The organism is Oceanospirillum linum, from assembly GCF_001995095.2.
In the GTDB taxonomy this organism is placed as follows: Bacteria; Pseudomonadota; Gammaproteobacteria; order Pseudomonadales; family Halomonadaceae; genus Oceanospirillum; species Oceanospirillum linum.
The window spans coordinates 1,038,085-1,095,755 of the sequence record NZ_MTSD02000001.1; the positions used below are offsets into that span (position 1 = coordinate 1,038,085).

At 48.9% G+C, this 57,671-nt stretch carries 47 protein-coding genes (2 of these 47 only partly in view); 27 read left to right on the forward strand and 20 right to left on the reverse strand.

The genetic code is table 11. The features are described 5' to 3' along the window. The 3 genes from BTA35_RS04825 to BTA35_RS04835 form a co-directional block, all read right to left on the reverse strand. Nucleotides 1-174, reverse strand: partial view of an HvfC/BufC N-terminal domain-containing protein gene (locus BTA35_RS04825; protein ID WP_161489873.1) — the 5' end (the start) only. It extends 735 nt beyond the left edge of the window; 174 of the gene's 909 nt are visible here — the first part of the coding sequence; the start codon lies at nt 172-174; its stop codon lies off the left edge, out of view. After that, complete coding sequence (bufB, locus tag BTA35_RS04830; protein ID WP_077243255.1) at nt 161-1,069, reverse strand: MNIO family bufferin maturase; 909 nt, start codon at nt 1,067-1,069, stop codon at nt 161-163. The genes BTA35_RS04825 and bufB overlap by 14 nt, the downstream gene beginning before the upstream one ends. A gap of 123 nt (nt 1,070-1,192) precedes the next feature. Further along, nucleotides 1,193-1,447 (reverse strand): BufA1 family periplasmic bufferin-type metallophore, encoded by a 255-nt coding sequence (locus BTA35_RS04835; protein WP_077243256.1) that lies wholly within the window; start codon nt 1,445-1,447, stop codon nt 1,193-1,195. A gap of 450 nt (nt 1,448-1,897) precedes the next feature. Between BTA35_RS04835 and BTA35_RS04840 the strand changes: the two genes are divergently transcribed. Continuing rightward, entirely contained in the window at nt 1,898-3,844 is a 1,947-nt protein-coding gene (locus BTA35_RS04840) for a methyl-accepting chemotaxis protein (protein WP_160055069.1), read from the forward strand. Nucleotides 3,845-3,948: 104 nt separating this feature from the next. On the opposite strand, the gene BTA35_RS04845 is transcribed toward BTA35_RS04840, so the two are convergent. From BTA35_RS04845 to purL, 3 genes are all read right to left on the reverse strand, one after another. Next, the gene (locus BTA35_RS04845; RefSeq protein ID WP_077243258.1) at nt 3,949-4,764 is read right to left on the reverse strand and encodes a DUF3037 domain-containing protein; all 816 of its coding nucleotides are present in this window, start codon (nt 4,762-4,764) and stop codon (nt 3,949-3,951) included. Then, nucleotides 4,761-5,486 carry a HipA family kinase gene (locus BTA35_RS04850; protein WP_077243259.1) on the reverse strand — a complete coding sequence of 242 codons (726 nt, stop codon included), beginning with the start codon at nt 5,484-5,486 and terminating at the stop codon, nt 4,761-4,763. The genes BTA35_RS04845 and BTA35_RS04850 overlap by 4 nt, the downstream gene beginning before the upstream one ends. A gap of 104 nt (nt 5,487-5,590) precedes the next feature. Further along, entirely contained in the window at nt 5,591-9,496 is a 3,906-nt protein-coding gene (gene purL / locus BTA35_RS04855) for a phosphoribosylformylglycinamidine synthase (protein WP_077243260.1), read from the reverse strand. A 350-nt stretch (nt 9,497-9,846) separates the two neighbouring features. On the opposite strand from purL, the gene mltF reads away from it, so the two are divergent. The 5 genes from mltF to BTA35_RS04880 all read left to right on the forward strand — a co-directional run bounded on the left by mltF (nt 9,847) and on the right by BTA35_RS04880 (nt 14,754). Beyond that, complete coding sequence (mltF, locus tag BTA35_RS04860; RefSeq protein WP_139363616.1) at nt 9,847-11,259, forward strand: membrane-bound lytic murein transglycosylase MltF; 1,413 nt, start codon at nt 9,847-9,849, stop codon at nt 11,257-11,259. A gap of 135 nt (nt 11,260-11,394) precedes the next feature. Further along, nucleotides 11,395-11,991, forward strand: a complete 597-nt coding sequence (locus BTA35_RS04865) for an MbnP family copper-binding protein (protein WP_161489874.1) — start codon at nt 11,395-11,397, stop codon at nt 11,989-11,991. Nucleotides 11,992-11,994: 3 nt separating this feature from the next. Continuing rightward, nucleotides 11,995-12,276, forward strand: a complete 282-nt coding sequence (locus BTA35_RS04870) for an MbnP family protein (protein WP_077243263.1) — start codon at nt 11,995-11,997, stop codon at nt 12,274-12,276. Continuing rightward, nucleotides 12,276-13,538, forward strand: coding sequence for a methanobactin export MATE transporter MbnM (locus BTA35_RS04875; RefSeq protein ID WP_238377485.1), 1,263 nt, complete (start codon nt 12,276-12,278; stop codon nt 13,536-13,538). The genes BTA35_RS04870 and BTA35_RS04875 overlap by 1 nt, the downstream gene beginning before the upstream one ends. Then, nucleotides 13,519-14,754, forward strand: coding sequence for a porin family protein (locus tag BTA35_RS04880; RefSeq protein WP_139363617.1), 1,236 nt, complete (start codon nt 13,519-13,521; stop codon nt 14,752-14,754). The genes BTA35_RS04875 and BTA35_RS04880 overlap by 20 nt, the downstream gene beginning before the upstream one ends. Before the next feature lie 33 nt (nt 14,755-14,787). On the opposite strand, the gene tadA is transcribed toward BTA35_RS04880, so the two are convergent. After that, nucleotides 14,788-15,249 (reverse strand): tRNA adenosine(34) deaminase TadA, encoded by a 462-nt coding sequence (gene tadA / locus BTA35_RS04885; protein WP_238377486.1) that lies wholly within the window; start codon nt 15,247-15,249, stop codon nt 14,788-14,790. Between the two features lie 181 nt (nt 15,250-15,430). Here tadA and BTA35_RS04890 point away from each other — a divergent pair, with 181 nt between their 5' ends. The 6 genes from BTA35_RS04890 to BTA35_RS04915 all read left to right on the forward strand — a co-directional run bounded on the left by BTA35_RS04890 (nt 15,431) and on the right by BTA35_RS04915 (nt 23,681). Further along, nucleotides 15,431-16,255 (forward strand): substrate-binding periplasmic protein, encoded by an 825-nt coding sequence (locus tag BTA35_RS04890; RefSeq protein ID WP_077243265.1) that lies wholly within the window; start codon nt 15,431-15,433, stop codon nt 16,253-16,255. Nucleotides 16,256-16,448: 193 nt separating this feature from the next. After that, a complete protein-coding gene (doeB2, locus tag BTA35_RS04895; protein WP_238377487.1) occupies nt 16,449-17,669 on the forward strand; it encodes a N(2)-acetyl-L-2,4-diaminobutanoate deacetylase DoeB2 in 1,221 nt (406 codons plus the stop codon). A 296-nt stretch (nt 17,670-17,965) separates the two neighbouring features. Then, nucleotides 17,966-19,219, forward strand: coding sequence for an aspartate aminotransferase family protein (locus tag BTA35_RS04900; RefSeq protein ID WP_077243392.1), 1,254 nt, complete (start codon nt 17,966-17,968; stop codon nt 19,217-19,219). Beyond that, the gene (doeA, locus tag BTA35_RS04905) at nt 19,216-20,538 is read left to right on the forward strand and encodes an ectoine hydrolase (protein ID WP_077243267.1); all 1,323 of its coding nucleotides are present in this window, start codon (nt 19,216-19,218) and stop codon (nt 20,536-20,538) included. Before BTA35_RS04900 ends, doeA begins: the two co-directional genes overlap by 4 nt. A 38-nt stretch (nt 20,539-20,576) precedes the next feature. Next, nucleotides 20,577-21,947 carry an NAD-dependent succinate-semialdehyde dehydrogenase gene (locus tag BTA35_RS04910; protein WP_077243268.1) on the forward strand — a complete coding sequence of 457 codons (1,371 nt, stop codon included), beginning with the start codon at nt 20,577-20,579 and terminating at the stop codon, nt 21,945-21,947. A 315-nt stretch (nt 21,948-22,262) separates the two neighbouring features. After that, nucleotides 22,263-23,681, forward strand: a complete 1,419-nt coding sequence (locus BTA35_RS04915; RefSeq protein ID WP_077243269.1) for a DEAD/DEAH box helicase — start codon at nt 22,263-22,265, stop codon at nt 23,679-23,681. A gap of 198 nt (nt 23,682-23,879) precedes the next feature. Here BTA35_RS04915 and BTA35_RS04920 read toward each other — a convergent pair whose 3' ends face one another. The 6 genes from BTA35_RS04920 to BTA35_RS04945 all read right to left on the reverse strand — a co-directional run bounded on the left by BTA35_RS04920 (nt 23,880) and on the right by BTA35_RS04945 (nt 29,064). Further along, nucleotides 23,880-24,428: a YtfJ family protein gene (locus BTA35_RS04920; RefSeq protein WP_202931166.1), complete on the reverse strand. Its 549-nt coding sequence runs from the start codon at nt 24,426-24,428 to the stop codon at nt 23,880-23,882. Nucleotides 24,429-24,814: 386 nt separating this feature from the next. Then, nucleotides 24,815-25,024: a cold-shock protein gene (locus BTA35_RS04925; RefSeq protein WP_028304561.1), complete on the reverse strand. Its 210-nt coding sequence runs from the start codon at nt 25,022-25,024 to the stop codon at nt 24,815-24,817. Between the two features lie 289 nt (nt 25,025-25,313). After that, a complete protein-coding gene (locus BTA35_RS04930) occupies nt 25,314-25,523 on the reverse strand; it encodes a cold-shock protein (protein ID WP_028304561.1) in 210 nt (69 codons plus the stop codon). Between the two features lie 386 nt (nt 25,524-25,909). Then, entirely contained in the window at nt 25,910-27,307 is a 1,398-nt protein-coding gene (locus BTA35_RS04935; RefSeq protein ID WP_077243270.1) for a TRAP transporter large permease, read from the reverse strand. After that, nucleotides 27,304-27,945, reverse strand: a complete 642-nt coding sequence (locus BTA35_RS04940; protein WP_077243271.1) for a TRAP transporter small permease — start codon at nt 27,943-27,945, stop codon at nt 27,304-27,306. Before BTA35_RS04940 ends, BTA35_RS04935 begins: the two co-directional genes overlap by 4 nt. Nucleotides 27,946-28,203: 258 nt before the next feature. Beyond that, entirely contained in the window at nt 28,204-29,064 is an 861-nt protein-coding gene (locus BTA35_RS04945; protein WP_238377488.1) for a TRAP transporter substrate-binding protein, read from the reverse strand. Between the two features lie 764 nt (nt 29,065-29,828). Here BTA35_RS04945 and yrfG point away from each other — a divergent pair. The 6 genes from yrfG (at nt 29,829) to gshA (ending at nt 38,729) form a co-directional block, all read left to right on the forward strand. After that, nucleotides 29,829-30,506, forward strand: coding sequence for a GMP/IMP nucleotidase (gene yrfG / locus BTA35_RS04950; RefSeq protein ID WP_077243272.1), 678 nt, complete (start codon nt 29,829-29,831; stop codon nt 30,504-30,506). Between the two features lie 67 nt (nt 30,507-30,573). Then, nucleotides 30,574-30,975: a ribosome-associated heat shock protein Hsp15 gene (gene hslR / locus BTA35_RS04955; protein ID WP_077243273.1), complete on the forward strand. Its 402-nt coding sequence runs from the start codon at nt 30,574-30,576 to the stop codon at nt 30,973-30,975. A 187-nt stretch (nt 30,976-31,162) separates the two neighbouring features. Further along, on the forward strand, nt 31,163-32,035 hold the full coding sequence (gene hslO, locus BTA35_RS04960) for an Hsp33 family molecular chaperone HslO (RefSeq protein WP_077243274.1): 873 nt from the start codon (nt 31,163-31,165) through the stop codon (nt 32,033-32,035). A gap of 662 nt (nt 32,036-32,697) precedes the next feature. Then, nucleotides 32,698-34,254: a phosphoenolpyruvate carboxykinase gene (locus BTA35_RS04965; RefSeq protein ID WP_077243275.1), complete on the forward strand. Its 1,557-nt coding sequence runs from the start codon at nt 32,698-32,700 to the stop codon at nt 34,252-34,254. 272 nt (nt 34,255-34,526) lie between these two features. Further along, a complete protein-coding gene (locus BTA35_RS04970; protein WP_077243276.1) occupies nt 34,527-36,887 on the forward strand; it encodes a Tex family protein in 2,361 nt (786 codons plus the stop codon). Nucleotides 36,888-37,139: 252 nt separating this feature from the next. Next, nucleotides 37,140-38,729: a glutamate--cysteine ligase gene (gshA, locus tag BTA35_RS04975; protein ID WP_077243277.1), complete on the forward strand. Its 1,590-nt coding sequence runs from the start codon at nt 37,140-37,142 to the stop codon at nt 38,727-38,729. Nucleotides 38,730-38,839: 110 nt separating this feature from the next. On the opposite strand, the gene BTA35_RS04980 is transcribed toward gshA, so the two are convergent. Then, nucleotides 38,840-39,253, reverse strand: a complete 414-nt coding sequence (locus BTA35_RS04980) for a flagellar basal body-associated FliL family protein (RefSeq protein ID WP_139363618.1) — start codon at nt 39,251-39,253, stop codon at nt 38,840-38,842. A 251-nt stretch (nt 39,254-39,504) separates the two neighbouring features. On the opposite strand from BTA35_RS04980, the gene BTA35_RS04985 reads away from it, so the two are divergent. From BTA35_RS04985 to BTA35_RS04995, 3 genes are all read left to right on the forward strand, one after another. Further along, a complete protein-coding gene (locus tag BTA35_RS04985) occupies nt 39,505-40,014 on the forward strand; it encodes a disulfide bond formation protein B (protein WP_077243279.1) in 510 nt (169 codons plus the stop codon). Between the two features lie 130 nt (nt 40,015-40,144). Beyond that, entirely contained in the window at nt 40,145-40,621 is a 477-nt protein-coding gene (locus tag BTA35_RS04990; RefSeq protein ID WP_077243280.1) for an Rsd/AlgQ family anti-sigma factor, read from the forward strand. Then, on the forward strand, nt 40,618-41,610 hold the full coding sequence (locus BTA35_RS04995) for a WD40 repeat domain-containing protein (protein ID WP_077243281.1): 993 nt from the start codon (nt 40,618-40,620) through the stop codon (nt 41,608-41,610). The genes BTA35_RS04990 and BTA35_RS04995 overlap by 4 nt, the downstream gene beginning before the upstream one ends. Before the next feature lie 86 nt (nt 41,611-41,696). On the opposite strand, the gene ftnA is transcribed toward BTA35_RS04995, so the two are convergent. Then, nucleotides 41,697-42,230, reverse strand: coding sequence for a non-heme ferritin (gene ftnA / locus BTA35_RS05000; protein WP_077243282.1), 534 nt, complete (start codon nt 42,228-42,230; stop codon nt 41,697-41,699). 455 nt (nt 42,231-42,685) lie between these two features. Next, nucleotides 42,686-43,813, reverse strand: a complete 1,128-nt coding sequence (locus BTA35_RS05005) for a GGDEF domain-containing protein (RefSeq protein ID WP_077243283.1) — start codon at nt 43,811-43,813, stop codon at nt 42,686-42,688. A 273-nt stretch (nt 43,814-44,086) separates the two neighbouring features. Here BTA35_RS05005 and BTA35_RS05010 point away from each other — a divergent pair, with 273 nt between their 5' ends. Further along, nucleotides 44,087-45,019: a LysR family transcriptional regulator gene (locus BTA35_RS05010; protein ID WP_077243284.1), complete on the forward strand. Its 933-nt coding sequence runs from the start codon at nt 44,087-44,089 to the stop codon at nt 45,017-45,019. Nucleotides 45,020-45,330: 311 nt separating this feature from the next. Here the strand turns inward: BTA35_RS05010 and BTA35_RS05020 are convergent, their stop codons facing one another. Together BTA35_RS05020 and BTA35_RS05025 are read right to left on the reverse strand one after the other, a co-directional pair. After that, complete coding sequence (locus tag BTA35_RS05020) at nt 45,331-46,962, reverse strand: HAMP domain-containing histidine kinase (protein WP_077243286.1); 1,632 nt, start codon at nt 46,960-46,962, stop codon at nt 45,331-45,333. A gap of 142 nt (nt 46,963-47,104) precedes the next feature. Next, nucleotides 47,105-47,824 (reverse strand): response regulator, encoded by a 720-nt coding sequence (locus BTA35_RS05025; protein WP_077243287.1) that lies wholly within the window; start codon nt 47,822-47,824, stop codon nt 47,105-47,107. A gap of 696 nt (nt 47,825-48,520) precedes the next feature. On the opposite strand from BTA35_RS05025, the gene BTA35_RS05030 reads away from it, so the two are divergent. After that, nucleotides 48,521-51,424, forward strand: coding sequence for a ribonucleoside-diphosphate reductase subunit alpha (locus BTA35_RS05030; protein ID WP_077243288.1), 2,904 nt, complete (start codon nt 48,521-48,523; stop codon nt 51,422-51,424). A 255-nt stretch (nt 51,425-51,679) separates the two neighbouring features. Continuing rightward, nucleotides 51,680-52,933 (forward strand): ribonucleotide-diphosphate reductase subunit beta, encoded by a 1,254-nt coding sequence (locus BTA35_RS05035; protein ID WP_077243289.1) that lies wholly within the window; start codon nt 51,680-51,682, stop codon nt 52,931-52,933. Between the two features lie 41 nt (nt 52,934-52,974). On the opposite strand, the gene BTA35_RS05040 is transcribed toward BTA35_RS05035, so the two are convergent. Further along, nucleotides 52,975-53,604: a nucleoside deaminase gene (locus tag BTA35_RS05040; protein WP_077243290.1), complete on the reverse strand. Its 630-nt coding sequence runs from the start codon at nt 53,602-53,604 to the stop codon at nt 52,975-52,977. A 348-nt stretch (nt 53,605-53,952) separates the two neighbouring features. Between BTA35_RS05040 and BTA35_RS05045 the strand changes: the two genes are divergently transcribed. From BTA35_RS05045 to BTA35_RS05055, 3 genes are all read left to right on the forward strand, one after another. Beyond that, nucleotides 53,953-55,575, forward strand: a complete 1,623-nt coding sequence (locus BTA35_RS05045) for a methyl-accepting chemotaxis protein (protein WP_077243291.1) — start codon at nt 53,953-53,955, stop codon at nt 55,573-55,575. A gap of 176 nt (nt 55,576-55,751) precedes the next feature. Continuing rightward, nucleotides 55,752-56,156: a hypothetical protein gene (locus tag BTA35_RS05050; RefSeq protein WP_077243292.1), complete on the forward strand. Its 405-nt coding sequence runs from the start codon at nt 55,752-55,754 to the stop codon at nt 56,154-56,156. A 113-nt stretch (nt 56,157-56,269) separates the two neighbouring features. After that, the gene (locus BTA35_RS05055) at nt 56,270-57,232 is read left to right on the forward strand and encodes a hypothetical protein (RefSeq protein ID WP_139363619.1); all 963 of its coding nucleotides are present in this window, start codon (nt 56,270-56,272) and stop codon (nt 57,230-57,232) included. Nucleotides 57,233-57,248: 16 nt separating this feature from the next. Here the strand turns inward: BTA35_RS05055 and BTA35_RS05060 are convergent, their stop codons facing one another. Then, nucleotides 57,249-57,671 carry the 3' end of a MalY/PatB family protein gene (locus tag BTA35_RS05060; protein ID WP_077243294.1) on the reverse strand. The gene runs 762 nt beyond the window's last position, so only the last 423 of its 1,185 coding nucleotides appear in the window; its start codon lies beyond the right edge, outside the window; the stop codon is at nt 57,249-57,251.

The following is a 57,671-nucleotide window of genomic DNA, read 5'->3' on the forward strand; positions in this document are numbered from 1 at the left end:
CAACAGTTGGTCAGCATCAAAATGCGTCTCCTGAATGTCTTGATAGAGTTTAGGGTGATCCACAGACGATGCAGGTGATATCAGTGCTTGAGCAAATTGCTGCTGTAAACGATAGAGTTCAGGGGCCATTACCAACTCAGAAGCTGGGTGGGTAGAAACATTAAGATCCCTCATGACTAACACCATATTCGTAGCCAGATTTGGATGCTAAAACCGAATCTGTACCAAGCTGCTGAACTCTCTCTGCTTTACCAATCTCATCCAACAACACTGACATTTCCGGTATATCGGTATCCCATTCCACCAAAGCCGGAGCCTGGCAGTCCAACTTATGCCTGATTTGTGCAAACAGCTGCCATACCTCATCACTGACACGACTCCCATGGGTATCAATCAGAATACGTCCCTGATCATATTCATTGACTGAAAAACCAGCCAGATGCAGTTCACCCACCGCATCAAGGTTAATATTGTTCAAATAATCATAACTGTCGAAGCCGTGGTTCACGGCGTTAACGTAGATATTATTCAGATCAAGAAGAAGGCCGCAGCCCGTTTGCTCAACAATCTGGTTTAAAAAATCCCATTCAGTAAAAACCGACACTTTAAAATTCAGATAGGCCGTAGGATTCTCAATCAGAATCTGACGCCCAAGAGCCTGTTGAGCCACGTCTACCTGTCGGCAAAATTGTTCAAGGCTCTCACGGGTATAAGGAATCGGCAGAAGGTCATTAAAATATCGGCCAGCTACGGCACTCCAGCTCAGATGCTCTGACAGCAATGCCGGTTGAAACTCATCCACTAAAGCCTTTAACGCTGAAAGGTGTTTAGGGGCTAAAGAGTCCCCTGAGCCAAGAGATAGCCCGACACCGTGGAAGCTTAATGGGTAATGTTGTGCGACCTGACGTAAAATATGGCGCTGAACACTCTGCTCATCCAGGTAGTTTTCACTATGAACTTCCAACCAGGAAACGCTCGGTAGTTCTGACAGCAGATCATTATAGTGCGGTGCCCGCAACCCCATGCCAATACTCGCCGTAGGCACAGAAAAGCCCTTCACAGTATCCATGGTGAGCACTCCGTTTTTTACAAAGAGAGGGAATATATTTCTGAGAAATGGAAACGCAATGCTCAGGAACCCGCTAATAATAGAGAGTTCCTGACTATAAGCTATAGCTTAAACGGGTAGCACTTACTTAGAGGTCAGACTGCCACCAGCAAGCTTAGAGCACATACCTTTAGGCACAGCGATAAAGGCATCGCCCTGGAAATCTGTTTTAGACGTACCGGCACAAGAACTGTTTTTCGTTGCACAGTCATTGTGACCCGCTTTTGCAACGCCATAACATTTCTCTTTACCTGCAGCCATAGCAGGTGTTGCTGTCACTGCACTCAGCGCAATAATACCGGACATTACAGAAGCCATTGCCAGTTTAGATTTAGTCATCGTTGTTACCTCGGGTTGTATACACTGAAAAATGTTTTATTAATCGTATTTTTATCTTGATTTTTTAAGTTCGTGTTAACGTACTCACTAACACTTACGCACCATCAGTTCAGGTGGATGCAAAAAATTTGCACAACATATTTCATCTGACCGAACAGAGCAGGATCAACTCATGGCCGATTCTTTCAGTATGGCCCATAATCAACAAAGGTAACGAACTTTTGGAAGAAAACACATTATTTAGATGCATACAGCATACTTGTGTGATTGACTGCATCTGTCAACGATGCGTTTACGTATACGACTGAATGAGCCACTTTGTAATAAATCTTTGCTCTCCCCTGCGGAGCAAGAGCAGAGGCCAGGTTCTGATCAGGATAAGTACCTTCAGATAATTCGCTATCACACTGCACCCACTGTGATCTTAATTTAATGCTTAAAGGATGCCCTATGTTCACTCAGCTTCGGTTAGCTCAGCAGCTTGCTATCGGTTTTGGCGTGCTGATTTTGTTCAGCGTCGTCTTAACCCTGTTTTCCTATAAGGGCCTGAGTGATAGCTCACGTGGGGTCCAGCAATATCGGGGGTTTGTAGCAGATACCAATATCGCAAGCCATCTGCAGAGCAGCATGTTAATGCAAGGTGCTGATGTACAAAGTTACCTGGTACATCAGGGACAAAGTACCCTGGAGCACTACCAAAAGCAGGAAAGAGAAGTTGCCGAGCTGATCCTGACGGCTAAATCTCAGTTTAAAGATCCTAAGAGACTCGCGCTAATTAAGGATACCGAAGCCCAAATCGAGCAATTCCAACAGGCTTTTGATCAGGTTAAAGTTCAGATTGGTCTTATTGATCGCATCACAGAGCAGCAGCTATACCCCGCGGGTTTTGAGATCCGTAAAACGATGACGACCTTGATTGAAAATGCTTACCTGAACGGTGTTGGTGATACTATCTTTTATGCTGCCAGCGTACAGGAACACCTGCTTCTCGGTCGCCTTTACGCCAACCGCTACCTGATCTCACGTAACAAAGAACATTACGACCGAGCGGTGAAAGAGCTTGATGACATCATGCCTAACACACTGCAGCTATTAAAAAATGCACTCGATGGAGAAGAAAGCGAGCTATTAGCTCATTTTGAGAAAAATCATCAGGCTTTCTTATCATCACTTGATGACGTTTATCGGTCAGCCAGCCAGGTGACTCAAATTACCCAGGAAACCATTATCCCGCTATCAGTAGACATCACAGTAAAAACCAACCAAATTAAGCAGGATATTTTAAAAGATCAAGAACAGGTCGGCCCAAAACTACAGCAGGATATTGAAAACCTGACAGACCTGATTCTGTTTGTCTCAGCAATTGTTGTGGTCGCAGGCATTGTATTTACAATCGTCATGTTGAGAGTGATCAAGCAGCCTATTGGCGGAGAACCAAGAGATATCGCGGCGATCACCCGTCAGATTGCCTCCGGCGACCTGAAGGTTAAGCATCAGGAAAACAGTACCGGCATTCTTCAGTCTGTTAGCCATATGGCAGAGCAGCTCAGAACCATCATTGCATCAATCACCCATACCGGTAGTCAGTTGCAGGATACAGCACAATCAGCATCTGCAGTTGCCCAACAAACACATGCCGTTGTTAATGAACAGCAAAGCCGTATTGAACAGATCGCAGCGGCCGCTACAGAAATGGCGGCCAGTATTCATGATGTCGTTAACCACTCAGAGTCTTCAGCTCAGGCCGCATCAACAGGTATGGACTATGCTGCCCAAGGTAAAGAAACGGTACAGAGAACCCTGGAAGCTATTAATGATCTTGCTGACAACGTTGAGAAATCTGTCGAAATCATACAGTCCCTTGAAGCCAGCAGTACTAATATTGGTTCCGTGACAGAGGTTATTCAGACAATCTCTGAGCAAACCAACCTACTGGCTTTGAATGCTGCAATCGAAGCAGCCAGAGCAGGGGAATCGGGTAGAGGATTTGCTGTTGTTGCCGATGAAGTCAGGAATCTGGCACAGCGGAGTCAGGACTCAGCCCAAACCATCCAGGATATGATTAACCAACTGCAGTCTGATATCAATCATGCCGTTGAGGCTATGCTCACCAGCCGCGATAAGGCGTTAAACACAGTAGAGCAGTCTGAGAAAACAGGAGCCGCCCTTGATACGATTGTTGAAAGCATCCGGCAAATCAATGAGATGAATACTCAGGTTGTGACTGCCGTTAGCCAACAGTCTTCTGTTGCAGAGGAGATCAGCCTCAATATTACAGCAGTTACTCAATTGTCCGATCAAACTGTTGAGGGAGCACTACAAACAGCTGACGCCAGCAGCGAACTCTCGAAGATATCTAAAGAACTGGCTAAAACAGTTGATCACTTCAAACTCTAAATGGACAGACGGGAATACATTGATCGCAGAACACCTGCGATCAATACCCAAAATGTAAAAAGGCAGCCGAAGCTGCCTTAATCAAGGTTTTTTAGATTAAAAACCTAATGTTTGCGAGCAAACTCAATTATAGAGTTCTCATCCTTGGCATTAACCGCCTGGACTCCTAGCATACTCAATTTGCCTTTAAACTTCTTAAGGTACTGTTCTAAGCCTTTATCATCCACAGACTCAAGGTCCAGCATAAACAGAAGATCTTCAGCACTCACATCGGCCTCAATAATATGCTCAACCTGACTGAGCCATAAATCAGCATGCTTTACAGCATTACCAATAGTACTTTGATCGAAAGCCAGTGGCTTGATCGCTCTTTTCTCAGAAATACCATCCGCACGTACAAACGGCAAAGTAATCTCCATTAAGTCAGTCTTTAAGGTTACTTTCTTGTAGACTCTATCCAAATTGATACGTTTGAGTGTCTGACGCAAACTCTTTTCAAGGTACTTTTCACGATAATCTCGCGTATTAAAGCTTCGGCCAATAAAATGATCGAAGAGCCGCTCAGTTTCTTGCGCAATATTCTCTGTCAAAAGAACGCGGGTATCTGAAAAAAGAACCACCCCTCCTTTTGGTCTACTTAATTCGGCAAAAATAGCTTTACCTAATTCAGAGTTATTTTTTTCAACGAGTTTTTTGGCTCGCTCAAACTCAGCTTCAAGAGTCTTGATGACGGTTTTATAAACCCTCTTATCCATATTATGGAAAAACTGTGTTACTCGACCAAAGCGGGATGGAGCCAACAGAAACTCCAATTGTGACTTAGCCGGGCAAAAAACCAAGACGCCAATGTTGGCAAACTCTTCTGTTTCAAGAAAAGGAGCAAAACGTACAATTTTGTATTGGCATGCAAATTTGTTCATGTGATTTCACCCCAGAATTCGTCCGTTTCTGCGAGGTCTAAAGTTTTCCTAATATGTTCAAGTGTAGTAGAGGCCAAATCAGATGATTCGAACCACTCCAATGGTATTAGTGACGCAATAGTATCTATTTCCTGTCTGAGTAAATCCATTTTACTCAGATAGTGAGCCTTACATGCTAAATCTATCGGATTCTTGGTTATAGCATGCCTAAAGACGTGGGACTCCATTTCTTCTATAGAGAAATCATCCGAAAAGGCTAAATTAAAATCAATCACCTGAAGCTGCTGTGACGTAGACTCAAGCAACAAATTAACATTCCCAGCAATTTCTCCAATATTTCTATCCGAGTTATTGATCCAATAATCAAAAACGAAAATATCTCTTTGCAACAACTCTGGAATCAGATTTAAGTCCGACAGTGTCAACGTTTCGCACGGTTGAACAGACCTAGAACCAAATAAATACTCAAACTCTAAGTCGCTTTGCCAAGCTGGATCCGTAATTTCTTTTAGCGCTGGATCCAGATATAAGATTTGGGGCTCAGGTGTTGGCAGTCCGAAAGATCTTGCCAATTTAGCGGAACACCACTCTGTTACAAGTCCTTTTGCAGTAGAGTTAGACCCCTTTGCAAAATAGTAGCTTCCATCCTCGGCAAGACAAAGAAAAGGCTCTAAAAATCCTTGTTCAAATGAGCATCGTCGAACTATTTCAACAATATGCATCCTGCGGTACTTCTCCTATCCCATTAGAAGACCTAAATTTAATCACTCGATGTTAAATCAAAAAGGCAGCCGAAGCTGCCTTTTTTGTGCCGAACAGTCAGGTATTAACCCACCCACACCCGTGCGTTGCGGAACATACGCATCCAGGCTCCGTCCTCACTCCAGTCATCCGGTGCCCAGGAGTTGGTTACCGTGCGGTAAACTCGCTCCGGGTGCGGCATCATGATGGTGACACGACCGTCGATAGAGGTCACACCGGTAACACCTGCCGGAGAACCGTTCGGGTTCGCCGGATAGGTTTCGGTCACCTTGCCATAGTTATCCACATAGCGTAGCGCCAGATTGCCACTTTCCAACAAGGCATCCAGGTGAGCTTCACTGGTGAACTCAGCGTGGCCTTCACCGTGAGCGACAGCAATTGGCATACGGGAACCCGCCATGCCCTGCAGGAAAACAGATGGACTATCCTGTACTTCAACCATACAAACACGGGCCTCAAACTGCTCCGACTGATTGCGCACAAAGTGCGGCCAGTGCTCAGCACCGGGAATCAGCTCGTGCAGGTTAGACAGCATCTGACAACCATTACACACGCCCAGCGCGAAGGTATCTTCACGGTGGAAGAAGTTCTTGAACTGCTCACGGGCGGTAGCGTTGAACAGAATGCTCTTCGCCCAACCTTCACCGGCACCCAGAACATCACCGTAGGAGAAGCCACCACAGGCGACTAACCCACGGAACTGATCCAGTGTCACACGGCCTTCCAGAATGTCGCTCATGTGTACATCAACAGCTGCGAAACCGGCCCGGTCGAAGGCCGCTGCCATTTCAATCTGACCGTTAACGCCCTGCTCACGCACGATAGCCACTTTCGGACGGTTGCCGGAAGCGATCAGAGGCGCTGCAACGTCTTCATTCACATCGTAAGTCAGTTCAGCATGCAGACCCGGATTGGTGGAATCCAGCAGGCCGTCGAACTCTTCCAGTGCGCAATCCGCGTTATCACGCAGCGCCTGAACGCGGTAACTGGTTTCGCTCCACTTACGCTGGTAGTTCACACGGGCATTTTCCAGGACCGCTTCACCGTCATAGGTGAAACGAACCCAGTCTTCATCGTTCAGCTCACCGATAACCGCTACGCAGTCACCAAGACCTGCCGCCTGGAACTGAGCCAGCACTTCTTCGGAATCATCACGCTTGATCTGAACCACAGCACCCAGTTCTTCGTTGAACAGTGCCGCTAGTACATCCTGGTCGTCATTACTATCAGAAATCAGATCCAGTTTGATGCTCAGGCCTGTGTGGCCAGCAAAGGACATCTCAGTCAGAGTTGTGAACAGGCCACCGTCAGAACGGTCATGGTAAGCCAGCAGCTTGCCATCCTGATTCAGCCCCTGAATCACAGCGAACATCGCTTTCAGGTCTTCTGCGTCATCCAGATCAGGGGCTTCGTTACCCACCTGATTGAAGACCTGTGCCAGCGCAGAACCACCCAGACGATTCTGACCACGACCCAGATCGATCAGCAGCAGATCGGTATCACCTTTGTCGGTACGCAGTTCAGGGGTCAGGGTCTTACGGGCATCACCCACAGGTGCAAAGCCGGTAATCACCAGAGACAGCGGAGATGTTACGGCTTTCTCTTCACCGTTATCGTCCCAAACGGTACGCATGGACATAGAGTCCTTACCTACTGGGATCGCGATATCCAGCTCAGGAGCCAGTTCCATACCCACCGCTTTTACGGTGTCGAACAGCGCCTGATTCTCGCCGTTGTGGCTGGCGGCAGACATCCAGTTAGCCGACAGCTTGATGTCGCCCATCTTGTTGATCTGAGCTGCAGCTAGGTTAGTAATGGTTTCACCTACAGCCATACGACCAGAAGCCGCAGGGTTGATCAGCGCCAGCGGAGTACGCTCACCCATCGCCATCGCTTCACCGGTGGTCGCATCCTGCGTTGTGGTGGTTACCGCAACATCAGCAACCGGCACCTGCCAGGGGCCTACCATCTGATCACGGGCAACCATACCGGTAATAGAGCGATCACCAATGGTGATCAGGAAGTTCTTACTGGCAACGGTTGGCAGCTGCAGAACCCGCTTAGCCGCTTCTTTCAGCTCAACGCCTTCAAGTTTCAGCTCAGGCAGCTCAGGATTAACGCGGTTAAATTCGCGGTGCATCTTAGGTGGCTTGCCAAACAGCACACTCATCGGCAGGTCAACCGGCTCATTGCTGAACACAGTATCCTGAACCGTAAGGTGCATCTCTTCAGTGGCTTCACCGACAACTGCGAATGGGCAGCGTTCACGGGCACAGATCGCCTCAAACGCTTCCAGATTCTCGGGGGAAACAGCCATCACATAGCGTTCCTGAGATTCGTTACACCAGATCTCCAGCGGGCTCATACCCGGCTCGTCGTTCAGTACTTTGCGCAGATCGAACTGACCACCACGCTCGCCATCTTTAACCAGCTCCGGCAGCGCATTAGATAAACCACCTGCGCCAACATCATGGATAAAGCTGATGGGGTTTCTATCGCCCAACTGCCAGCACTGACCGATCACTTCCTGGCAGCGACGCTCCATCTCTGGGTTTTCACGCTGTACAGAAGCAAAATCCAGATCTTCAGAGCTTGCACCTGTGGCCATAGAAGACGCCGCGCCACCGCCCAGACCGATCAACATAGCCGGGCCGCCCAGAACGATCAGCTTAGCACCGACAATAATGTCGCCTTTCTCAACATGATCCGCACGGATATTGCCCATACCGCCCGCCAGCATAATCGGTTTGTGGTAACCCCACATCTCTGTACCGTTTACACCAACAGCTTCCTGCTCAAAAGTACGGAAGTAACCATTCAGGTTTGGACGACCAAATTCATTGTTAAATGCCGCACCACCTAATGGGCCTTCGATCATGATATCCAGCGCAGAAACGATACGCGCAGGCTTACCATAATGACCTTCCCAGGGCTGATTGAATTCGGGGATGCTCAGGTTGGAAACCGTAAAGCCCGTCAAACCCGCTTTTGGCTTAGAGCCACGGCCTGTTGCACCTTCATCACGAATCTCACCACCGGAGCCGGTAGCAGCACCGGGGAAAGGTGCAATCGCAGTAGGGTGGTTGTGAGTTTCTACCTTCATCAACAGGTGAACCGGCTCTTTGTTTTTGCCGTATTCTTTCGTGTCAGGGTTCGGGAAAAAACGGTTCGCTTCATGGCCAACAATAACAGACGCATTGTCTTTATAAGCGGAGAGTACGCCTTCGGGACTTTGCTCAAAGGTATTCTTGATCATGCCGAACAGGGACTTCTCCTGTGCCTCACCATCAATAGTCCAATCCGCATTGAAGATTTTATGACGGCAGTGCTCAGAGTTAGCCTGAGCAAACATCATCAGTTCGATATCATTTGGATTGCGACCAAGATCGATGAAACTTTGTACCAAATAATCGATCTCATCATCCGCCAGAGCAAGACCCAGAGACTGATTAGCCTCTTCCAGAGCAGGACGGCCACGACCCAGAATATCCACAGAGGTCAGCGGACGGGGTTCTTCATGGCTGAATAAGCTTGTAGCCTGATCCAGATCGGTCAGCACCGCCTGAGTCATACGATCATGCAGCAGGTCTTTAACGGTCGCCAGGTCCGTTTCTGATAAGTTTTCTGCCTGGATATAGTAGGCAATACCACGTTCAATACGGCTGATCGATGCCAGACCGCAGTTATGGGCAATATCAGTCGCCTTGGAAGACCATGGCGAAATGGTTCCCGGACGGGGCACAACCAGAAACAGCGTGCCGGAAGGCTCCAGCTCTTCTGCTTGCGGGCCGTAACGCAGAATACGGTCAAGAACCGTTTGCTGCTCGGCAGTCAGATCTGCGGTCAGCTCTGCAAAATGCATGAACTCGGCGTGTACATTCAGAACTGCGGGTACTGACTCCTGAAGAGCAGACAGTAACTTGCGGGTTCGGAAGGCAGATAGGGCGGGCGCTCCACGCAATTTAAGCATGACGAAAAGAAGCCTCTTTAAAAAAATCGGAAACCGGAACTTGTTCTACTATTTAAACAGGCAACAAAAGATATAATTAAGCGGCACCGTTAAAAAAATAGCAGAAAGAATGAGGGTGCCAATAATACTGCAAACCCTGTGTTTAAAGCTAATCTGAAGATGACTTTCTTGGTATATCATTTAGCAGAGTGTCATTTTAAGCAAAAAAAATGCGACAATAGGCTTCTGTCTATTTTTCCAGTAGCGAAACAGCCCGTTATAGCAACGGTTATTGAGTTCGCTCTTTATTACAGCAACATCTGGTGAGCACTGTGTTTAAGCAGCCTTTTTTACAATTTACAAAGTTCACGATGGCCGCAGCAACGCTGCTGGCAGCCGTGTCTTTGTCTGGCTGTAACCAACCCACCGTCCTGGAAGAAGTTAAACAAAATGGCACGCTGAAAATCCTGACACGAAATACCCCAACAACTTACTATGAGGGTTCTGACGGCCCCACAGGTTTCGAGTATGAGCTGGCAAGCCTGTTTGCTGACCACCTCGGAGTAAAGCTCGAAATTGATAGCAACCACGACATTAAGGGTATTTATCAGTCCCTGGAAGAGGGTGACGCCCACTTGGCTGCCGCAGGGCTTGAGGTCAACCTGGATCGCATTGGTGACTTCTACTACAGCCAGGGTTACATGGATGTACAGCCCGTTGTCATCTACAACCGAAAACAGTCCAGACCCAAAACAGTAGAAGACCTTGTCGGAAAGCAAACAGCGGTCATCGCCGGCACTAATAATGCATTCCTGCTTCGGAATCTGCAGCAGAAACAGCCAAAGCTTAGCTGGAAAGAAACCAGCGACCTGGAAGCCACGGATCTTATCCGCATGGTACACGAGCAGGAACTGGACTTTGCAGTCATCAACTCGAACGAGCTGGGAATCAACAAGGCTTATTACTCCAGGGTGAAGGAAGCCTTTGTGCTTAATGAGACCCATAAGCTTGCCTGGGCCATGCCAAAGCGCAGAGATAATACCCTATACAATGCCGCACGGGATTTCTTCTCCCAAATAGAGAGTGACGGCACTCTCTCTCAAATTCGCGACCGCTATTATGGCCATAAAGAAGAGCTGAACTATGTTGGTGTCCAGCTGTTCCTGCGTCATATCAGAGGGCGCCTGCCCAAGTATGAGAAGCACTTCAAAAAAGCAGCTGAAAAGTACAATCTCGACTGGCGCTTGCTGGCAGCCACGGGCTACCAGGAATCCCATTGGCTCCCCCGTGCTAAGTCACCAACAGGTGTTCGGGGTCTGATGATGCTAACCCTGAATACCGCCAGCGATATGGGCGTCACAAACAGGCTGGATGCAAAACAGAGTATTTATGGCGGAGCCCGCTACCTTTCCAAGCTAATTCGTCGTATGCCGGAACAAATTCTGGAACCTGACCGCACCTGGATGGCGCTGGCATCTTACAATGTCGGTTACGATCACCTGGAAGATGCCCGGAAAATTACCGAACATATGAAAAAAGACCCGAACAAATGGATTGATGTAAGGGAGCATCTGCCACTTCTGCAAAAACGAAACTGGTATCGTTTTACCAAGCATGGCTTTGCCCGTGGTGAAGAGCCTGTTCATTACGTTCAGAACATCCGGCAGTACTATGACATTCTCACCTGGTACGACAGCCGTCTGCAGCAGGTGGCGCAAAACCAGGCCACAGAAGAAAGTGTACAGAAAGCCGTTAACTTCAGTATCGTACCTCCGGTACTCTAGCCTCAGTCAAACAGCACATCCTAATATCTGCGACACTTCGCCACTGAGACATAGTGCCGCGCGACACTATGTCAAATTCAGTCACATCAGTACCTTTATTATGATGGCCTCCCTTACATGGAGGAAAAGAGCATAATGAATAAACTGATGATATGCGGCACTCTGGCCAGCATCGCAACACTAACCGGTTGTTTAGGCAGCGATGATGATAATAATAGCAACGCAATACAAAGAGACGTTGTCATTCAATTTGCAGGGGAGGTCAACGGCCAACCTTTTAGTTGTGCAGATACTTATGCAGGGCTGGGAACCAGCAACGCTTCAGCCGTATTGACTGACTTTCGCCTTTACTTAAACAGTGTCAATTTAATTGATGCTGAAGGTAACAGGCACCCTGTCGCATTAAAGAATGATGGTGCATGGCAAACTGACGAAGTTGCCTTATTAGACTTTGAAACCGGAGACGGCAGCTGTACATCAGGCACGCAAGCAACCAATATGGTCGTTAGCGGTACGGTTGACGAAGGTAACTATACCGGTCTTGAGTTCAACGTAGGTGTTCCGGGACAAACCAATCATCAGGACTCAACAGCCGCCCCTTCTCCACTCAATATTTCAGGCATGTTCTGGCGCTGGCAGAGTGGCTATAAACATGCCCGTATGGATCTTAAGCTTGATACGCCATACAACTACACTGACAGCTCCGGCGCAGCAAAAACAGGCACATCCTGATTCATGCACCTGGGCAGTACCGATTGCTCCGGTGACCCAACATTGGGTGAAACGGTTACCTGTGCCAACCCCAACCGCCCGACAATCACTTTAAATGACTTCGATATTGAAGCTCACAAAGTGATCGTTGATTATGGCAAGTTGGTTGCGACAACAAATCTGTCTACTCCGACCCCAGGCCCATTTGGCTGTATGTCCGGTGCCACCGATGCCGACTGTGTAGAAGTCTTTAAAAACCTGGGCCTTACAGGTGATCAAACTCTATTTGGTAAAGGGTCTCTTTAATGAGAGCGGCACTATCTTCTGCCTTCAACGCCAAGATGGCTGCCCTGAACGCAAAGCTGGCCATTCCAGCTTTGCGTCCAAAAACCATCAAAAAAGGCTGGTTAACTCCCCTCCTGTTTTCACTCGCAGCATTAACGGGTTGCGGAGATTCGGACTGGCAGCACGAGGAGTTTTCTACAGGCAACAGCGCATTCGACTTCCGAATCCCAACGAATACTCCAGCACCTTTTGTGCCTGAAGATAATCCAATGACTCCCGAAAAAGTAGAGCTGGGGCGTCATCTGTTTTTTGATACCCGCTTGTCCGGCAATCAGACCCAATCCTGTGGCAGCTGTCATTTACAGGAACTCGGCTTTGCTGACGGCATCGCATTACCTACAGGGTCTACCGGAGAACGGCTTGATCGTAACTCTCAGGGGTTACTCAATGTTGCCTATAACTCCACTTTTACCTGGGGTAATCACTCGCTAACCAGCCTAGCTGACCAACACTCTGTACCTCTATTTGCAGAGTTTCCTGTTGAACTGGGTGTTAACGACAGCAATAAAGAAGAGATACTGCTGCGTCTGTCTCAAGATACAACCTACCAACAACTCTTTGCCGCAGCCTATCCCGATAGCAATCCAGAAAACGGCTCAGATATTAATTTCCAACAAATCAGCCAATCCCTCGCGTCTTTTATTCGCTCAATGGTCTCCTTCAACACACCCTATGACCGCTACGAACAGGGCGATAGCAACGCACTAACCGACTCCCAGAAGCGCGGCATGGATCTGTTCTTCAGCGAACGGACCGAGTGTTTCCACTGCCATGGCGGCTTCAACTTTTCCCAGTCCACACGCCATAGTAAAACCGTATTCTTCGAAGCACCTTTTTTTAATAACGGTCTTTATAATCTTGATGGTAACGGTAGCTACCCAGTAGGCAATCAGGGCCTGTTTGAACTCACAGGCAAAGCAGAGGACAAGGGTAAATTCCGCCCCGTCTCCCTGCGCAATATCGAAGTAACCGCCCCCTATATGCACGATGGCTCCATCGAAACACTGGAAGAGGTTATTGAACATTACGCCGCCGGAGGCCGGGCACCAACAACCATTAACGGTCAGGCCACAGGTGATGGCCGTCAGAATCCTAATAAAAGCGGTTTTGTCGGTGGCTTTGAGCTAACGGCGCAAGAGAAACAAGATCTGATCAACTTCCTGAAATCCCTCACCGATGACAGTTTTAACAAGGATGAACGTTTTGCTAACCCGCACTCCTAAAGCAGTAACCCCAGTGCTATCCGCTGCAAAGCGGGCCATCACATCAACATTAGCATGCCTGCTGATAGTTCCGCCCTCCGGCGCGCTTGCCCATGGTTCTAAAATGGATATCCCTGACACAGGAATACGCATCAGCTTAGATGTTGAGCAACATATCTTGTCAGGGGTTTCGGAACAGAGCTATCAGCTTTCAACACCGATTCTGCAACAGGCTGAATCTGCTGAGGAAGGAATTGGTGCTGCCGAGATAACACTGGCATTAACCACTGAGCTTGCCGATCACTGGCTGGCTTACGGCGCGATCAGTAATCACAGCCATGGCGGTGAGTCCTCACTGGATATTGATCAGGGCTTTATTCACGGAACAGCTCAAGGTTCAGCATTACAGGGGTTTACATTACGTATAGGCCGGTTTTACTCGTCAGCAGCGCTTTACAACGACCAGGGGCACACGGGATTACTCTTTCCTACGGCTCCGCTGATCTATCAGAGCCTGATGGGGGGCGAGCTGAAAGATGATGGCCTGAGTGTTGGCTACAGCATAACCCCGAACACCAAAATCACTTTTGAAACCTTCGCTGGCGATAACAGTCTTTCCGGCCAGCAGGCTGGCAATAAATTCAGCCAAACACATACCTTGTCCCTGGATCAAAGTATCGAAATGGAAACCTGGGGACACCTGGATACCAAAGTTGGTTACTTAACCAGTGAGCAAAACTACCAAAGTGAAAATTCAGGCCATAGCCATAGTACCGATAGCGACCTTGTCTATCAGCTATCGGGGGATATTAAGCAGTGGATGCTGTCGGCATTATGGCAAAAAGAGCGCTGGCAGGTTAGCGGAGAGTATTTTATTCGGGATATTAATACAGACGCTCAGACCGACAGTCAGATACTGCAGATCCAGGATAAAAGCTCTGGCTTTTACGGCTTAGTTGCTTATCAGATCTTCCCTGAGTGGGTACTGGCCACCCGTTATGACCGATTAACAACCGATATTGATACCTATGGTCATCAGGAACTGATAACCAGCTTTGGTTTACCTGTCTCAAAAACCCCTGAAAACCTGACACTATTGGTTAACTGGCAACCATCTGATAACCAGCAATGGTCACTGCACCTGACTCAGCCAAAAGATCTATGGCAAGATTCTTCATCAAATGACTTATACGGTGGCCTCAGTTATCAACTCAGTTTTGGCGGTGAGACGCTTTAGTATCCAAGCCGATCAAGATTGATCGGCTGGTTCTTATTTTGACTTCCGACGCTCTGAAAAGAAGCTCTTCATCACCTGCTTGCTTTTCCCCGCCAGCAAACCACCGGTAACCTTTACTTTATGGTTATACCAGGGCTGAGCAAATAAATTACAGATGCTCTCATTAACACCGGTTCTGGGTTCTGCGGCACCATAATACACATGCCGTATCCGGCTGTGGATAATCGCGCCAGCACACATAGTGCAAGGCTCTAACGTAACGTAAAGATCACAATCAATCAGCCGGTAATTATCCATCTGCCGGGCAGCATCCCTTAACGCCATAATCTCTGCATGGGCTGTTGGATCACAGCCTGAAACCGGTTGGTTCCAGCCTTTCCCCACAATCTCACCCTCAAATACCACAACAGCGCCCACCGGAACCTCTCCCTCATTGGCGGCTTTTTGCGCCAGCTCCAGCGCTCTATACATAAAGTACTCAGGTTTGTGGCTCATCGCTTATATCCTAAAGAAGGTTATTCCTGCCGCGCTTATGATAATCTCTTTTCCTATTATCATCACAGCAACATGCTCAAACCATTATCACAAATACAGCCGTCACATGAGGTGTCGGCCAGCCGGGACTGTAAACTGAGTTTATTCAGAACCGGAATAGACTGCCGGAGGTGCTTTATTCATGTTTTTCACAACTCTGCCCGATATCAGAGCGATCTGTTCAATACTAACGCTGAGCCTATTAACCCTCATGCCCTACACACAGGCAGAGGCTGCCCCCATCCGCTTTCTGGTCGGCTATCCAACAGAAGCTTCAGCCCCCTACTATTTGGATTCAGGCTCTGAAATCCCAGCAAATAATCCAGGCTACAGTGTTGAGATAATGCAGGAAGTTGGTAAACGCATTAAAGAAGTAAGCTTTAAGCTGGTTCGCTGCGAATTCAGTCAATGCCTGGAGCAGATAAAAACAGGCAAGCTCGATGGCCTGTTTAATACCCCTTACCGGGAGCATTGGCTCTTTACGGGTAAATACCCTTTTACCAAGGCGAAAGTTGACCTGCGACAAAAGCTCTACGGGGAGGAGTATGCCCTGTACCGTGTCAAAGATGACCGTAAAATAACAACGGATGGTGACCGCATTTATGGGCTCAAAAACCGGGGGATTTCCGTAAAAAACCATAGCTCAGTCATCCCTCTTTTAGAGGAAAATAACTACCCGGTACAGAGTTATGCGACAACGACAGAAGCCTTACAGGCCCTGCTACGCAGAGAAGTACCAGCCAGCGTCCTTGTTGTCAGTCATGTGGAAGCCCTGGCCCGAATGCACCCGGAGCTTTCCGATCTGATCAGCCGGGCAGAATACAGCCTCCATGAAGAAGATTACTACCTGATGATCAGCCGCCAGTTCTATGCTAAAAAACCCTGGCTGGCAGAGAAAATCTGGGTAGAGCAAACTAAAGTTCAGCAGGAGCTGGGCGAAAAGCTGGCAAATAAATACATTCGGTAACCTGATATAAACGGCCAAAAAGCACCTTTCCCGGAGCTTTTTGGCAACACAGCCGGTGGTACCTTTTCTCTGACCTTCATGATCGTCATCTGCACATCTGCACGGATTCATAGTAAAGACAGCACTTGCTTAATCCTATTGTATGACTAGGTTTATAGAGGTGAAACTTTTCTTATCGATCAGGAGGATCTCTGTGAGCGATATCAACAGCAATCAAAGCCAGCAAAGCCTACATCCGAAGACTGATAGTAATTTATGGTCAGATATCATCTGGCAAGCCACTCAACTGCGTCATCAGCTCCACCAGCAGCCAGAACTGACCTGGCAGGAAAAAAAGACCTCTCAAACCATAAGACATTATCTCGACCAGCTGGGTATAACGTGGCGGGAATATGAAGATGTCGGCACCCTGGCGACACTGGCACCTAATGCCAATGGCCCCCATACGGCCCTCCGCGGAGATATCGATGCCCTTCCTATTCATGAAGAAGCCCAGGTCAGCTTTGCCTCTCAAACCTCCGGCTGCATGCATGCTTGCGGGCATGACGGGCATACCGCAGCACTCTGGGCAACAGCGGCCTGGCTAAAAGCCCATGAGGATCAGCTTCCGGGGCCCGTCACATTGATTTTCCAACCAGCAGAAGAAGGCGGGCATGGTGCAAAAGCCCTGATTGATGCTGGTGCTCTCGAGGGAATTGATCGGATTTACGGTTGGCATAACTGGCCTGCTATTCCCTATGGTCAGGCCGTTTGCCCGGATGGAACCGTGATGGCAGGTAACGGCACCTTTCATATCCGTGTAAAAGGCAAAGGAGGTCATGCCAGCCAGCCGGAGCTCTGTAGAGATCCTTTACTCGCTGGTTCCGCCATGGTGATAAACCTACAGCAAATTATTAGCCGTAGAGTCGCTCCTCAAGGTGCCGCCGTCGTCAGTGTTTGCTCCTTCAAAGCGGAAAGCGCCGCAACCGTCATCCCGGAAAGCGCTCTAATTGAGGGCAGCATACGCCTCTCCTCTCCGGAACAGCGACAACCTATAAACGCTTTAATCGAACAGATCTGCCAGGACACTGCTCGCACCTACGGCGTTGAAGCCGAGGTTGAAATCAGATCCCGATATGAAGCAACCGTGAACGATGCTCAGGCCGCTAGGGCTTTTCGAACAGCCCTTAAAGATCAGCTCGGCGATAATTGGCAAAGCAATACGCCTGTTCCTATTATGGCGTCAGAGGACTTCAGCTATTACCTGCAGCAAATTCCCGGTGCATTTGCACTGATTGGCATGGCAGAACAAGAGAATTACACAGCCCCCTGCCATAGCCCACACTATCAGTTTAATGACCGGCTATTACCACAAGTGGTCTCTGTTTTTGCCCGATTAGTGGGCGCACCCCAGCCCAAAAAAGAGCATATTTAATGATTAATTTCATTAGCTTGCAGGATCGCCTTATCTCTCCTACGTTGAAAGCAGATCTTTTAAAAACCCGTGTTTGAGCGCTACTCGAAAATTTCGTATTGCAGAGTGCATAGCGAAACAAGCAGAGGTTTTTTTCAGCCTGAACTCTGATTCAGACAGGATCTTTCATCACTTTGGTCAGTTCCTCCAGGGAGTGTCTGGTGAACTGGCTGCATTTAAAAATACCGAGCTGCCGCAAGGGCAGTATCTGCACACTGGGCGGTACATCGCTGTATTCGCTCAGTTTGGGAGGGGTTATGGAAATTTTTGAGCAATGGGAATCTGAAATCCGGGGCTACTCCCGGGCCTATCCAACCGTATTTGCATCGGCGTCTAATGCCCGACAGACCGATGAGGCAGGCAAAAGCTATATCGACTTCTTCGCAGGTGCAGGTGTTCTGAACTTTGGTCACAACAACCCGCACATGAAACAGGCAATCATCGACTTTATTCAGGCCGATGGTGTAGCCCATAGTCTTGATATGAGCACAACGGTTAAGCGAAGCTTTATCAGCGCATTTGCCGAAACCATTCTTAAACCCCGCAACATGAATTACAAAATGCAGTTTATGGGCCCCACCGGCACCAATGCTGTAGAGGCTGCTCTGAAACTGGCCCGCAGAGTCACAGGCCGGGAGAACATTGTCGCTTTCAGTCAGGGCTTCCATGGTATGACACTGGGCTCCCTGGCCTGCACGGCCAACCAATACTTCCGTAATGCTGCAGGTGTGCCACTGGGCCATGTTCAGCATGCTCCCTTTGAAAGCAATGTTGGCGGTGGACTTGAAGGCCTGGCAACCCTACGGGCCAGTTATGAAAATAGTAGTAGTGGCCTGGAAGCACCGGCTGCCTTTATTGTTGAAACCATACAAGCCGAAGGCGGGGTTAACGTTGCCAGTGAGTCCTGGCTGATGGCTCTGCAAAATCTGGCAAAAGACCTGGGAGCACTCCTGATTATCGATGAAATTCAGGTGGGATGTGGTCGCACCGGCAGCTATTTTAGCTTCGATAAAATGGGGCTCGACCCGGACATTATTTGCCTGGCAAAAGGGATCGGCGGATTTGGCACACCACTGGCGATGAATCTGGTAAAACCGGAGCACGATGCCCACTGGCAACCAGGGGAGCATACTGGCACCTTCCGCGGACAAGGCTTCTCTTTTGTGGCAGGGCGCGAAGCACTTCGCTATTTCGAAGATGACGCTCTCATGGCGCTAACACTGGAAAGAGGGGCGATGATTTCAGATCGAATGACAGCCCTAGCTGCCCAGTACCCTAATGTCACAGCCCGTGGTAAAGGCATGATCCAGGCACTGGACATCCAAAATGGCGCAAGCTCAAAAGCGATTGCCCGTGAATGTTTCGACAAGGGTTTACTGGTAGGTCCCTGTGGCATTGATGGCCAGGTCATCAAACTGATCCCCCCCTTAACGATCCCCGACAATGATCTGGAAGAAGGGCTACAGATACTCGAACGCGCAGTAAAAACGGTTATGGAGGCACGCCAATGAAGCAACGGGATGATATGACCTTTCCATTCGCAGAGTATGAGCGACGTTTGAATGATCTCCGCCAACGAATGAAAGAGCGTCTTCTGGATGCGGTGATTATCACCGATCCCGAAAATCTGATGTACCTGACAGACTATCAAACCACTGGATACTCCTATTTCCAGGCACTGGTCGTTCCCCAGGACGATGAGCCCTTTATGATTACTCGTATGATGGAGGCCTCTAATATACATGCCCGTACCTGGGTCGAAAAAACCCGTCCTTACCCGGATACAGGCGATGCGATTCAGATGCTGATTGAGTCACTGAGAGAGTTTGGTTTATCGGATAAAATACTGGGCTACGAGCGCAACAGCTATTTCTTCCCCGCATACCATCAGGACTACCTGCATACCGCCTTCACCGATGGCCGTCTGATGGACTGCTTTGGCATTGTAGAAGAAGGACGTGCCTGCAAGTCAGAAGCAGAATTGGAGATTATGCGAATCGCCGCAAAAGCCACCGTTGCCGGGATGCGGGCAGGCTTTGATGCTGTATACCCAGGTGTGACAGAAAACGAGATAGGGGCCGCTATTAGTGAAGCGATGTTCCGTGCAGGAGGAGAGCCGCCGGCAGTGATGCCCTATGTCACTTCAGGCCCTCGGTCCATGATCGGCCACGCAACCTGGGAAGGGCGCAAAGTTCAGCCCGGCGAGCATGTATTTCTGGAAGTTGCAGGCTGCTATCGGCGCTACCACACCGCGATGATGCGCACCGTGGTTTGCGGAGAACTGAGCGATTCCATGTACAAAGCACAGGAAACCATGAAGCACGCCCTTAAGCAGGTTCGTGCCGAACTTCGCCCAGGCATGACCGTCTCCGATGCAGATAACCTGGTACGCACCATCATCACAGAAAATGATGTAGGTGCCCGCCTGATCACACGCTCCGGCTACTCCATCGGCATCGCATTTCCACCCAGTTGGGATGAGGGCTATATCATCAGCCTGAAGCAAGGCGACAGCACCATACTAAAACCAGGTATGACCTTTCATATTATCCCATGGATGTGGGGTGTTGATGGCGATAAAACCTGTGGCATCTCAGACACTATCTATATTACCGATACAGGTTGTGCTTCTTTCTTCGAAGGTATGGAGGAGGATTTTATCGTTAAACCTGAAACAGAGATCAAGGATGTCATCCCGAGTACCTTTCCCACCGAAAATGCTCAGGCAACGGTACAGGCCCTGAAGAAGAACAAACACACTAAATCGGGAAAAGCAGCGGGCAAAGAGAAACACCACACTAAATCTAAAGCCACCAAGAAAACGTCCTGAGCGCAGCTAAACGCCTGACCGATGACAAGGAGCCTGATATGTTATCCGTAATCAATCCGACAACCGGACAGACACTTTATGAAAAACCATCCCTGGACAAAGCCGGAATGGAGCAACGCGTGGAGGCCTCTTACGAGGCCTGGCAGACTTGGCGTAAATTCAGCTTTGCCGACAGAGCTGTGGTACTGATCAAAGTTGCCCGTATCATGCGCGAAAGTGTTGATATGCTGGCGATACCCATGACAGAAGAGATGGGTAAGCCTATTAAAGAAGCAAGAGCTGAAGTCATCAAGGCCGCCTGGTGTGCTGAACATTACGCCGAGCATGCTGAGGAGTACCTCAGTCCTAAAACACTGCCATCCGATGCCAGTCACAGTTATGTGCAGCATCTTCCCATAGGCCCAGCTTTAGGCGTTCTGCCCTGGAACGCCCCTTTCTGGTTGGCATTTCGCTTTTGCGCCCCAACACTGATGGCCGGTAATACCTGCCTGATGAAGCATGACCCCCATGTACCGGGTTGTGCCGAGGCAATTGCCGGCCTGTTTAAACAAGCAGGAATTCCTGACAACATTATGCAAAATCTCCCGTTACAGACACCTGAGGTAGAAGCCGCAATCCGGCACCCCCGGATTCAGGCTGTATCCTTCACAGGGTCTGGTAAAGCGGGGAGCATCGTCGCATCAATCGCTGCCTCAGAAATCAAACCCTCCGTTCTTGAGTTAGGTGGCTCTGACCCCGCCATTGTACTGGCAGATGCTGATCTGGAAGCCGCAGCCGATGCCATTACTCTGTCACGGATTATCAATGCCGGTCAGTCCTGTATAGCGGCTAAGCGCATCATTGTGGAAGAAGCCGTACACGATAACTTTGTGGCTAAGCTAAAGCTACGCTTAGAAAAGCTGAAGATGGGAGACCCAAAGGAGGAAAGCACAGATATAGGCCCCATCGCCCGACAAGACCTTAGGGACAATCTCGATCGACAGGTGCGGCAGACCCTTGACGCTGGGGGGCGCTGCCTCCTCGGTGGTGAGATTCCTGAGCGGGACGGTTTTTTCTATCCCGTTACTCTGCTGGTAAATGTCACCAATGAGATGCTGGCCTGCCGCGAAGAAACTTTTGGACCTATCGCTGTAGTGATAAAAGCCTCTGATGCCGATGAAGCAATCAATATCGCCAACGATACCGAGTATGGCCTCGCAGCATCTATATGGACCGATGCCGAAAGGGGCGAAGCAATGGCCCGGGAAATCATGGCCGGTCAGGTTGTCGTTAACGGCATCGTAAAAACCGACCCTAGGTTGCCAAGTGGTGGCATAAAGCGCTCAGGCTTTGGCCGGGAGCTAGGCCCTCACGGCATCATGGAGTTTGTAAATACTCAGCAAGTCTGGGTTGGGCCCAAAACCGAGTGACGCCCGATACCCGCAAATTTTTACAACCCCTTACCCAAGAATCACGGAGCAAACAAAAAAGATGTCCCGAAAGGATTTGTCATTAAATCCTCCCTCTAAACCCCGGTGGCTATTCTGCCGGGGCTTTTTTCAGCTGCCTCAATACAGAAATACCTTTGCAGCATTTTTGCTAAGATGCACCCAGTAACAAGAAAAACACATTATACAATGGCCCTCATGCGGCACATGCTGTAAGCTTCACCACCGCTTTATGCGGTCCCCTGTATGCACCTTGTGCGCCTGCTTTTTTATCTATTTATTAAGAGATCACCGGTTATGAGCTTTGCCGATCTGGGCCTTAGCGCCCCTATTCTTGCCGCCGTCAGCGAGCAGGGTTATGAAACTCCATCCCCGATTCAGGCACAGGCGATTCCGGCAGTAATCGCAGGCAAAGACGTGATGGCTGCGGCTCAAACCGGCACAGGTAAAACAGCAGGATTCACCTTGCCGCTGCTGGAGCGCCTGAGCAAAGGTCAGCTTACCAAGAGTAATCAGGTGCGGGCACTGATTCTGACACCGACCAGAGAACTTGCCGCACAGGTCGGAGAAAGTGTATCTCTCTACAGCAAAGGCCTGCCTCTGCGCAGCAGTGTAGTATTTGGTGGGGTAAAAATTAACCCACAGATCGCACGGCTGAAACACGGTTGCGATATTCTGGTTGCGACACCTGGCCGCCTGCTCGACCTCTATCAACAGGGGGCGGTGCGTTTTAACCACCTTGAAATACTGGTGCTGGACGAAGCTGACCGTATGCTGGATATGGGCTTTATCCATGATATTCGCAAAATTTTGGCGGTCCTCCCTGCAAAGCGTCAGAATCTGATGTTTTCAGCGACTTTCTCCGACGAAATTCGCAAGCTGGCAAAAGGTATTGCTCATCAACCGGTTGAAGTATCGGTTGCGCCTGCAAACTCCACTGCACAAACTGTGAAACAGTGGATTAGTCCGGTAGATAAAAACCGTAAATCGGCCCTGCTTTCCCATCTGATAAAAAGCGAGAGCTGGCATCAGGTATTGGTTTTCACCCGTACCAAGCATGGTGCGAATAAGCTGACCAAGGTACTGGAAAAGAATGGCATCAGCGCGGCCGCGATTCACGGGAATAAAAGCCAGGGTGCGAGAACTAAAGCACTGGCTGCTTTTAAAAGCGGTGAGATTAGTACGCTGGTTGCGACAGACATCGCAGCACGGGGATTGGATATTGACCAACTACCCCAGGTCGTCAATTTTGAACTGCCAAACGTGCCCGAAGACTACGTACACCGAATTGGCCGCACAGGCAGGGCAGGCGCTTCCGGGCAAGCAGTATCCTTAGTCAGTGCAGATGAAACTAAACAGCTGAATGATATTGAGCGCCTTATTCAGAATAAACTCGAACGCCATACCGTTGCAGGCTTTGAACCCACAAATGACCTGGGGTCTTCATCCCCTTCCCGACCTCAGAAGCCAAGGCGCTCACGCCCTCAGGGTGAACATAAAGATGGTCAGCGTTCCGGTGAAAATGCCCGTGGCCATAAGCCTGCCGGTAAAAACCGTCGTCATGCCGATAAGGCATCAGGTGAGGGCAAGCCCGCTTCACGCGACAAGCTAAGTGCTAATCATTCAAGCTCTGGCAATACATCTCGCCAGTCTGAGAACAAACCCAAGCGCAGCTTCTCAGCTAACAAACAAACCTCACCTTGGGGTAACCGTTGACCCGGCGGATTCCAGCCCAATATATCAAGGGCGATAAGCCCTGATAAAAATGCTCCTGATGGGGCATTTTTTTCGCCTGGCCTCCTTAGAACCCGTTGCCAAAATTGCTGGCAGTAAAAGGAAGCCCGCTGAATCCGGGGCGAGAAGAGAAGCAGACTCAGCGGGCTTATTACACTTTCAACAAATAAAAACCTGTATTTATTCGAGCAAACGCCGGATCAGAGCCATCACCTCTTGCTGCTCATGATCATTCAGTTCGCCGTCTTTCACCCAACGCACCCGATTTTCCGTGTCCACCACAATAACTGCAGAGCTTTTCTCCTTCAGCCCCCAAGCTGAGCGTGCAACGCCCTCTTTATCCAAAACCATCATTGACCATGGAAACTCTTCTTTGCTGCTCTCCAGCTTACCTTTTACAATACCGCCGGTTCCCCAGATTGCATCATCGGTATTGACGACTGTTACCGTCTGATAACGGTCTTTAGGTAGATTCTCAGCTTTAATACGGTCAATTAACGGAGCATTCAGAGCCTTGGCTGAAGAACGACCTGCTATATGCTGAATCACATATACCTTGCCCGTTAGCTGCTGGCTTTGCCAGGGACTGTAGTCAATCTTTCCGGCATTAAGCACTAGCTCACCGCCATCCTCTACACTCACAGCCGGTAACGATGCCTCAGGGACAACCGCAGCATAACTCTGCCAGGACATACCCAGGATCAGCATCAGAAATGCATTTTTAAGCACGACGAATAAGCTCCTTCCCCGTGAGCTATGTTGTATATTTCTCAGATAATGGAATCGGAATGCCATAGAAATCTCCTTTCATTTTTATTTTTATCCCGGATACGTTAATGGCCAGGACTGATTTTCAGGACAATTCAGCCTAAACCAATTCCATTTAATTTAAAACAGTCGTTTGTTTTAATTTTCACAAAACAGAGAAAACAGAGAAAACAGAGAAAACAGAGAAAACAGAGAAAACAGAGAAAACAGAGAAAACAGAGAAAACAGAGAAAACAGAGAAAACAGAGAAAACAGAGAAAACAGAGAAAACAGAAGAGTATGAATTTCAGGCATAAAAAAAGCCAGTCACTAGGACTGGCTTCTTTCAAACAAGGTTATCTGTAAAATTACAGAGCAACGATGTTCTCTGCCTGAGGGCCTTTAGCGCCATCAGTAACAGTAAATTCAACTTGCTGACCTTCAGTCAGAGTTTTGAATCCAGAGCTTGCAATTGCACTGAAGTGAGCAAACACGTCAGGACCAGATTGCTGCTCGATGAAACCAAAACCTTTAGCTTCGTTAAACCACTTAACAGTACCACGGATAGTATTAGACATAATAAATTCACCTGAATTTAGAAAAGTAAAAGTGCCTTCAAAGGCGTTTTTTTTGCTGAAGAATAGACTTGAACTTAGAAACTACAGGACGAGGTATTACGAATAAAACTACGTATTGGAGAATATAAATTAGCGGCTTTCTTTCTAGCTGCAATCATAATACATAAAGAAAACTAAAATAGCCAGCACTATTTTATAGTGTATATAGAAATAAAAATATCATTAGCCAATAAAACAAAAAAAGCCAGTCACTAGGACTGGCTTCTTTCAAACAAGGTTATCTGTAAAATTACAGAGCAACGATGTTCTCTGCCTGAGGGCCTTTAGCGCCATCAGTAACAGTAAATTCAACTTGCTGACCTTCAGTCAGAGTTTTGAATCCAGAGCTTGCAATTGCACTGAAGTGAGCAAACACGTCAGGACCAGATTGCTGCTCGATGAAACCAAAACCTTTAGCTTCGTTAAACCACTTAACAGTACCACGGATAGTATTAGACATAATAAATTCACCTGAATTTAGAAAAGTAAAAGTGCCTTCAAAGGCGGTTTTTTGCTGAAGAATAGACTTGAACTTAGAAACTACAGGACGAGGTATTACGAATAAAACTACGTATTGGAGAATATAAATTAGCGGCTTTCTTTCTAGCTGCAGTCATAGTACATAAGGACAGACCGAATAGCGAGCTTTATTTCAGATATTTCTCTTTCCTCTCCTTTCTCCTCTTTGTCCATTCTGGAGCACCAATAAAAAAACCCCGCTCATGGCGGGGTTAACAGAGTGCTTACGCACAAGCACAGTAAGAAAGTCTGGCAGTATTGCCGCCAGAAAAGGCTTTGATTCAAGACCTGAATCAAAGCCTGTCGGATTGAAAGTCTTTACGTTGATCAGTACCCGTTCAACTGATCGATATACTCCGGGAGGAACAGAGATATCTGAGGCACATAGGTAATCAGAATCAGGAAGCCCAGCAGTAGTGCCAGCCAAGGCAGTGCAGCTCTGATCACCCAAACCATACTCCGCCCGGTAATACCTGCTGTCACGAACAGGTTCAAACCTACTGGCGGTGTCAGCATACCGATCTCCATGTTCACCACCATAATGATACCAAGGTGAATCGGATCAATGCCCAGTTGAGTTGCAATAGGGAACAGGATCGGAGCCATAATCAGCAGAATCGCGGATGGCTCCATGAAGTTACCCGCCGCCAACAGCAGGATGTTCACCACAATCAGGAAACCCCAGGCAGGCAGGCCCCAACCAATTATCGTTTCCGCAATGATGTGCGGGATACGCTCAGTGGTCAGAACATGGGCAAATAACATGGCGTTGGCAATGATAAACAGCAGCATCAGAGAAACTTTAGCTGCATCCAGAACAACACGCTTTACTTCAGCATCAAAGAAAGACTGCGGCAGAGCAATACCGATCTGCGCCAGGTTACGCCCTACACAGGCGCCTATCGACTCACCATCATAGCGCCACGGCTTATCTTTCAGAGACCCCATATCCCGGTAACCGAACACAGCAACCAGAAAAGCGTAAACGGCAGCAACCGCAGCTGCTTCAGTCGGACTCGCCACACCACCATAAATAGAACCCAAAACGATCACGATCAGCATCAGACCGCCCATGGCGATCGCACCTGAGCGGAACAGGGCACGGAACCCAGGGAATGGCTGAGCCGGGAAGTTTTTGATGCGCGCCACAACATAGATGGCGATCATCAGAATACCGCCCATCATAAGACCCGGAATCATACCCGCCATAAACATACGGGCTGCAGATACCTCTGTCGCCGCAGCATATACCAGCATCACGATAGAGGGTGGAATCAGAATACCCAAAGTACCTGCGTTCGCAATAACACCTGCGGCAAAACTTTCCGGATAACCAGCCCGAACCATACCGGCAATCACAATAGTACCAATCGCAGCTACCGTTGCAGGTGAAGAACCGGATACGGCTGCAAACAACATACAGGCCATAACAGAGGCCATCGCCAGACCACCTTTAACGTGGCCGATACTGTCTACTGCAAAGTTAATCAAACGCTTGGCTACACCACCGGTAGACAGGAAGGCTGACGACAGGATAAAGAAAGGAATCGCCAGCAGAGTGTAATGATGCGATAACGCTTCAAATAGCTTCAACGATACAGATGCCAGGGAATCCCCCGAAAACATCAGAATAGTGCCCACACTGGACAAGCCCAGTGCCACAGCAATTGGCATACCCAGGAAGATACAGCCAAACAAAATCAGGAAAAGTACAGCAATTGTCATTTGTCTGCTCCCGAAGTACCAGGTTTATTAACATCAGGTCTATCTTGGCTATCTGAGCCGGAATCAGCTTGCTCAGAAGTCATTTTTTCGGCTTTGGCGCTATCAGCTGCATTCTGCAGCTCTTCCGCCAGATGCATACTTTCCTTACCTTCATCAGCCAGATGGAAGCCATCTTTTTTACCTGTAAGAATGCCCCAGCCCAACTCAGCGAAACGAATGACCAATAACACAAAGCCCACCGGCATGATCATCATCGCCATCCACTTAGGAATAGGGATATCCTCCATCTCAATATTGATCATATGCATCAGCTGCAGGTAGTCCCAGGAACCTAACAGGAAAAGGGCGCAATAAACAAAGCACAGTGCGATGGCAACAAGACCGGCCAGGCGGCGTAGCGGTTCGGGCAGCAATTTTACCGCGACATCAACCCCGATATGCGCACCAATACGCACTCCATAAGAGGCGCCAAACAGTACAAACCATGCAGCAGTGTAAAGGGTTGCTTCCTGAATCCAGGTCACACCAGTGCTGAAGACAAAGCGCATAATCACTTCAGCAAATACCAGCAGGGTCATGGCGACCAGCAAGAGAGCAACAATGTTCTCTTCAAGTTTATGAATGAAACGTACAACCATGATTAAACTCTCATCGTTTCGTGAGCAGGCTCTGTCCGGATAAAAGCCGGACGGTGAAAACCATCGGGCCATCAGGTAATGGAATAGAAGCCAAAGGGGGTATGTGAGGGTTTTAAAACACCGCTGCCAGCGCACTGGCAGCGGCATTTTCTTCTCTACTACGCGCTCATTAAGTGCATTAAACCGCTCTTAAAGTAGACAGAGCGCTACAACACACCTTACTGAAGAGGCAAAAACCATCTCAGTAAAGCAAGGTTGTTAGTTGTTAGCCTGAACGGCAGCATCAATAACGTCTTTACCAATCTGACGCTCGAACTGTTTCCAAACAGGCTTCATCGCTTCTACCCACTGCTGACGCTCAGCATCAGAAATTTGCAGGACAGTGGTACGACCAGAGTCGATAATACGTTGACGGTCACCCATCGCTTTCTCTTTCGCTACGCCATTACCGTAAGCGATCGCCTCATCCATTGCTTTCTTCAGCTCGACACGAACATCATCGTCCAGGCCTTTCCAGAAACGGGCAGAGGTTACAACCATATAGTCCAGAACACCGTGGTTGGTCTCAGTCACATAATCCTGAATTTCGAAGAATTTTTTCGAATACAGGTTCGACCATGGGTTTTCAGCACCATCAATCGCTTTAGTCTGCATCAGGGTGAAAACTTCAGAGAACGGCTTTTTCAAAGGGATCGCATCAACGGCCTCAAACTGAGATACCAGAACGTCTGAAGTCATGATGCGGAATTTCAGGCCTTCAGCATCTGCAGGCGTGCGCAGAGGCTTGTTAGCTGACATCTGCTTCATACCGTTATGGATATAACCCAGTCCCATCAGACCGCGTTTCTCCAGTGAAGTCAGTAGCTTCTGGCCAGTAGGGCCTTTCTGGAAACGGTCAACTGCATCCATATCTTTGAACAGGAATGGCAGATCATAGACCTGAAGCTGCTTGGTGTATTTCTTAAATTTAGACAGGGAAGGCGCAGCAATCTGAACATCGCCCAGCAGCATCGCTTCCAGAACTTTGCCGTCACCGAACAGCTGAGAGTTTGGATAAACCTCAACATTAACCTTGCCTGGCAGACGGGATTCAGCCAGCTCTTTAAATTTAAGAGCCATCTGACCTTTGGGGGGTATTTTCTGCTACAACGTGAGAAAACTTGATCGTTACAGGTGCTGCGAAAGCTGTGGCTGCACTGGCAAACATACATGCTGCAAGCGTAACCGCTTTGGTGAGTGAACGCATTGATCCGACTCCTAATGGAATTTGTTGTTATGTGATATCGCCCTTGGCTTTCGGTTATCTCCACAGGAGCACCCGATATAAGCCAACAGGTATGCAAAAAAGGCCGGACAACGCCGGCCACAAACTTGCAAAGGCCAGCCCAAATGACTTAAAGGCTGCGACCGCCCCTAAACAATCAAATACTATGCCAACTTAAAAGCACTCACATCAAAATGGATAACAATATGATTTAAAAAGGTTTTTTAAAAAAACAACATCCAACAAAAACTTTAAAGCCATCTAATAATGCGCGGATTTCCGCACAATACTAAAAAACATAGGCGGACAACCACCCATCTCAGACATCAAAGCATTAGACCTAGGTCTAAAGCGGTTTCACCTGCAACAGAGTTCCGGAAGCCTTAAGTGTTAAATTCAGTGCGGATTTTCTACAATCCAGCACAAAACAACCGGCATAAAGCGAAGTGTGCGGCATTTCACACAAGATGCCACCAGCAATGCACCCAATAACGACAGAGCAAGCAAATGACACTTGAATTTCATCGACACTCCCCCATTTGTTAACTCATAGCTTTGTCCGGTGATATGCAGAAATACAGCCAGACAGACCGATCCAGCTCTCCCGTAAAGGTCACTTATGACGAACAATATTCGGCCCGCCACCTCCCCTGAGTGGCAAAAAATCAAAACAGTCCTGCTGGATATGGACGGCACTCTGCTGGATCTTCACTTCGACAGTCACTTCTGGCTGGAGCACCTCCCTAAGCGCTATGCTGAACTGCACAAACTAGATCATGCCAGTGCTCAGGCGTATGTGATCGATGAGATCACCAAAGAACAGGGCACACTTAACTGGTACAGCCTCGATTATTGGGCCAATCACTTTAAGGTCGATATCGTTGCGCTTAAAAAAGAAGTTCAGCACCTTATTGGTTTTCGAAGTGACGCCATAGAACTGCTGAAGTTTCTCGAAACACATCAGGCACAGGTTATTCTCGCAACCAATGCTGACCATCATAGTCTTGAGATCAAACTTCCGGTGACAGGCCTTGATCAGTATGTAGACCATATTGTCAGTTCCGCTGAGCTTAAAATAGCGAAAGAAGATCCTGCATTCTGGAAAGCCTTAGCAGAAAAGATCCATTACGATCCTGCCAGTTCACTCCTGATCGACGACAATGAGAGCGTGCTGGATTCTGCTCGCGAATTTGGTATTCAGTTCCTCTATACCATTATGCAGCCGGATATGCGTTCACCGGAGAGAACACTGACCCGTTATCCCGGTGTCAGTAAATTTTCAACCATTATCAGCTGATAGCAACACCAAAAGTTGCAGGCTCAAAATTCAATAGACCGGCACAAAGATATTTAAAGGTAACGGCATGAATACACCCCATACCAAAGTTCGCCTGGATAAATGGCTCTGGGCCGCTCGTTTTTTTAAAACCCGGGCCTTAGCCAAAAAAGCAATTGAAGGTGGCAAGGTTCATTACAACGGGGATCGCTGTAAAAGCAGCAAAATGGCTGAAATTGGAGCCATGCTGACACTCCCCCAGGGCTGGGATGAAAAGCGGATCGAGATTATCGCACTTTCCGATCAACGACGGGGAGCACCAGAAGCCGCTCTTCTCTATAAAGAAACAGCAGCCAGTATCAAAAAGCGGGAAGAAGAGGCAGAAAAGCGCAAGCTAATGAAAAACACTACTGGAGCACCGGATCAACGTCCTAATAAGAAAGACCGCCGGATGATCCACCGCTTTAAACGGGTTGATAGTGAACTATAATAAAAGGACGTCTTATGGCATAGCCATATACGGGTGTTATCGCCATGTCGATAACCTGTGAATAATGTGACCTCAGGTTGTTTTAGATCACCCCGCGAAACCCACGCCCAAAATACCGTAACCAGAAGTACCAAGATCAGAAACATCACGATCAAGAGTACTCTGACCGACAATACAGAAGAGATTTATGAGCCAATACGACTTGATTCAGCGCTTTGTGATTGCCAACACTCCCGTCCGAGGTGAGGTCGTTCGGCTAAAAGATAGCTTCCGGGAAGTACTTGATAAACACAGCTACCCACCTGCTATTGAAAAACAACTGGGTGAAATGCTCTCCGCAGCCGCCCTGCTGACAGCCATTGTTAAAGTAGATGGCATCCTCTCACTCCAGGCAAGAGGCCCTGGCCCCTGCAGCCTGCTGATGGCCGAGTCCAATCCGGGAGGAGATCTGCGAGCGATTGCCCGCTGGGATGGAGAGCTGGGCGACGCCAACACGCTGAAGGATTTAATGGGTGAAGGCCAACTTGTCATCACGATTGAACCCACCAATGGCAAGCGTTATCAGGGCATTATCTCTCTGGAACGTGAAACTCTGGCGCACTGCCTGGAACAGTACTTTGAACAATCCGAGCAATTACCAAGTCGCCTATGGCTCAATGTTACAGGTAAGGTCGCGTCTGGCTTTATGCTTCAGGCTCTGCCATCAGAACGGACAGAGGCAGATCTGAACGCATGGGAACATGCGGTGAGTCTCGCAGAAACCATTAAAGATGAAGAGCTTGCCGAATTACCTTTTGAAGACCTATTGCATCGCCTCTATCACCAGGAAGAGGTACGTATTTTTGCAGCAAGTCCGTTGCGCTTTAACTGCACCTGCTCTGAGGAGCGTGTTAAAAACGCACTGGTCAGCATGGGAAAAGAAGAGCTGAACGAAGTGATCAGGGAGCAGGGAGCCGTTGAGAGCAAGTGCCAGTTTTGCAACACACTTTATCGCTTCAGTGCGGCTGATATTGAAAACCTTTTTGATAACCCCGATGCGCCATCACCGGTTCTTCATTGACCGGACACTTACCGATTAAACCCCGGGTATATAGCACCAATACTTCAGGTAACGACTATAAACCCAGATATCTTTCTATAAAAAAGTATCGTTGCAACCTGATTGTGTTGCAGCGATACCGGAAAACCTCTCCTTTATTTCGGTAAAACATCCTCTTTCCGCTCAAATTTCTTGTAGTAAAACTACAAAAAATAAATTTCAGCCCGAAATACGTCCTAAAAACAGTGAATATCCGGTCATAAAAAGTGAGCCTGATACCTTTTTTATGACATTTTTTGCATTTGGTAGACGTAAGTTACGCTTAGTAAGAACCTCTATCATTTAGAGCGTAAACCATCTTTAACACTAAAATTTCAGCGAAATACTCTAAAAACCTCTGCTTTTTTGTGTGCAACTGCATCAAGATTTTTGTTTTGTAACTGTTTTTCAGGATTTTCTTCCTGTTAGGGCTTCGCACAGACCTGCTTTTTTTGACATAATACGCGCCTAAAAACCGCGTCTGCAGACAAGCTGTTTTGGGATTGATCCCCGAAGGCGACGCCCTAAAGAATCGGTTTTTAGTACCCGCTTGGTAATTTGCCCGCTTTGGTAAATTTGCCCTCTTTGGTAAGTTTGCCCGGTTTGATAGTAGTTGATCGGCTGGAGCCGAAGGACACAAGTAAATGACGACATCGATTGACGATAGCTCTGTAATGACGTTCACCAACCTCAGCACCGCTGAATTGGTTCAAATGGCTGTTCAACGCAAAGAAGGCGAACTGGCCAGCAACGGAGCTTTGGTAGTTTCTACTGGCCACCGCACCGGCCGCTCTCCAATGGATCGCTTCATTGTTGAAGAGCCCAGTACTGCAGATCTGATCGAATGGGGCGCAATCAACCGTCCGTTTGACGCTGCCAAGTTTGATGCTCTTTGGGATCGCGTTGAAGAGTACCTGACTCAGAAAGATACGTTTGTTTCCGAACTGCACGTTGGTGCTGATCCGGAACACTACCTGCCGATTCGTGTTACCACCGAAACAGCATGGCACAACCTCTTTGGCCGCACCCTGTTTGTTCGTCCTGACGAGTTCAACCCGAAAAACAAGGGTGAGTGGCAGATTATTAATGCGCCTCAGTTTGTTTGTGAGCCTGAGCGCGACGGCACCAACTCTGACGGCACCGTTATTATCAACTTTGCCAAGCGCAAAGTACTTCTGGCGGGTATGCAGTATGCCGGCGAGATGAAAAAAGCGATGTTCTCCGTACAGAACTTCCTGCTGCCGGAGAAAGACGTTCTGCCGATGCACTGCTCTGCAAACGTTGGCGAAGATGGCGAAACAACTCTGTTCTTCGGTCTGTCCGGTACCGGTAAGACCACTCTGTCTGCAGACCCGGAACGTTACCTGATCGGTGATGACGAGCATGGCTGGGGCAAAGGCGTTGTATTCAACATCGAAGGCGGCTGCTACGCGAAATGTATCGACCTGTCTCAGAAAAATGAGCCGGTTATCTGGGACGCGATCAAGTTTGGTTCCGTACTGGAGAATGTCGTTCTGGATAGCGAGCGTGCGCCTGATTACACTGATGTAAGCCTGACCCAGAATACCCGTGCGACATACCCACTGGAGCACATCGAGAAGCGTGTTCTGGAAAACCGTGCCGGTGAGCCAAAAGCGATTGTTTTCCTGACCTGTGACCTGACTGGCGTACTGCCGCCTGTTTCTGTTCTGTCGAAAGAAGCAGCGGCGTATCACTTTCTGTCCGGCTACACAGCTCTGGTAGGTTCAACAGAAATGGGTTCCGGTGGTGGCATCAAATCTACCTTCTCAACCTGCTTTGGTGCACCTTTCTTCCCACGCCCTGCCGCTGAGTATGCCGAGCTGCTGATCAAACGCATCGAAGAGTTCGGCTCCAAAGTTTATCTGGTTAACACCGGCTGGACTGGCGGCTCATACGGTGAAGGCCAGCGCTTCAGCATCCCAACGACCCGTGGCATCATCTCTGCAATCCAGAATGGTGCGCTGGAAGATATTGAAACCGTACATCTGGAAGGCATCAACCTGGCGGTACCTGCTGAAGTACCGGGTGTTGAGACCAACCTGCTACAGCCTCGCAGCACCTGGGCTAACCCAGAGAGCTACGATGCCGCAGCGAAAGAGCTGGCAGCTAAATTCGTTGAAAACTTCAAGAAGTTCAACGATGTGGACGAAGCGATCATCGCGGCAGGTCCTCAGCTGTAAGATCCGGCAACGGATTCAGAAAAAGGCGAACACCAAGGTGTTCGCCTTTTTTGATTCTGCGCTAATGAGTTGCACCAACAAGCGCTGATCGGCATTTGCATTCGGTTACGGGGTTTCAACAAATTTCTGCCATAAAAATTTTGCCCCAAACCCACAGTTACTGTATAAAATCACAGCTTATTTAATTCAACCCGTTAACGAAACACTTGAGTTGTCAGGCTGCTATCGCTTGTCCAGCTTATGCCTCAGTCAGAAAAAAGAGAGTCATCTTCATGGAACAGATCTCCCACCGTATTGCCGAAGAACTAAGCGTTAAACAGGCCCAGGTCAGTGCCGCTGTTACCCTGCTGGACGAAGGCGCGACCGTTCCTTTTATCGCGCGATACCGTAAGGAGATCACCGGGGGCCTGGATGATACTCAACTGCGTAATCTGGAAGAACGTCTGCGCTACCTGCGCGAACTGGAAGATCGTCGCAACACTGTCCTGAAAAGCATCGATGATCAGGGCAAGCTAACCGACGGGCTAAAAGCCGATATTATGAGTGCTGAGACGAAAACCCGCCTGGAAGATCTGTATCTGCCCTATAAGCCGAAGCGCCGCACCAAAGCACAGATCGCCCGCGAAGCCGGTCTGGAGCCTTTGGCAGACCTGTTATTTAACTCACCCGAAACCGATCCACAAACCGCCGCTGAAGCCTATATCAATGCTGACACGGGGGTTGCCGATATCAAAGCGGCCCTGGATGGTGCCAAACAGATCCTGATGGAACGCTTCAGTGAAGATGCCAGCTTACTGGATATGCTCCGTACCAGACTCTGGCAGCAGGGTGAACTTCAGTCCCGGGTTGTTCCCGGTCAGGAGCAAACCGGTGAGAAATTCAGTGATTACTTTGAGCACAATGAGCCCATCAATAAAACCCCGTCCCACCGGGCGCTGGCCATGTACCGCGGCCGCAATGAAGGCGCCTTACAGCTTGCCATCGTTTTACCGGAGGCGGAAGAGCTGAAAATACATCCCTGCGAGGAGATGATCGCCCGGCATTTCGGTATTGAGGATCAAGGGCGTCCGGCGGACACCTGGTTAAAAGAAGTTGTACGCTGGACCTGGCGGGTTAAGCTGCTGACTCATATCGAAACTGAACTCATGACCCGCCTGCGTGAGTCCGCAGAGATGGAAGCAATAAAGGTCTTCGCTGGCAACCTGAAGGACCTGCTGCTGGCTGCGCCTGCAGGGCCTCGGGCCACACTGGGTCTCGACCCGGGCTTACGTACAGGTGTTAAAGTCGCCGTGGTTGATCACACAGGTAAGCTGCTTGATTATGCGACGATCTACCCCCACGTACCAAAAAACCAGTGGCGCGAGTCCCTTGCGGTTTTAGCGGCACTGGTTGAGAAACATAATGTCGATCTGATCAGTATCGGTAACGGCACAGCCTCCCGCGAAACGGACAAACTGGCAGGTGACCTGGTAAAAATGATTAAAGATCGCAAGGTCAGCAAAATCATGGTCAGTGAAGCGGGTGCATCTGTTTACTCAGCCTCAGAGCTGGCGGCAAAAGAGTTCCCGGATCTGGATGTCAGCATTCGGGGTGCAGTCTCCATCGCCCGCCGTCTGCAGGACCCTCTGGCAGAGCTGGTTAAAATCGACCCGAAATCCATTGGCGTTGGCCAGTATCAGCATGATGTTTCACAAACTCAACTGGCCCGTAGCCTGGAAGCAGTGGTGGAAGATTGCGTTAACGCCGTAGGTGTCGATGTTAATACCGCCTCCGTTGCCTTGCTGAACCGGGTATCCGGTCTGAACGCAACTCTGGCCCAGAATATCATCAGCTATCGTGACGAAAACGGCACATTTAACAGCCGAACCGACCTGAAGAAAGTTGCCCGCCTTGGGCCAAAAGCCTTTGAACAGTGCGCAGGATTCCTGCGCATTATGAATGGCAAAAACCCTTTGGACGCCTCTGCAGTTCACCCGGAAGCCTATCCTGTCGTGAAGAAAATTGCAGAGAACAATGGGCGTAAAGTAGATACTCTGATCGGTGACTCCAGCTTTCTGAAAGGCATTAACCCAATCGAGTACATCGACGATAATTTTGGCCTGCCCACAGTGACGGATATTTTACAGGAACTGGATAAACCCGGTCGCGACCCTCGACCTGAGTTTAAAGCCGCAGAGTTTATGGAAGGCGTTGAAGAGATCAGCGATCTTAAACCCGGAATGGTACTTGAAGGTGCCGTTACAAACGTTACCAACTTCGGTGCATTTGTTGATATAGGTGTTCACCAGGACGGTCTGGTACATATTTCTGCCCTATCCAACCGCTTTGTCGAGGACCCCCGCACCGTGGTAAAAGCCGGTGATATTGTGCAGGTTAAAGTCATGGATGTAGACCAGCAGCGCCGACGTATCGCTCTGTCAATGCGCCTGAATGATGAGCCTGAAGCAAAAAGTAATAGCTCAACAGGTAATGACAAAGGCCGGGGCAGAAACTACTCTTCGGAGAGTCGTGATCACGCCAAAGACAAGAGCCGCCGTGGACAGCAGGGTGGAAGCAATAAAAGCGGTCAACCAGAAAATATGGGGACATTGGGAATGTTGCTTGCCCAGGCACAGAAAAAACAGCGAAAATAGCGACACCGCCATATTCTGACCAAAATCATCGGAATTATTATGGCTGAATAATTTAAGCAATCCAATTTTTGACAGCATAGCTTGAAGCCTGACTCTGCGCCCCCATATTGCCAGATCAGGCTTTTTTCGACTGGCGTATGCCGGTTTTTTTGTAGATAAACCCGCTGGGAGCGAACACTCCTACCCGAGTGAGACTCAGCGACTGAAACGCTATATGCGCCGGTAAAGCCGGTTGGTATTAGGGGAAGCACCTTGACCAAAACCATCAAAGATCGTATCGAGTTTTTACGCCCTGTTGCCCAGCGCGGCCTGTTCAACCAGATCAAGCGCGGACTCGAAAAGGAGGGTTTACGCACAACACCCGCAAGCAAGCTGGCCCAGACCGATCACCCAAAAGCTTTAGGCTCAACGCTGACCCACCCTTATATCACCACTGACTATTCAGAAGCTCTGCTGGAATTTATCACACCAGTGTCCAGCAAACTGACAGAAACACTGGGTTTTCTTAAAGATTTACACGTCTTCAGCTACCGCCATCTGGGCGACGAAGTCATTTGGCCCGCCAGCATGCCCTGCAAGCTGCAGGGTAATGAAAGCATCCCCATTGCTCAGTACGGCAGCTCAAACTCCGGCATCATGAAAACCGTTTATCGCCACGGCCTTTCCTGGCGCTATGGCCGTATCATGCAATCCATTGCAGGTCTGCACTACAACTTCTCTCTGCCAGAGGCTCTATGGCCAGCTTTGCTGCACCTGAAATATCCTGAGCGAGATGCCAAAGACCCTCAAGTCCTGCAGGATTTTATTTCAGAGCAGTACTTCGCGCTGATCCGAAACTTCCGTCGCTATAGCTGGTTACTGCTATATCTGTTCGGCGCCTCTCCGGCTGTGGATAAAAGTTTTGTTGAGGATAAGCCACATCAGCTGGACGAACTGGATACCGACACCCTGTTCCTGCCCTATGCTACATCTCTGCGTATGAGCGACCTGGGCTATCAGAACAATGTGCAGTCAAGCCTGAAAATATGCTTTAACTCACTTGAAAACTATGTCAACACGCTGAATCATGCTATCAGAACACCTTACGCGCCCTATGAAACCCTGGGAGTTAAGGTTGATGGTCAGTATCGTCAGTTAAATACCAATATTTTGCAGATTGAAAACGAGTACTACAGCGATATCCGCCCGAAGCGCGTTACAGAAAGTGGCGAACGCCCGTCTGAGGCATTAACTCAGCGTGGAGTAGAGTATATCGAAGTGCGCTGCATCGATCTGAATCCTTTTGAAGCGATCGGCATAACAGAAACGCAGGCACGCTTTGTCGATACATTTTTGCTGTTCTGCCTACTGGAGAACAGCACTCAGATACCTGATGATGAATGTAAAATGCTGGATGAAAATCACAGCGATATCGTTAACCGGGGTCGGCTCCCAGGGCTAATGTTACAAACGCCAAAAGGCACAATCTCCCGTGAGGAGTGGAGCCACCAGCTGTTTGACCGTCTGCAACCAGTTGCTGAGTTACTGGATAGCGGTAATGATAATGCCATCCATCAAGCGGCGCTGGATGCTTTCCGCCCCTTAATAGACCAGCCGGAGTTAACGCCGTCTGCGCAGGTTCTGGAGGCTATTCGTAAGGCGGGTAGCTTCACTGCATTTGCTCAGCAACAAGCCCATCAGCAGGCTGATCTGTTACGCACCACCCCTATTAACAAAGCCAGGGAAGCCTTGTTTATCCAGCTTTCTGAAAGCTCGATCCGCCAACAAGCAGATCAGGAAGAGGCCGACCAGATCGATTTTGACACCTTTCTGGCCGACTATATGGCCAGACAGAGCGCCTGATAATGAGCACTGAAATTGTCCCCCGCAACGGAGGGCAGAGCTGCCAGAGCTGACGGGTACCCCTCCTTGTGACTGGATCCAGCCACAGAGAGGTTTTTCAAAGCAGGAGTTTACTTCTGGTAGATAAAGTTCAGCACGAGAAGATCATCAATAACCGGATGCCCAACCTCTTTCAGCATCAGATCTTTTACCGATTGAGTTGCCTCCATACGAATCTGCTCCTGACCTACAGGTGTCGTTACAGCTTCATCTGTTTGACGGCTCAGTAGTGACACCAGCTCATTGCGGATCAGAGGCATATGATGAGCAACCGTCTTTTCTGCCAACGGAGAACTGGTAACCAGAGTAATATCCGCTTTGAGATATTTCAGACGACCGGGGTCACCATAATTAAGCACAAAAGAAGGCTTCATCTCGGTATATACAATCGGCGAACCACTTTCTGCCTCTGCAGCCCAGCCTTGCACCACCATCCCAAACATAATCAGTACAGCTAACACGCTATGTTTTACTAATTTAATCACTCAGCATTCTCCAGTTTTATCATTGTCCGCTTTTATGGCGCCCTTCCGCAGTTATGGGGAACCTGCCGGAATGAAAACACTCTATGGCTGCAACCAGGTTACATTTTCAGTCACTCTGGCTATCACCTGAGTCAAAGATCTTTCTATTGTAGGGCTGCAGCGGATTTTTTCCAATGAGCAAGCCACATATAATAGAATCCTGGCGCGCACAAAAATGATGCCTTGCCCTAACCGATTTATAAGGACAGAGAATGCCTCTTAATTACCGCACGATTAACCTGGCTGGCTTTATTGCCTGTTTTCTTCTGATTGCCAGCGCCCTGGTGATGCAGCATGTATTTGAACTGGAGCCATGCCCGCTTTGTATTTTTCAGCGGGTCTGCTTTATGGTCGCAGGCATTCTGTTTTTAGCTGGGGCTCTTTTTAACCCAGCGAGCCCAGGACTACAGCGCTCCATCAGCGGCCTGAATCTGGCCGCTCTGGCAACAGGTGTCGGACTTTCCCTTCGCCATATTTGGCTACAGAATCTGCCGCCATCTGAGGTCCCTTCCTGTGGGCCCGGCCTTGATTACATGCTGGAGGTACTCCCCTTCACATCGGTCATTAATCAGGTGCTCAGTGGCAGTGGTGAGTGTGCCGAAGTGTCATGGCTATTCCTTGGCTTATCAATTCCATGGTGGACGATGTTTGCTTATTTAGGTCTTTCAGGCCTGATTTTTCTTGCTCATTATAAGATCAAAGACAAAAAAGGCATCCAGTAAACCCATTAATATATTTGCTGATTAACACAGGTGACATTGCCGAATCGCTACCGTATGCTTGGGTGTAACTGCATATTTGATACGCGATTTTTGATGGCCTGTAGGCCCATACAAATGCTGGAGGTCTGCCATGCTTGAAGGTTGTAAAAATGCACGTGAGCGCTGGAGCGGTGTTCACGAAATGATCGACAAATGGCTCCAGGAACGTCAGGAGCTGATCGTGAATTACACTGAGGTTGCCCATCAGATAAACAAGGACGCTCCGGTGACACCCAGCCAGGTGCAGGCACTTTGTGATGTGATGGTTGACTACACCTCTGCAGGCCATTTTGAGATCTTTGAACAGCTGTGTCGTGAGGCAGAAGCATTTTCAGATCAGGATGCCATTAATCTGAGTCACAAAATCTTCCCTCTGATCCAGAAAAGCACTGATGTTATTCTGGATTTTAATGAAGCTTATGGCGCTGAAATATCAACGGCCGATGCTACAAGCGTGCTTGCTGATAAACTTTCTATATTGGGAGAGTATCTGGCAGACCGCTTTCAGCATGAAGACACCCTAATCGAAACATTGCACACAGCACACCGGGAACTTGTAGGCTCATGATCCATACAGGTAAAACAGTTGCTGCTGCCGTAGTGACTTTGTTTATGCTGGCCGTATCTGGCTGCTCGGATTTGACGCCACCAGAACAAACATGGTCACTGGCGACTAAAGGGCACTATGATGCGGCTCTATCAGATAATGGCAGCTTAGCGGTTGCAGCCTCAATTCATCACGGTGGCAGTCTATGGCAACTGCCTCAGCATGAGCGTGTCTTTAACTGGAATCATAAAGCTGACACTTTCTCATTATTAGATCATGTGGCGATTGCGGGTAATGGCCGTTATGGTGCGACCTCAGAACAGAAAAAACTGACACTCTGGGATGCAACATCAGGTAAGGCTATTAACTTTTGGGCGCTACCCGCAGACGTGCGCAGCCTGGATATTTCTGCCGATGGTCAATTCCTCCTAGCCGGCCTGGATAATAGCACGGCTGTTTTGATCAGCACTTCCCAAGGAAAAGGGGTTAGAACCTTCACTACTGATGACACGATTTCCGCCGTTCGTCTGAGCGATGATAACTCTCTGGCTATGGCCGGTACGCGAACCGGAGTGGTTTATCTGTGGAATACAGAAAATGGCGAGATCCGAGGTCAGTGGTCTCATGATAATCAAGTGCGTTCCATGGCAATCTCCCCGGACAACCGCTTTGCTTTCAGTGGCGCTCAGGCTGGCTCAGGACTTGTAGTCGATCTTATCAGCGGCAAGATTGCTATGAATATTGATATAAACCGAGGCGGAGAGATCGCTGCAGCAACCTATACTGCCGCCACGTTCAGCCAAAACCAATCGCTTTTGGCTACAGGAACCAGTACAGGTAAATTAAAACTCTGGGATCTGTCCAGTCAGCAAGCTATTGCCGGCTGGGAAGCAAGCAAGCGCAATGCATGGAAACCATCCGGCGTGGTTATCCAGGATATCGCTTTTGTCAGCAACAGCTCTATCAGAGCAATAGCCAGCAATGGGCTGGCCTATCAGTTTGCCCGTTAACCCTGGCTTCCGGGCAGAAAAAAACCGGTAAGGAGATAATGCTCCCCACCGGTTTTTTTATGTCCTGCCAGAGCTTACAGATCAAATCAGAATTCTGGCTCTGAAGAATCCATCACACTGCCGACTTCTTTGCCCACCAGCTTGCCAATCTCTTTATCAATAAAAAACAGCCCTTTGCCATCTTCACCGATAATCTCAATTTTATCCAGAATGCCCTTGAACAGCTTCTCTTCTTCATGCTGCTCGGCAACATACCATTGTAAAAAGCTGAATGTTGAATAATCCAGTTCCGTAAAGGCCGTATGAGCCAGCTCATTAATTTTCTGGGTAATCAGACATTCATGCTCAAACACCTTCTCAAAAAGGTCCTTGATGGAAGAGAACTCCGTTGGTGGAGCATCAATCGCACCCAGCTTTGCCATCGCACCCGTCTCATTGACATAAGTAAACAAGCGCTTCATGTGCTGCATCTCTTCATCTGCGTGCTTTTGCAAAAATCCGGCGCAGCCTTCAAAGCCTTTATCTTCAGCCCACGCACTCATCTGCAGGTAGAGATTGGAGGAATAAAACTCCAGGTTGATCTGTTCATTCAAACGATCAATCATCGCTTTCTTTAACATGGAAACTCCTAAACGAGGCGGGTAATAACAAGAGATATCATACTGTCAGAATACATTGGTGCAATATTCAGGTTCTGTGAAGAAAAAGCTACATTTCTAAAGGCCGGCAAAGGCGCTTTTTATCTGATGCTGAGCGAGCGCATTTACCACAGAGAAAATTACTGGTTCGTGTTACCTGGGTCAACTCACGAAAATGCTTGCTGATGTCATCTTTACCCAGTTTACATAAGCGGCCGGGTTTCAAAGTCTTTGCCATGGTCAGAGCCTCAGAGCAGGGTCTTAAAACAGATGCAGAATCACTAACTCATTATAAAAATAATAAAAGCACCGAATACAAAATGGTAACCATTATCATATAAGAGCTTTTCCCGAAAAGAAAGCCCGGCTCACCTCCGTCAACCGTTCTTACAGAACTACCGAGTTACACATCAGCCGCCACCATCACCAGGAAAATCTCAGTAATGCTCCAGTTCATGATCAGATACCAGCTGATTCCGACCGCGATTTTTTGCAGAGTAGACGGCAATGTCTGCCCGGTGCATAGTTTCTTCGATAGACTCTTTTGGCCGGTATTGAGTAACACCAATACTGGCTGTCACCCGGTGCCCCGGTGCCAAAATATCAAGCCGGGCCTGCTCCATAGATAACCGTAGCCGCTCGGCCACCAAACACGCACCCTCAAGAGGTGTCTGCACCAACACTAAAACAAACTCCTCTCCTCCCAGTCGGGCAACAAAGTCTACCTCCCGCACACAATTACGGGCGATATCTGCGAAGGTCTGTAAGACCTCATCGCCCGCCTTATGACCATACCTGTCATTGACCTGCTTAAAGTGGTCCAGGTCGACAAAACAAAGACTGAAGACATACTCTCCACGATAAGCAAGGGCCTGCTGGTGGCGCAGGATTGCCATTAAATGGCGCCGGTTATACAAGCCTGTCAGGTCATCCGTAATCGCCTGCTCTTTTGCTTGCTTCATTACCTCGTTCATCTCAGCATTACGTTTTTTCAGGGCCCAGCGCAAACTACTTATTTCAGTACCAATAATACTGACACCAACCAGCATAAAAATGAAAAACAGAGAGATCAGGCTCTGCTCTTTTATCTCTGCACCGGCACCACTGAGCTGATGCACCAGCATCACAGTGGTGTAGCAGAGCAAAATAAAGCCACCCACAATAAAAAAGCCTCGCTTCTGCATTCGGAAAGCACCGAAAAGCACAACAAGCAGGTAGTACATCAGAAATACATTCTGTAGTTCAGGGACAAGATAGATAGAAATGGTATTCGTAAAGGTGTGCCAGATCAGCTGGGGAATCGTAAGACTGGGGTCTTTAAAAAGAAGATTAATATCGTAGCTAATCATTAAAGGGAAACAGAGATTCCCTAACCAGATCATAGTATACAAAAGGAAAAAGTACGCCATCGGCATCTGAACCAAGTCCAGCGCCATCGACAAAAGTACGACAGCCGTAAGCACCAGGCCAGAGCCTGTTGCCATTAACGTTCGCCTCATTCTCAGGCGTTGGTGCTGATCCTTCGGGACAAGCTGAGGGGCCAGTTTGGCGATTATCTTGATCATATATCCCTCTGCTGCATTTTATTATTATTGGCCCGTATCCTTATGGGTTAAACGTTTGTACCAGAAAAAAACCGGACATTCCAATAAAGCGGTCGCCTCAGACGACACAATCAGCAGCAAATTGCACGATCTAGCACTAAACTTGACACAGAGTAGGCACAGGCATGGTGAACCGCCAGCCTAACCACCATCATATCTACGCTGGTTGCATGCTATAATGAAAGTGAGTAGATGAAGCAAGAATATTCATGAAATATATTCAAAGAGAAGGCCATGATTGAGATCCGTCACCTCAAAACCCTGATGGCACTAAAAGAAACCGGAAGTCTTGTAGAGGCCGCAGATCGCATACATCTGACTCAGTCTGCACTGTCACATCAGATTAAAGATCTTGAAGAGCGCCTGGGCTGCACGCTTTTTATACGCAAAAGCAAGCCTCTGCAGTTTACTTCTGCAGGAATGCGCGTTCTACAGCTTGCCGATGAAGTGATGCCTCTGCTTCGCTCTGCTCAACGGGATATTGATCGTCTGGCTGGAGGAGAGGTAGGCCGCTTGCATATGGCGATTGAATGCCACAGCTGTTTTCAATGGCTGATGCCAACAATTGACAGCTTCCGTAACAACTGGCCGGAAGTAGAGATGGACTTTGCTTCCGGGTTTAACTTTGCTCCTTTACCAGCCCTTGCCAGAGGTGAGCTCGACCTTGTAATCACCTCGGACCCACAACCTTTGTCCAGCGTAGAGTACGTGCCCTTATTCCGATACGAAGAGCTTCTTGCGGTTGCCAAACAACATCCTTTTGCAAAGAAAAACTTTGTGACCGAGCAGGAGCTGGCAAAGGAAACATTAATTATTTATCCGGTAGAACGTGACAGACTGGATGTCTTCTCTAAGTTTCTGACCCCAGCCGGACTGGAGCCATCAGATACCCGATCAGCGGAACTAACCATAATGATGATGCAGTTGGTAGCCAGCGGCCGGGGTGTTTGCGCCCTGCCTAACTGGGCTGTTGCCGAGTATCTGGAACGGGGCTATGTCAAAGGTATACGCTTAGGGGAGAAAGGGCTCTGGAGCACACTCTTTGCAGCAATTCGCAAGGATACTCTGGATAGCGCCTATATGAAGGACTTCCTCAGAACAGCCCAGGATGTTTCTTTCCGGACACTTTCCGGCATTCAGCCTGCTGACCGCAGGACAGATGAATGATCCGATTAAACCTGCCTGGAGAGTACTGGTAGGGAGTGTACTGGTAGGGATGCCGCAGACGAAAAAAAGGGGCCCACTGCATGGCCCCTTCTCAAAAGGAGAGATAAAAAGGATAGAACTCAAGTCTCAGCTACAAATCAACCTGCGTTCCAACTTACTGCAGGAGAAATAGTACTGAATGAGTCCTTTTTATTTCTTGATGTTCATCAACAAAGTTTTGTCGATCCTTTAACCTGCGTCAAAAAGCATGGGATTAGCTTTTTACTCTTTTAGAACAGCCTTGTTTAACAGAAAATGCAGTCGCACCAACGCTATACAATCGGAGTTTCTTCCACACCGACTCTGTACCGTGGGAAAATCAGACTAAACCTAGCACCACCTAACCCACTACTTCTGTCAACCAGTGCGCTCCCCTGATGCCAGTAGGTGATGCGCCGTACAATAGACAGGCCCAAGCCATAACCGCCAGATGCTCTTGTACGGCTATCATCCAGACGAGAAAACGGAGTAAACACCCGCTCCCAGTCCTCCTCCGGTACACCCGGACCATCATCTTCCACATCAATACGAATGCTGTCAGAGTCCACATAACAACTGATCTGAACCTGGCTTTCCGCATAGCGGCAGGCATTGCTTACCAGATTCTGCACCGCACGCTGAAAATAACGGGTCTCAATATCAGCATCGTCCCCAGCACCCGGATTACCGCGAACAACATTCAGTTCCAGTTCAGGCTTCAAAACCTTAAGCCCATTAACAACATCGTGCACGAGCGGAGTAACGTCTGCCCGTTCATAATGCAGGTGTAACGTTTCCTGACCTAAACGGGCATAGGTTAAAATCTCATCTACCAGCTCATCCAGTTCCTGAATATCATTATCGATCCCTTTCAATTGCTTCCGGGCAAAAGGGTCATCTACGATGTCCTCAATCATCTGCATACCAAAGCGAATGCGGGCTACTGGCGTTCTCAGTTCATGGGAAACAGCATGAATCATCTCCTGCTGAGTATGTAGCAGCTCCTGAACCTGTTTGGCCATAACATTAAAGGCACGGGCCAACCGGGCAACAAAATCATCACCCTCAACCCTAACACGGGTACTCAGGTGTCCTGCCGCAATACGGCTGGCAGCCTGCTCAACCTTCTGCAGACGTTGCTCTAACATACGCACGGATAAGTATATGCCACTACCCGATAAGAGTAGCGCTACCAGAGCGATAGCGACCATTAGTAACAGAGGGTAAGGATCAAACATCCTCACAGGCCCGACCCTTAAAAGACGATCCTCATCCAGTTGCGCATAAGCAACAATTGAACGGCCGCTCTGCAGGAACGAAATAATTGACTCCCCTTGCTCCAGCTGCTGTCGCTCAATGCGATCAAGGGGAGCATCGGATAGAGGGATCAAAGAAATAGGATATGCAAAATAAGGATTTGCTTCCGACAGAACCTGAGCGGCCGGATAGTCATAATCCTCAATGACCTGACGTAACAGCTCCACGGATGCTCTTGCATACTGCTCTGTAAGACGTGGAATATGGGCTTTCACCAGCAAGCGGCTATCGGGGTCGAGATAGCGATAAACGATCATCTCATGCTCAGAACGACAGCTAAGCAGCAGAATCCGGTTTTCTGTCAGGCGCCTCAGTTGCCAGCTATCCAGGGATTCATCATCCGCATGAGTCACCACCAGCTTGATGTTTAACCGGGCTCCGATATCCATCAGCCAGCTGACGCGATCAGCTTCTTTTTGCTGCTGCCAACCCTTACTTAACAGATAAAAAGTACCTGAAGCCAGCTCTTCCCGGTACTGCTCAACCCTCACATGGTTAATCAGCGATGTTGCACCAACCGCCAGTGCAATCACCAAAAGCATCGCCAGCAACATATGCAAATAGACACGTATGAAGATGCTGTTAACCCGAAGCATATTTAGAGGCATGGCTTGGTAGCGTCCCGGTTCGTTTTAAAAAGGTCGGGCAGAAAGAAGAGCCCTTAGTTACAGGCAGGTGGAAAGGAATGGCAGCAGAGTATCACTGCCATTCAAACAGTTAAGCCGGAGCGCATCGTCCCGACTACCGCAATTAAACCTCTTTTACAAAAAGGTAACCCTTGCTTCTGACTGTTTTAATGCGGCGTGGGTGCATAGGATCATCCCCAACTTTCGGACGAATACGGGACACCCGGACATCAATGGAACGGTCCTGCCCATCGTACTCAATCCCACGCAACGCCGTAAAAATTTCTTCACGGGTCAGAACACGCCCTGCATTAGAAGCCAGTAGCCACAGCAGATCAAACTCAGCACTGGTCAGATCAATACTTTCACCAGCCAGCCAGGCCTCGCGCATCGCATTATCCACAACCAGGCCGCCGAACTGCAGCCGACTATCATCGCCCTCTTCCAGCTCAACCGGCTCATCAGAACCGGTGACACGACGCAGTAATGCACGCACACGTGCCAGTAACACACGGGGCCGAACCGGCTTAGAGATATAATCATCTGCGCCCATCTCTAACCCCACCACCTGATCCATATCATCAGTACGTGCAGTCAGCATCAGGATGGGGCCATTATATTCAGGCCGAACCCGACGACACACACCCAGGCCGTCTTCACCGGGTAACATCACATCCAAAATCACTAAATCGGGCTTTTCACTAATAATGCGGTCAACGGCTCTGTTGCCATCGCCCTCAACATCAACATCAAAGCCATTACCCTCAAGATACTCTCCGGTGAGGGTGGCTAGTCGTTCATCGTCTTCAACGATCAGAATTCGAGAAGTTTCTTGTGTATTCACGTGATGCTCTCTACGTTATTACGGAAGCCTGCGCAGGGCCACCAACTTATATCGTCACATTCTACGAACCAACAAAATGAAGGTCCGAGTAAGTTTCAACGCTTTTATAGCTATAGCGCTCTATAACGGGTGTTTTTTATGCCTTTTAAAGACAATACCCTTCTTTTTTATATATTTAAATCATAGCGTATCTATATACCGTGCTACTACGTCTATGTCGTAAGATAACTCAAATTACCACCTAATAAATGCCGTCTCTTGTTTACCCGGCAAACTTAAAAAAAAAATCTTATTTACCTCTTGAAATTTCTGTAGAGCCTCTGGGAAAAGACCTCTCACGTTAGTTGGTTTTCACCCCTAAAATAAACACAAGTTATCCACAAGATATCCACTTGCAGACTTTGAGAAACAACATTATCTTGTGCCCAGACTAAAAAGCACCCCCATATATAGGGTGTCGACACAGATTCAAACACAATTCAACCTAAGCCTTTGTTATTAACGATTTTTCCGGATTTGATCCGGTTTTTTTGTTTTTAATACTCCATTCCCTACAGGAAAAAGGGTTAATAGTTTGCAATCGACATCAGTCACAAGATTCACTTTTCATGCCATCGGCGGCATGAAAACCAATACAGAATATGATCCCTCCTGATTTACGGGATCAGAGATTAACTACAGGCAGGCATTATCAGCATGGCACAGGACACCACTCCAAACGCAGCTCTCAGTAATCTGCAGGTGATGAAACGTAACGGCGATTTGGTCGCATGCGACCCAAGCAAGATTTCTGTCGCAATGAGTAAAGCCTTTATCGCCGTTGAAGGTGATAGCGCGCAAAACTCGAGCCGCATTCACGAACTGGTTCAATCGTTTACTCAGAATATTATTGAAACCTTCCAGCGCCGTATGCCTGCAGGCGGCGTGATCCATATTGAAGATATTCAGGATCAGGTTGAACTGGTACTGATGCGATCCGGTGAGCAAAAAGTTGCCCGAGCCTATGTTCTTTATCGTGACAAGCACTCCCGTCGTCGTGCCGCCCAGGAAAAAGGCATTACCAACCCACACCCATCCATCAATGTAACGCACCTTGATGGAAGTAAGTTGCCTCTTGATCTCGGCCGTATCGATACCATCGTCAGTGAAGCCTGTGAAGGCCTGGAAGAAGTTGATAAAAAACTTATTATCGATGACACCCTGAAAAACCTGTACGACGGTGTGCCGGTTGATGGTGTATCAACAGCCCTGATGATGGCGGCTCGAACCCTGGTCGAAAAAGAACCCAACTATACCTACGTTACCGCCCGACTACTGATGGATAACCTACGCCGTGAAGCGCTGAGTTTTCTGAACGTAGCACCTGAAGCAACCCATAAAGAGATGATGGAGCTTTATCCAAAAGCTTTAGTTGCTTATGTGGCAAAGGGTATTGAACTCGAACAACTTAACCCTGCATTGGCCGAGTTCGATTTAGAGGCACTGGGTGCCGCTATTGAACATGAGAACGATAAAAACTTCAGCTACCTGGGTCTGCAAACCCTTTACGATCGCTATTTCCTGCATTGCGATGATGTTCGCTATGAACTCCCTCAGGTGATGTTCATGCGGGTCGCGATGGGCCTGTCTCTTAATGAGGCAAAGCCGACGGAGCGTGCTATCGAGTTCTACAAGCTACTTTCCAGCTTTGATTACATGGCGTCTACGCCAACACTGTTCAACTCAGGTACCCGCCGCCCACAACTGTCATCCTGTTACCTGACTCATGTCCCGGACGACCTGGAAGGCATCTACGGTGCGATCAAGGATAACGCTCTGCTGTCTAAATGGGCCGGAGGTCTGGGTAACGACTGGACTCAGGTTCGTGCACTGGGCTCCTACATCAAAGGAACCAATGGTAAGTCACAGGGTGTTGTCCCTTTCCTGAAAGTAGTTAACGACACGGCTGTAGCGGTCAACCAGGGTGGTAAGCGTAAGGGCGCCGTTTGCGCCTACCTGGAAAGCTGGCACCTGGACGTAGAAGAGTTTCTGGATCTGCGTAAAAATACCGGTGATGACCGCCGCCGCACCCATGATATGAATACGGCAAACTGGGTGCCGGATCTGTTGATGAAGCGTGTATTCGAAGATAAAGAGTGGACGCTTTTCTCACCGTCCGATACTCCGGATCTGCACGATCTATACGGCAAAGCTTTTGAAGCCCGTTATGAAGAGTATGAGCGTATGGCCGATGCCGGCGAAGTGCGCTTATTCAAACGCATCAAGGCGAAAGACCTGTGGCGTAAAATGCTCTCCATGCTGTTTGAAACAGGCCACCCTTGGATCACCTTTAAAGATCCGTGCAACCTGCGTTCACCGCAACAACATGCAGGTGTCGTGCACTCCTCTAATCTGTGCACCGAAATCACGCTGAATACCAATGAAGACGAGATCGCAGTTTGTAATCTTGGCTCTGTTAACCTGGCGCAGCATGTTACCGATAGTGGTGAACTGGATGTGGATAAAATCCGCAACACAGTAACCACCGCTGTGCGTATGCTGGATAATGTCATCGACATTAACTACTACGCAGTTCCTCAGGCGCGTAACTCTAACCTGAAGCATCGCCCTGTCGGCATGGGCATCATGGGCTTCCAGGACGCACTGTATAAAGCAAAAACCGCTTACGCCTCCGATGCCGCGGTTATGTTTGCCGACCGCTCTATGGAAGTGATCAGTTACTTTGCCATTAAGGCATCCAGCGATCTGGCCGATGAGCGTGGCCGTTACGAGAGCTACGAAGGCTCCCTGTGGAGTCAGGGTATTCTGCCAATTGATTCCCTGGACAACCTGATCGAAGCCCGTGGCGCACAGTTTATCGAAGTTGATACCAGCAGCACCCTGAACTGGGATGAGCTACGCACCCTGGTACGCAAGCAAGGCATGCGTAACTCCAATGTGATGGCTATCGCCCCAACCGCAACCATCTCCAACATCTGTGGTGTCTCTCAGTCCATCGAGCCGACGTATCAGAACCTCTACGTGAAATCGAACCTCTCCGGCGAATTCACCGTAGTAAACCCTTATATGGTTCGTGATCTTAAAGAGCGCGGCCTATGGGATGAGGTGATGGTTAATGATCTGAAATACTACGATGGTTCGGTTCAACCCATCGACCGTATTCCCGATGATCTGAAAGCACTGTACGCCAACGCCTTCGAAGTTGAGCCTAAATGGCTGGTAGATGCTGCAAGCCGTCGTCAGAAGTGGATCGATCAGGCCCAGTCCCTGAACCTGTACATCTCTGGTGTGAACGGTAAGAAACTGGATATCACCTACCGTATGGCCTGGTTCCGTGGTCTGAAAACCACTTATTACCTCCGCGCCATGGGTGCATCATCTGTTGAGAAATCAACTGTTGATCGCGGTACTCACAATGCGGTTTCCAGTGGTAGCGCGCCAACCACGACAGCGCCAGTAGCGGCACCGGTTGCTCCTGCAGCGGCACCAACCCCTGCACCGGCAGCTGTGGCCAAGGATGATTTTGAACTATCCGGCGCAGCAGCTGAAGTACCTCAGGCCTGCTCCATCGACAACCCGGATTGTGAAGCCTGCCAGTAATTCTGAACAAGGGAATTTATTGAAAGGCACTGCAGCCTTTCACTAACCGCAAGGATGCGGTTGCCTTTCGGTGATATACCGAAAAGCCAAATGGCATCGGCTTGCCACAGCGCTTATATAAATAAGCCTCCAGTAAAACAGGGCGCCCGATAAAAGTGGATTTACTGCAAGCCCTGTGGCAAGTCAATGTTCAAACTTGACGATACTGTATAAATTATCAGTGTGACTGATTAAGACATTTAAGAGGATTTCACCATGCTAAGCTGGGACGAATTTGAAAATGAGGAAACCGCAGTTGCCGAAACACCTCAGGCCGCTCCAAAGCCTGTTGCGGCCCAGCCTGCGCCAGCGCCTCAGGCAGCCCCTGCCGCGGTAACAGCAGCATCTGTCTCTGAAAGCCAACCTGCAGACAAGAGTGCTCAGGAACGTGCCCGGGAAGCGGTAAACAATATCGATGTCGCTCCGGGTCTGGAAGATCTGGAAATGGGTGCCGCCCGCATTGAAGTAGACGATAAGCGCATGATCAACTGCCGTGCGGATCTGAACCAACTGGTTCCGTTCAAATACGACTGGGCCTGGCAGAAGTATCTGGATGGCACCGCAAACCACTGGATGCCGCAGGAAGTGAACATGAATGCGGATATCGCTCTGTGGAAAAGCCAGGATGGTCTGACAGACGACGAGCGTATGATCGTGATGCGCTCTCTGGGATATTTCTCTTCGGCGGACTCTCTGGTTGCCAACAACCTGGTACTGGCCGTTTATCGCCTGATCACCAACCCTGAGTGCCGTCAGTATCTGCTGCGTCAGGCATTTGAAGAAGCGATCCACACCCACGCTTACCAGTATTGTGTCGAGTCTCTGGGCATGGATGAGGGTGAAGTATTCAATATGTACCGCGAGATTCCATCCATCGCTAAGAAAGCGAGCTGGAGCCTCAGCCACACCCATTCACTATCCAGCCCGAACTTCCAGACCGGCACACCGGAAACCGATCAGGAGCTACTGCGTAATCTGGTTGCCTTCTACTGCGTTACCGAGGGAATCTTCTTCTACTGTGGCTTCAGCCAGATTCTGTCCATGGGCCGCCGTAACAAGATGACGGGTGTTGCTGAGCAGTTCCAGTACATTCTGCGTGACGAATCCATGCACCTGAACTTTGGTGTCGATGTGATCAACCAGATTAAAATTGAAAACCCGCATCTATGGACACCGGAGTTCCAGGAAGAAGTGGTTCAGATGATTCTGGAAGGTACCGAGCTTGAAATCGAATACGCTCGCGACACCATGCCGCGCGGTGTACTGGGTATGAATGCCGGTATTATGGAAGAGTACCTGAAGTTCATCTGTAACCGTCGCCTGCAGCAGTTGGGACTGAAAGAACAGTTCCCCGGCGCGACGAACCCCTTCCCGTGGATGTCGGAAATTATCGACCTGCGTAAAGAGAAGAACTTCTTCGAAACCCGCGTCACCGAGTATCAGGTTGGCGGTGCGCTAAGCTGGGATTAATCCCGGCTTCACTTGAGCATCAACAGCATAAAAAGGGAGGCTTAATCGCCTCCCTTTTCTGTTCCCTTCCAGGCCTGCACCACCTTTCCCCGCATCTGAGCGGCACTCTTCTCAATACAGCGTCGGGCAAAATCCCGCCAGTAATCCTGGGTCTGCGCTTCTTCGACCGCTACTGCGGAGGCCAGGTTTCTCCATGCAGGAGGCAAAGGCGAATGGAAAGCACTGTGAAGGCGGGAAGCAAAACCACCCTCACGATCAGCCACCAGATAGCGAACCCGGCCAATGCCGGATAATAAGATACGACCTGTGCACATCAGACAGGGTTCAAGGCTGACATATAGGGTTAACTCCCGACGATTCAGGTGAGCAAACTCCATTTCCAGTCGATCCAGCAACTGCATCTCTGCATGACGCTGGCTCTGGTAGCCTGTTGTCGGTTCAGCCCCCTCATCGATATCCCGAACAAAAACCTGATTCCGCGCGTCACACACTAACTCATTGTCAGCATTAACCAACACAGCACCGACGCCATAATTACCGGCAGAGTAAGCCAGAAAAGCCTGCTCACAACACAGATGCGCCCACATATCATCCCGCAGGACATTGGCAGGCCGCAAACTCAGGGTTTGCTGCAACGTATCAAACCCCTGTGACTCTTGATTCTGATCCATGATAAAGCGCCTTGTTGATAACATGCCTGCCCAGAGGCTAGCAGCGAAGCCTTTAAACAAAGAGGCTACAGGCCATATCTTTAGTCTAATAACCGTTTATCTTTCAAGACAAAAACAAAATAAATATACATATAAAACAGTAAGTTATAAAAAACAATACTATAAAAAAGTCTTCTAATATTAAAAAACTCAGTACAGGATCAACGTTCTCAGTGCTTTCCTCCTATACAATGCAATCGTTACGGTTTAATCACATAAAAATAACAAAAAAGCACACAAAAAAGCACACAAAAACCCTACGTTATAAAAACAGTATTCTCAAATGACTTGTTAAGGACGTGAAAGCTCATGGAAATTCGTCACTGGCCAGTGGCACGTAAACTCGCACTGCTAATCGGGTTGCTCTTTGCCACACTCACTCTGGTAGAACTGAACTCTCTTTATCGTTTGTATGATGAACTCCTCACTGCCCGTAAGGTTCAGGTGCAGGAGCAGGTGCAGTCTGCTGCCAGCCTGATAGAGCACTATCAGAAACAAAGCGCCCAACTGGGTGATGCAGAAGCCAGAAAGCAGGCATTAGCAGCCGTTGCTTCTCTTCGCTACGGTAAGAATGGTTACTTCTGGATCAACGACATGCAACATAAGCTGGTGATGCATCCTATTAAGGCGGATCTCATTGGTAAAGACATGACAGATGTTCGTGATCCTTCAGGCAAGCTTCACTGGCAGGAGATGATACGTGTCGCTAAAAATCAGGGGGAAGGCTTTGTCGATTACACCTACCTGGGGCCTCAGTTTGATGCGCCTGAGGATAAGGTTTCCTATGTAAAAGGTATACCGGATTGGGGCTGGGTGATCGGCAGCGGTGTTTACCTGAGCGATGTTGCAGAAATTTTCTGGGCCGCACTCACCGAAACGCTACTCTTTCAGGTCATTCTGTTTAGCCTGGCAATCTGGGGCAGCATCGTCATGGTACGCAACATTACCCGACCACTGAATCGTATGCTGGACATCGTCCGCTTTATCGCCGCCGGAGATATGACTCACACCATCGGCCTGAAACGCCGTGATGAGATCGGACAACTCGCTGACGAGGTGGACGCAATGACTCACTCCCTGAGAACCGTACTGACCGATGTCGAGCTCGCAGCGGAGCAGCTTCGCTCCCATACCGGAGCGATGAGCCAAAACAGTGAAGAGACCCGCCATGGAATGGATCGCCAGTTCAGTGAAGTCGATAAGCTCGCTTCAGCGATGACTGAGATGTCATCGACTATTCAGGAAGTCGCCCGCAACGCAACCGATACGGCAGAGTCCACCCGGGAAGCCAGTCAGCAAGCAGAAACAGGCCAAAATGAGGTTCAGGAGACGGTCAATGCCATTGAGCTTTTATCCCAACACGTTTCCGAAGCCGGAGATGTAATGGGCAAGTTAAGTGAGCAGACCGACAAGATTGGAGAGGTGATCAATGTTATCCGTGAGATTTCCGATCAAACCAACCTGCTGGCACTGAACGCAGCAATTGAGGCAGCCCGGGCCGGTGAAGCCGGACGAGGCTTTGCTGTAGTGGCTGATGAGGTACGCAATCTGGCAAGCCGTACACAGGGCTCTACCGGCGAGATTCAACATATCATTGAGCAGCTTCAGCTACAGGCCTCTAACGCCAACCGTACCATGGGGCAAAGCAGCCATGAAGCCCAAAGCAGCGTCGAGCAGATGGTACGTGCCGGTGCTGATCTGGACGCGATCGTCGAACATATCCGTCATGTCAGTGACATGAGTACTCAGATCGCATCTGCAGCAGAACAGCAAAGCTCTGTTGCGGAAGAAATTAATCATAACTTGTTCGATATTCGTACGATCTCTCAGGATGTACTTGATCGTGCTGCAACAATAGCCAGCAGTAGCCAGGATATTGCGGGTATGGCAGACAGCCTGGGACAGAGGCTAAGCCGGTTCCGCCTGAATTAAGTATTTTTAATAATGCACCGGGCCCCATAAAAGACTTACGCCGGAGGAAACCTAAAACGGTGACGCTTTGTCACCGTTTTTTCGTTAAAGCGCATCAGAAAGTCAGGTATCATAACGTCTGGAACTCCATCCAAAGGATGGCTGATTATTGATATCAAGTACCGAGTAACAGGGATATGCAGATCTATCGTGTTTATCAGCACCCCCAGCGTGGTTATGCCGCCATCACATCCGGATTTAACTGGACTGCAGCTCTATTCTCTCTGATCTGGACGTTGTCAAATAACCTATGGGGCCCAAGCTTCCTTCTCTTTCTCGGTTGGAGTACATCCATTGCCGGAATATTTATCGCTGGCATGATGGGTCTGCCAATGGTTTCAATGACATTTGTCGGGCTAGCAGTACTTATGCCGCTGTGGGCAGGTATGAATGCTATGAAATGGCTGGATCAGGGGCTTCAGAAGCAAGGCTACAATCTGGTGAATAAAGTCCGTGCCCAGACCTCCCAGGGTGCGATTATGACCACTCAGCGTAAGTTAGACCCAACTGCAGCCCGGAAGCGCAGCGCCAGCCGGAGATAACTTTGTCCAGGCCGCAATTTAAAAGTCCCCTTAAAGCCTTCTTACATTTTCTACTACGATCTTTACTGATAAGCCTGCTCTGCCAGCAGGCCCATGCCCAATGGGGGCTGATTGTGCCTGAAACAAACAGCCCCACCCCTGACAGGAATACATCTGAAAAACAAACAACACCGGATGAATTTGAACTGATCAGGAAAGGGGTGGCCCAAAGCCGGAACCTCTTGGGCCAAACCGCATCGACCATAGGTTTTGGTTTGGACTCCCTATTCGGCGCCCCCAACAAAAATCAGCCTAACGAAAGCGCTATTACACTCCGCTCCGGACTTGAGATTCAGGACTCAGGCCTACTGACCCAAATAAACACCCTAAGCTTCCAGGCTGATCTGCCAACAGCCAGTAGCAAATTACAACTTTTGGCCAGACTTGGAGATGAACATGAACTGGAGAACCGAAGTACTAACGTCCAAACAGAGCAAACACCTGAACCCTTTGAATCCCGGATACTGAAAGCCGATAAAGCAGGAATCTTTCTCCGGTATATTTACCAGCATCCTGAATCACTATGGCAAACCACGTTTGATAACGGCTTTCAATTTACCCCTCATTCCTTAGCTCTGGAACCTGTCAGTTATTTACGTATCGGGCAAACATTTCTGTCGGGAACATGGCAGATCCGTCCTGTACCTGTGATCTACTGGGCTGAAAGTTCAGGCTTAGGAACCGGTATTGCCCTGCATACCCTGAAACCAATTGATGCGATTACCAGCCTGCAACACACAACAGGGGTTAACTATCTGTTCGATGAGCAGATGGCCTACTACCAACACGGGTGGCAGCTGGTCCAGGCTTTTACTCAGGATTTACGAGCCACCAGTAACATCACCTTCTACTCGACCAACCGTGCCGGACACCTAATTGATGAAGCCAAAATCAGTGCAACCCTAAGGCGAAGAATCGACAGTGACTGGCTGTTTTTCAGCGTAACACCAGCCGATACGCTATCATCTGAAAACAATTATAAAAGTAACCTTAGTATTACATTTCAGCTGGAAGCCAAATTTGGTGTCCAATACTGAATATGCATACCTGTATTTAATTTAATATCTGATCCAGCCGCTCCAAGGCCCGGTCAAGCTGAGCAAGAGAGCAGCCAAAGTTGAGCCGCGCAAAACCCGGCAAGCCAAAGTCAGCTCCCTCTGATAGGGCGACACCGGTTTCTTTCAGCAGCCATTGAGCGGGCTTCTCCTGCCCGGTTGCTCTAAGATCCAGCCAGGCGAGATAGGTTGCTTCCGGGAACTTAAGATCGACCTGCTGCTTGCCTTCAGCCCAGCGCATAAGACGGTTTCTGTTTTGCGCCAGATAACATACCAACTGCTCGCGCCAGACAGCACCATTACGATAAGCCGCTTCAGCCGCCACAAAGCCCAACAGATTCACATCCGGCATAAAGCCCTGAATAGAGTGCTTAAAATCAAGACGTAGCTTATGGTCCGGAATAACAGCGGCAGAACAGGC

Coding starts and splice junctions, on each gene's coding strand:
- bufB (WP_077243255.1), bottom strand. CDS start 1,069: ATGGATACTGTGAAGGGCTTTTCTGTGCCTACGGCGAGTATTGGCATG.
- BTA35_RS04835 (WP_077243256.1), bottom strand. CDS start 1,447: ATGACTAAATCTAAACTGGCAATGGCTTCTGTAATGTCCGGTATTATT.
- BTA35_RS04840 (WP_160055069.1), top strand. CDS start 1,898: ATGTTCACTCAGCTTCGGTTAGCTCAGCAGCTTGCTATCGGTTTTGGC.
- BTA35_RS04845 (WP_077243258.1), bottom strand. CDS start 4,764: ATGAACAAATTTGCATGCCAATACAAAATTGTACGTTTTGCTCCTTTT.
- BTA35_RS04850 (WP_077243259.1), bottom strand. CDS start 5,486: ATGCATATTGTTGAAATAGTTCGACGATGCTCATTTGAACAAGGATTT.
- purL (WP_077243260.1), bottom strand. CDS start 9,496: ATGCTTAAATTGCGTGGAGCGCCCGCCCTATCTGCCTTCCGAACCCGC.
- mltF (WP_139363616.1), top strand. CDS start 9,847: ATGGCCGCAGCAACGCTGCTGGCAGCCGTGTCTTTGTCTGGCTGTAAC.
- BTA35_RS04865 (WP_161489874.1), top strand. CDS start 11,395: ATGAATAAACTGATGATATGCGGCACTCTGGCCAGCATCGCAACACTA.
- BTA35_RS04870 (WP_077243263.1), top strand. CDS start 11,995: ATGCACCTGGGCAGTACCGATTGCTCCGGTGACCCAACATTGGGTGAA.
- BTA35_RS04875 (WP_238377485.1), top strand. CDS start 12,276: ATGAGAGCGGCACTATCTTCTGCCTTCAACGCCAAGATGGCTGCCCTG.
- tadA (WP_238377486.1), bottom strand. CDS start 15,249: ATGAGCCACAAACCTGAGTACTTTATGTATAGAGCGCTGGAGCTGGCG.
- BTA35_RS04890 (WP_077243265.1), top strand. CDS start 15,431: ATGTTTTTCACAACTCTGCCCGATATCAGAGCGATCTGTTCAATACTA.
- BTA35_RS04900 (WP_077243392.1), top strand. CDS start 17,966: ATGGAAATTTTTGAGCAATGGGAATCTGAAATCCGGGGCTACTCCCGG.
- doeA (WP_077243267.1), top strand. CDS start 19,216: ATGAAGCAACGGGATGATATGACCTTTCCATTCGCAGAGTATGAGCGA.
- BTA35_RS04910 (WP_077243268.1), top strand. CDS start 20,577: ATGTTATCCGTAATCAATCCGACAACCGGACAGACACTTTATGAAAAA.
- BTA35_RS04915 (WP_077243269.1), top strand. CDS start 22,263: ATGAGCTTTGCCGATCTGGGCCTTAGCGCCCCTATTCTTGCCGCCGTC.
- BTA35_RS04925 (WP_028304561.1), bottom strand. CDS start 25,024: ATGTCTAATACTATCCGTGGTACTGTTAAGTGGTTTAACGAAGCTAAA.
- BTA35_RS04930 (WP_028304561.1), bottom strand. CDS start 25,523: ATGTCTAATACTATCCGTGGTACTGTTAAGTGGTTTAACGAAGCTAAA.
- BTA35_RS04935 (WP_077243270.1), bottom strand. CDS start 27,307: ATGACAATTGCTGTACTTTTCCTGATTTTGTTTGGCTGTATCTTCCTG.
- BTA35_RS04940 (WP_077243271.1), bottom strand. CDS start 27,945: ATGGTTGTACGTTTCATTCATAAACTTGAAGAGAACATTGTTGCTCTC.
- BTA35_RS04945 (WP_238377488.1), bottom strand. CDS start 29,064: ATGGCTCTTAAATTTAAAGAGCTGGCTGAATCCCGTCTGCCAGGCAAG.
- yrfG (WP_077243272.1), top strand. CDS start 29,829: ATGACGAACAATATTCGGCCCGCCACCTCCCCTGAGTGGCAAAAAATC.
- hslR (WP_077243273.1), top strand. CDS start 30,574: ATGAATACACCCCATACCAAAGTTCGCCTGGATAAATGGCTCTGGGCC.
- hslO (WP_077243274.1), top strand. CDS start 31,163: ATGAGCCAATACGACTTGATTCAGCGCTTTGTGATTGCCAACACTCCC.
- BTA35_RS04965 (WP_077243275.1), top strand. CDS start 32,698: ATGACGACATCGATTGACGATAGCTCTGTAATGACGTTCACCAACCTC.
- BTA35_RS04970 (WP_077243276.1), top strand. CDS start 34,527: ATGGAACAGATCTCCCACCGTATTGCCGAAGAACTAAGCGTTAAACAG.
- BTA35_RS04985 (WP_077243279.1), top strand. CDS start 39,505: ATGCCTCTTAATTACCGCACGATTAACCTGGCTGGCTTTATTGCCTGT.
- BTA35_RS04990 (WP_077243280.1), top strand. CDS start 40,145: ATGCTTGAAGGTTGTAAAAATGCACGTGAGCGCTGGAGCGGTGTTCAC.
- BTA35_RS04995 (WP_077243281.1), top strand. CDS start 40,618: ATGATCCATACAGGTAAAACAGTTGCTGCTGCCGTAGTGACTTTGTTT.
- ftnA (WP_077243282.1), bottom strand. CDS start 42,230: ATGTTAAAGAAAGCGATGATTGATCGTTTGAATGAACAGATCAACCTG.
- BTA35_RS05005 (WP_077243283.1), bottom strand. CDS start 43,813: ATGATCAAGATAATCGCCAAACTGGCCCCTCAGCTTGTCCCGAAGGAT.
- BTA35_RS05010 (WP_077243284.1), top strand. CDS start 44,087: ATGATTGAGATCCGTCACCTCAAAACCCTGATGGCACTAAAAGAAACC.
- BTA35_RS05020 (WP_077243286.1), bottom strand. CDS start 46,962: ATGCCTCTAAATATGCTTCGGGTTAACAGCATCTTCATACGTGTCTAT.
- BTA35_RS05030 (WP_077243288.1), top strand. CDS start 48,521: ATGGCACAGGACACCACTCCAAACGCAGCTCTCAGTAATCTGCAGGTG.
- BTA35_RS05035 (WP_077243289.1), top strand. CDS start 51,680: ATGCTAAGCTGGGACGAATTTGAAAATGAGGAAACCGCAGTTGCCGAA.
- BTA35_RS05040 (WP_077243290.1), bottom strand. CDS start 53,604: ATGGATCAGAATCAAGAGTCACAGGGGTTTGATACGTTGCAGCAAACC.
- BTA35_RS05045 (WP_077243291.1), top strand. CDS start 53,953: ATGGAAATTCGTCACTGGCCAGTGGCACGTAAACTCGCACTGCTAATC.
- BTA35_RS05050 (WP_077243292.1), top strand. CDS start 55,752: ATGCAGATCTATCGTGTTTATCAGCACCCCCAGCGTGGTTATGCCGCC.